We start from the raw sequence: 57,550 nt of genomic DNA on the forward strand, positions 1-57,550 counted from the left end.
CCGTAAAGTACGCATCCGCTGCCGGGGACGCCAAGCGTTACCAGCGGTGAATGAAGTGTAAAAGCTTCGGTTCGTCAGGTAGTTAGTGCTTTTACGAAAGCCAGCGGTTTTGAATGTGGTCAGGTTTGCATCGAAAACAACGCCCTTGACAAACACCAGGAAATGCGTAGAATGCGCCTTCCTCGCTGAGGCAAGCCAAGTCAACGGCAGCCCGGTTGCTTTCATAGCAATCTAACAGCGAAACAGCTCTTTAACAATTTGATCAGGTAATTCATGTGGGCGCTTGCTGATGTTGGTGACAAATCACCCAATATCAAGGCAAGCGACTCAAGCAATAAGATTTTAAAGGATTCGTCCTTTGGGATCTGTTTTGAATGAATTCGTTTGAACCTTGAGCCAAGTTTGGTTCGCTTCTGTCACTTTCGAGTGGCGGGTAAGAACCGCATAGATCTTAAACTGAAGAGTTTGATCATGGCTCAGATTGAACGCTGGCGGCAGGCCTAACACATGCAAGTCGAGCGGTAACAGATCTAGCTTGCTAGATGCTGACGAGCGGCGGACGGGTGAGTAATGCATAGGAATCTGCCCGGTAGTGGGGGATAACCTGGGGAAACCCAGGCTAATACCGCATACGTCCTACGGGAGAAAGGGGGCTCCGGCTCCCGCTATTGGATGAGCCTATGTCGGATTAGCTAGTTGGTGAGGTAATGGCTCACCAAGGCAACGATCCGTAGCTGGTCTGAGAGGATGATCAGCCACATCGGGACTGAGACACGGCCCGAACTCCTACGGGAGGCAGCAGTGGGGAATATTGGACAATGGGGGCAACCCTGATCCAGCCATGCCGCGTGTGTGAAGAAGGCCCTCGGGTTGTAAAGCACTTTCAGCGAGGAAGAACGCCTGTCGGTTAATACCCGGTAGGAAAGACATCACTCGCAGAAGAAGCACCGGCTAACTCCGTGCCAGCAGCCGCGGTAATACGGAGGGTGCAAGCGTTAATCGGAATTACTGGGCGTAAAGCGCGCGTAGGTGGCTTGATAAGCCGGTTGTGAAAGCCCCGGGCTCAACCTGGGAACGGCATCCGGAACTGTCAGGCTAGAGTGCAGGAGAGGAAGGTAGAATTCCCGGTGTAGCGGTGAAATGCGTAGAGATCGGGAGGAATACCAGTGGCGAAGGCGGCCTTCTGGACTGACACTGACACTGAGGTGCGAAAGCGTGGGTAGCAAACAGGATTAGATACCCTGGTAGTCCACGCCGTAAACGATGTCGACCAGCCGTTGGGTGCCTAGAGCACTTTGTGGCGAAGTTAACGCGATAAGTCGACCGCCTGGGGAGTACGGCCGCAAGGTTAAAACTCAAATGAATTGACGGGGGCCCGCACAAGCGGTGGAGCATGTGGTTTAATTCGATGCAACGCGAAGAACCTTACCTACCCTTGACATCTACAGAAGCCGGAAGAGATTCTGGTGTGCCTTCGGGAACTGTAAGACAGGTGCTGCATGGCTGTCGTCAGCTCGTGTTGTGAAATGTTGGGTTAAGTCCCGTAACGAGCGCAACCCTTGTCCTTATTTGCCAGCGAGTAATGTCGGGAACTCTAAGGAGACTGCCGGTGACAAACCGGAGGAAGGTGGGGACGACGTCAAGTCATCATGGCCCTTACGGGTAGGGCTACACACGTGCTACAATGGCCGGTACAAAGGGCTGCGAGCTCGCGAGAGTCAGCGAATCCCTTAAAGCCGGTCTCAGTCCGGATCGGAGTCTGCAACTCGACTCCGTGAAGTCGGAATCGCTAGTAATCGTGAATCAGAATGTCACGGTGAATACGTTCCCGGGCCTTGTACACACCGCCCGTCACACCATGGGAGTGGACTGCACCAGAAGTGGTTAGCCTAACGCAAGAGGGCGATCACCACGGTGTGGTTCATGACTGGGGTGAAGTCGTAACAAGGTAGCCGTAGGGGAACCTGCGGCTGGATCACCTCCTTAAACGATGCGTCACAGTCGGTAAGCGTCCACAATGAATTACCTGATCAGATATAGAGCAAACGGTAAAAGCACGATTCCCTCTTGGGTCTGTAGCTCAGTTGGTTAGAGCGCACCCCTGATAAGGGTGAGGTCGGCAGTTCAAGTCTGCCCAGACCCACCAAATTTTATCTATCGCTGCGTTATTTTATAACTCGCATAGCAGGCTATGCGTCGTCATAAAATGCCTTGCGCTAAATAAAATTGGCCAGAGGTGACTGTGACGAAGAGTGACTACTAGATGGGGCCATAGCTCAGCTGGGAGAGCGCCTGCCTTGCACGCAGGAGGTCAGCGGTTCGATCCCGCTTGGCTCCACCATTACGTTACTACCCTGTTTAACCTTCAATACCGTTTGTGAATGTTTCGTGACCACTGATAAGTCACTGTGCTGTTGTTTTAGTTATCGCACACTGCTTTATCACTGTTCATTGAACAGCTGCTCTTTAACAATGTATATCATGCTGACAAGAACACTTCGCAAGAAGTGCTTCTTAAATTGTGATACGCGTCAGCGTATCCGGCAAAATGAAACGTGATTATTGCGAACCCCAGACTCCTTCGGGTTATAGGGTCAAGCAATTAAGCGCACACGGTGGATGCCTAGGCAGTCAGAGGCGATGAAAGACGTGGTAGCCTGCGATAAGGTTCGGTGAGGTGGCAACAACCTGTGACCCGGACATCTCTGAATGGGGAAACCCACTGGCCATAAGGTCAGTATCTTACACTGAATACATAGGTGTAAGAGGCGAACCAGGGGAACTGAAACATCTAAGTACCCTGAGGAAAAGAAATCAACCGAGATTCCCCTAGTAGCGGCGAGCGAACGGGGACCAGCCCTTAAGCATGTGAATGATTAGGCGAACAGATTGGGAAGTCTGGCCGTAGCGGGTGATAGCCCCGTAGTCGAAAATCTGATCATGTGAAATCGAGTAGGTCGGGGCACGAGAAACCTTGACTGAAGACGGGGGGACCATCCTCCAAGGCTAAATACTCCTGACTGACCGATAGTGAACCAGTACCGTGAGGGAAAGGCGAAAAGAACCCCGGAGAGGGGAGTGAAATAGATCCTGAAACCGTGTGCGTACAAGCAGTAGGAGCAGACTTGTTCTGTGACTGCGTACCTTTTGTATAATGGGTCAGCGACTTATATTCAGTGGCGAGGTTAACCGTATAGGGGAGCCGTAGGGAAACCGAGTCTTAACTGGGCGACACAGTCGCTGGATATAGACCCGAAACCGAGCGATCTATCCATGAGCAGGGTGAAGGTTGAGTAACATCAACTGGAGGCCCGAACCAGGATCTGTTGAAAAAGATTTGGATGACTTGTGGATCGGAGTGAAAGGCTAATCAAGCTCGGAGATAGCTGGTTCTCCTCGAAAGCTATTTAGGTAGCGCCTCACGTATTACCGCCGGGGGTAGAGCACTGTTTCGGCTAGGGGGTCATCCCGACTTACCAACCCGAGGCAAACTCCGAATACCGGTGAGTAGAGCGTGGGAGACACACGGCGGGTGCTAACGTCCGTCGTGAAAAGGGAAACAACCCAGACCGTCAGCTAAGGTCCCGAAATCCTGGTTAAGTGGGAAACGATGTGGGAAGGCTCAGACAGCTAGGAGGTTGGCTTAGAAGCAGCCATCCTTTAAAGAAAGCGTAATAGCTCACTAGTCGAGTCGGCCTGCGCGGAAGATGTAACGGGGCTAAACCAGGTACCGAAGCTACGGGTGAGTCCATATTTCGATATGGATTCGCGGTAGAGGAGCGTCGTGTAAGCCAATGAAGGTGAATTGAGAAGTTCGCTGGAGGTATCACGAGTGCGAATGCTGACATGAGTAACGATAAAGGGAGTGAAAAACTCCCTCGCCGGAAGACCAAGGGTTTCTGTTCGACGCTAATCGGAGCAGAGTGAGTCGGCCCCTAAGGCGAGGCCGAAAGGCGTAGTCGATGGGAAACGGGTCAATATTCCCGTACCGGACATGGTTGCGATGGGGGGACGAAGAAGGCTAGGTGAGCCAGGCGTTGGTTGTCCTGGTGAAAGTGAGTAGGCTTGGATCTTAGGTAAATCCGGGATCCTTTAAGGCCGAGACACGAGATGAACTGACCACGGTCAGGAAGTCACTGATGCCACGCTTCCAGGAAAAGCCTCTAAGCTTCAGATCATGTGCGACCGTACCCCAAACCGACACAGGTGGTCAGGGTGAGAATCCCAAGGCGCTTGAGAGAACTCGGGTGAAGGAACTAGGCAAAATGGTGCCGTAACTTCGGGAGAAGGCACGCCGGCGTAGGGTGATGAGACTTGCTCTCTAAGCCCGAACCGGTCGAAGATACCAGGTGGCTGCAACTGTTTATTAAAAACACAGCACTCTGCTAACGCGCAAGCGGACGTATAGGGTGTGACGCCTGCCCGGTGCCGGAAGGTTAAATGATGGTGTTAGCCGCAAGGCGAAGCTCTTGATTGAAGCCCCGGTAAACGGCGGCCGTAACTATAACGGTCCTAAGGTAGCGAAATTCCTTGTCGGGTAAGTTCCGACCTGCACGAATGGCGTAATGATGGCCACGCTGTCTCCACCCGAGACTCAGTGAAATTGAAATCGCCGTGAAGATGCGGTGTACCCGCGGCTAGACGGAAAGACCCCGTGAACCTTTACTATAGCTTCACACTGGACGCTGATGTTGCCTGTGTAGGATAGCTGGGAGGCTTTGAAACTCGGACGCCAGTTCGGGCGGAGCCAACCTTGAAATACCAGCCTGGCATCATTGGCGTTCTCACTCAGATCCGTTATCCGGATCGAGGACAGTGTGTGGTGGGTAGTTTGACTGGGGCGGTCTCCTCCTAAAGAGTAACGGAGGAGCACGAAGGTACCCTCAGCACGGTCGGACATCGTGCATTGAGTGCAAGAGCATAAGGGTGCTTGACTGCGAGACAGACACGTCGAGCAGGTGCGAAAGCAGGTTCTAGTGATCCGGTGGTTCTGTATGGAAGGGCCATCGCTCAACGGATAAAAGGTACTCCGGGGATAACAGGCTGATACCGCCCAAGAGTTCACATCGACGGCGGTGTTTGGCACCTCGATGTCGGCTCATCACATCCTGGGGCTGAAGTCGGTCCCAAGGGTATGGCTGTTCGCCATTTAAAGTGGTACGCGAGCTGGGTTTAGAACGTCGTGAGACAGTTCGGTCCCTATCTGCCGTGGGCGTTGGATGTTTGAGAAGGGCTGCTCCTAGTACGAGAGGACCGGAGTGGACGACCCTCTGGTGTTCCGGTTGTCACGCCAGTGGCATTGCCGGGTAGCTATGGTCGGACGGGATAACCGCTGAAAGCATCTAAGCGGGAAGCCCCCTTCAAGATGAGACATCCCTGAGGCCTAGAGCCTCCTGAAGGGCCCAGCGAGACCAGCTGGTTGATAGGCACGGTGTGGAAGCGCTGCAAGGCGTTGAGCTAACGTGTACTAATGGCCCGTGAGGCTTGACCCTATAACACCCAAGGGGTCTGGTCGTGATGATGACGTGAATGAATGCCGGATACGCAGCGTGTGGCCCAGGCAACAGACTGCCAGGGCGGTAGGTGATAAGACGCTCACAATTTAGTTAAAAACAGTCAGCATGATGTACATTAACAGTTACGCCTGACGACCATAGCACGCGTGAACCACCTGATCCCTTGCCGAACTCAGAAGTGAAACCGCTTAGCGCCGATGGTAGTGTGGGGTCTCCCCATGCGAGAGTAGGTCATCGTCAGGCACTTATTATGAAAAATCCCCCAGGGCTGGTGCCTTGGGGGATTTTTTTTGCATGAGCGTGAGGGGTAAATAGTGAGGAGTGAGGGGTAAACATCAACACCTCACCAGTCGATAGATTTGCCATCCCAAGCCCAAAAAGTACCACTATCTTCAGGCGTACGCTGAGCGATGACTGCCAGCAGCTTCTCTGCTACAAATGCGGGTGTAAATAGCTTTTCGCTAGGTACTCGGTTTTGAAAAGGTTTAGAGAGGGCTGTGTCAGTGGTGCCAGGGTGAAGACAAAGCACTAACGACTGCTTATTAAGCCGCTTGAGCTCAATGGAGGCTGTCTTAAACAACATGTTATGCGCTGCTTTGCTGGCACGATAGCTGTACCAGCCTCCTAGCTGATTATCTTCTATTGAGCCAACACGAGCCGAAAGGCTGGCAATCACTGAAGGGTGTGACCCTTTGAAAGAGTCTTTCAGTGCCGTTAGCAATAAAATTGGCACAAAGGCATTGATGTTCATTGTTTGCGCAAGGCTTTCGACACTAAGCTGATCAAGGCGCTTCTCGGGCAACAGTCGTTGCGCCTCATCATGAAGGATGCCGATGGCATTAAACAAGAAGTGGATTGGCTGCGAGGCTAGTTCTGTTTTAAGTGCCTGCCGTCCCTGCTCTTGAGAAACATCAAGCATTAGGTGTGTAAGACGGGGGTTGTCAATTCGTGGTGGCTGCCGGCTTACCGCAATAATGTGGCCGACCTGAGAGGAAGAGAGTAACTGCTCAATGATGGCAGCACCTATTCCTCCCGATGCGCCTACAACCAGCGCTGTATAGTGATGAGGCAGTAAACTTAACATGGGAAGCCTTTGCAATCCTGCTAGTGAAGGCTTTCATTGAAACGCTATGCAGAAGGCTTGTCGAGAGAGATCAGGCGGAAGCGTTGATTCTGCCCGGTTGGGCGCTATTGCGACCATCAGGCCTATAGAGTGTTTTTTCTGCGATTTGGCGAATGTAATCAAGCATTGCCTGATTATGCTTCATCCGAACTGAAAGCATCTGTCCCGTTAACTCATTCATGCGCGAAGCGCGCTCACTCTTTTCGAGCAAGCTTTTCCAGGCTGTCTGGCAGCCTGCATCATGAGCTGCCGTTTTGGCACCGTCAGCACCGTCGGCATATCCAAGACGTTTTTGTACGTTGCGGCGCACAGTCTCTATGCGCTCTAATTCATTCATTAATGACTGCTTATCTAGCGCGACTTTAGATAGTGCCTCACCGTCAATGTCACCCTGCGTCAATAAATTTTGCTCGCTGGACAACAACGAAATTAATTCATCAATCCGTTGTTGTTGATCGGTAAGCAAGGATGCAAGGCTCATTTAAAGCGCCCCCTTAAAAATCTTTAAGATTTGCAATTAGGCCATCTGCGATGCGATCAGCATTCATTTCAAGGCGGCCCTCGCGGATAGCGTCACGAATTTCTTCAACTTTGGCGCTATCGATATCCTGAGATTCATCAATACTTGTCTGGCTCAACTGAGTCGATTCGCGCGTAGCATCACCCGGTGCAGCTGGTTTTACGCTGCTAGCTTTTTGCGTTTCATCACGCTGCTGGGCTTGGTTAGAGCGTAACAGCGAATTAATGTTATCAATATTCACGTCGTCTGCCTCATCGTCAGCGTCGATGCGCTTTGCGTTTAGTATAGCTTGTATAAAGGTAACTATCGGCAGGGCTGGGTATAACTTTAGGTGGCGGCTTAAAAATCTACCACCAAAATGCCTCGATCCGTGACGCGGGCCGTCATAATTTCCCGTGAACCAAAACGAACTCTAATCCGATCACCAAGAGCACCATTTTCAAGCGCTTCGCCTTCGCGTGAAACGCGAAAAGCCGAACCTTCAGCTACGACAGTAACGCGCTGCCCGCGTTCAACTAAATGAGGCGCTTGTAAATAATGGGCCAAAAAGGCGCTACCACTGCGAATGGGGCGTTGAGCTATTTTGCCCACAATATCTTCTTCAGCGGTCAGCGCCTGAGCCGACAGGTCGCCAAGGTTGCCACCGCGTTCGCTGAGCATGCTTGAAGTGATCAGTGTACCCCGCTCAATATCTCTTGCCGCCACCACGTAATTACCGATGACATCTACTTGGGCCTGCAAGTAGCGGACTTGGCGGCTGTCTTCACCGCAGCGTACACCAACGGAAACGCGGCCCAAGGGGGCTTGATTTGCGTTAGGTAAGAAAGGCTCCGGTTGGACGCATTCCGGTAAATGTGGCGACGGTGGCCGTAGGTCAATGACCACTTCTTCACCTAAAGCGCGTGTCTCTTCGTACAAAAACTGATGCACTTGTTGAAGTAGTTCGTCGTCGTCAGCCTGCGCTTTGGTAAAAGCAGTAGCGCATAGGATTGTCAAAAAGAGAATAACTTGCCAGTAGCGAAGCGTGCTTGGCTTAGTAAAGCGCGATCGTAGCATAGGGGGGGTCGCTTGCTTGGGAGCTTAGTTAGAGAGAGGAGAGCAAAGTAGAGGACTCATTGCCCAGTGTAGCGAAAAGGTAGCAGCCGTATAACGTGAAATGCTGGCAGAAACACCAGCTGTTCCATGCTTTAGGCTGACGGTTCAAGTCGTATTCTGCATCATCAACAAAATCCATTTTATTTTATGCCTCAAGCGAGGGTCGGCATGATTGATCAACTGGAATCTGCCTTTAATTTTCATCAGCAAGCAGTGAGTCTACGCCAGGCACGCCACGAAATATTGGCAGCTAATATTGCCAATGCCGATACGCCTAACTATAAAGCGCGTGACATAGATTTTGCTAGTGAGCTTAAAAAAGCAGTAGACGGTACTCAGAGTGCATCTAGCAATGCCGGCGGCGGTCTGACTTTAGCGCGTACCTCTGGTAGTCATATTGCTGGAGAAGGCCCCGCATGGCGCGGAGCGGGCAACGCCGATTTACTTTACCGCATTCCCGACCAGCCTAGTTTGGATGGAAATACGGTTGATATGGATCGTGAGCGCACGCAGTTTGCTGATAACGCCGTTCGTTATCAAGTCGGACTCACGATGCTCAATAGCCGTATTCAAGGGCTGAAAAATGCCATGCAGCCCGAATAATCCAGGCCAAATTAGTGAGGAGTTAACCAACGATGTCAATGTTCTCCGCGTTTGATATTGCCAGCTCGGCAATGAGCGCCCAGTCCCAGCGAATGAATGTTACCGCTAGCAATATGGCCAATGCCGACAGTGTCGCTGGGCCTGATGGTGAAACCTATCGAGCGAAACAGGTGATGTTTGAGACCCAGGCGCAAAGCAACCGCTATGGCGTTGGTGGTGTGCGCGTCACCGAAGTAGTGGAAGACGATTCGCCCCTGCGTATGGAGTATATGCCTAGTCATCCTGCGGCGGATGAAGAAGGCTATGTGGCAAAGCCTAATGTCGAGCCGGTGCATGAAATGGTCAATATGATTTCTGCATCGCGCTCTTATCAAGCCAACGTTGAAGTATTTAATACCAGTAAGCAGATGCTGATGCAGACGCTGTCGCTGGGTGAGGGGTAATAAAAAATGAACACAATCAACCCGAGCACATTGGCAGCCATCAATGGGGGCGGCAGCCAGTTAAAGCAGAGCCAATCAGACGAACTGCGTAATAGCTTCATGACGCTATTGATTACCCAACTACAGAATCAAGATCCGCTCAAGCCGATGGAAAACGCGGAGATGACGTCGCAGATTGCTCAGATCAATACCGTGAGCGGTATTGAGCAGCTGAATAGCACGCTACAGAGTATTACCAGCCAGATGGATGCTAACCAGGCATTGCAGGCGAGCGGCTTGATCGGTCAAGGCGTAATGGTGCCCGGGCGTCAGATTATGCTGGAACAAGATAGTGAAGGTAAGCCCTACTCAACACCATTCGGTATTGAACTCGCCAAGCCTGCCGCTAATGTTCAGGCGACCATTTTGGGTCAGGGCGGCCAAGTTATTCGTCGCTATGACTTAGGGGCTGTTGATGCGGGCGTGCAATCGTTTCAGTGGGATGGTGAAAATGATCAAGGTGAAGTGGTCGCCAGTAATCGCTATACCATTCAGTTAGAAGCAACCAACGGTGAAGGCGAGGTAATCGAATCAACCGCGCTTAACTATGCCATCGTCAATAGTGTCACGCCTAATGATGGCAACGGCGGTATCCGACTGGATCTTGGCGCGATTTATGGTCAAATCAGCCTTAATGACGTCAAACAAATTCTTTGACTGCAAAGTATTAACTGTTTCTAGGAGAGAGAAATGAGCTTTTCTCAAGCATTAAGTGGTCTCAACGCCCAGTCGGAAAACCTAAAAATCTTAGGTAATAATATTGCCAACTCTCAAACCGTAGGCTTTAAAAGCTCAGGTGCGATATTTGCTGATGTATTCGCGGGTGCAAGTAGCCAAGTGGGCCTTGGCGTGAAAATCTCAGATGTGCGCCAGGACTTTACCGCCGGTGATTTAGAGACCAGCGGACGTACGTTAGATCTAGCTGTGGCGGGTGACGGCTTTTACCGTGTTGAGCAAACCAGTGGGGAGGCCGCGTATACCCGCAACGGTCAATTTAGTCAGGATAATCAAGGCTACTTGGTCAACGCCGCCGGTCAACGTTTAACCGGCTATGGCCTTTCTGATCCGAATGACCCGTTTTCGGCTGTCGTGCCAGGCGGCGCGCCTGAGGCGCTAAAAATTCCGGCTGCTGACATTCCCGCCAAGGCGACGGCGCAGGCGACGGCGACATACAACCTGGATGCCAGTACAGTGCCGGGACAGGGCACACAGACATCACTTGTTCGTGCCCAGGATGAGGCTGGCAATTTAATTACGGTGGATAATACGGGTGCCTATGCTGCTGGTGGTGATCCACTAGAAATCGAGGTTGCGTACCACTACTCCAATAGCTTCACGACCTTCGACTCCCTGGGTAATGAACGCAATGTCACCATGTACTATGAAAAGATAGGTGATAATACCTGGAAGGCTTTTCAAGCCGTCGATGGGAAACTCTCATTTAGCGGTGCAGCTGGCGCTGCAACAGACCTAGATAACGCCTTCTTTTTAAAATTTAATGGCAACGGACAGCTTGCTAAATATAGCGACCTTGATGCAGCGGGGAATGGTGTCCGAGACGAAGACGCGATAGTGGGCGTCGCTGATGCTGGTTACCAGCTCTCTTTTGCCGCAGGAAATCCCCTCGCTGAAGCGACTACAGCCAATGGTGAAACGGCCGCTCTCGCATTTGACCAGCCAGCAGTTGATAGTGCAGCTCTTACCAAAGCTTTTGCAGACCTAGACTTTATTGTTGGCGATGGTGCTGAGGAACTGAGTTACAACCTGACGCTGACAGGAACGACGCAGTTCAACAATAACTCAGTGCAGAACACGCTGACCCAGAATGGCTATACATCTGGCAGTTTGTCAGGCTTGGAAATTACCCGCGATGGCCGTGTTATTCGTATTTATACTAACGAAGAACGCCGCGATGCTGGACAAATTGTATTGGCCAATTTTGCCAATGAAGAGGGCTTGCAGTCGATTGGTGATAACGCATGGCGTGAAACCAATGCATCGGGTATTGGCATTATTGGTACCGGTGGTACGGGCGTTTTTGGAACGATTGAGTCTGGCGTACTCGAAAACTCAAACGTGGACTTAGCAAAACAGCTGGTGGATACCATCGTCGCGCAGCGTGCCTATCAGGCTAATTCAACATCAATTAGCACCCAGGACGAGCTCCTGCAGACCATTATTAATCTTTAATAGTGGCTTATTGAGGTAAGGAGTCAGCAACGTGGATCGAATGCTCTATACCGCCATGAGTGGTGCGAAGAACGCAATGGATCAGCAGTCGGTGGTGAGTAATAACCTATCGAATGTGACCACTACCGGCTTTCGTGCCCAGCTACAGGTCGCTCGTTCGGTTCCCGTGCAAGGGGACGCTCTGCTCGCCACACGTACCTCGGCGGTAACCACTACGCCGGGCAGCGATTTTGCTCAGGGGCCCGTTGAATATACGGGCCGCACCCTTGATGTCGCAATGCAGGGGGATGCCTGGATGGCGGTGCAGGCCGATGATGGCACGGAAACCTACACACGCCGTGGTGACCTGCAGATCGATAGTGATGGTGTGTTGCTAAGCGTTGGCCGCCCTGTGCTGGGTGATGGTGGCCCAATTGCGATCCCTCAAGGGGCACAAGTCTCAATGGGTGCCGATGGAACAATTAGTGCCATTCCACAGGGCGTAGGTCCCGAAGCACTTGTCGAGGTTGGGCGCATCAAGCTGGTGACACCTGAAAATGGCGCTTTAACGCGCGGTGAAGACGGACTGTTTCGAGCTTTACCGAATGAAGAAGGGTTGCCTGGCGCTTTGCCCGCAGACGAAAATGCCAAGCTGATTAGCGGTGCCCTTGAAGGCAGTAACGTTAGTGCTGTGGATGCTATGGTTTCAATGATAGATGTGGCACGGCGCTACGATATGCAAATGAAAGTGCTGAGCACCGCTGATGAAAATGCTCAGCGCGCCAATGGTATTTTGTCTATTCAAGGTTGATGTTGGTCATTATTCAAGCTGAAGTTCGTCACTCGGCTTACGGAGCATAGTTATGATTAAGTCTTTGTGGACTGCTAAAACCGGCTTGGAGTCGCAACAAACCAAGTTGGACGTGATTTCAAATAACCTAGCCAACGTGAGTACTAATGGCTTCAAGCGCTCACGTCCAGTGTTTGAGGATTTGCTATATCAAAATATGCGTCAGCCCGGGGCTCAAAACAACATACAGGATCGCTTGCCTTCGGGTATGCAGATCGGTACCGGTGTGCGCGCTGTAGCTACAGAACGCCTACATACCCAGGGAAGCCTGGAGCAGACCGACAACTCCCGCGACCTTGCGATCGATGGTCAGGGATTTTTTCAGGTACTCATGCCTGACGGCACAACAGCATACACCCGCGATGGCAGTTTTCAGCTAAACCAGAATGGCCAGATGGTAACGGCGAATGGATATCCGGTTGAGCCTGCTATCTTCCTGCCAGCAAATGCGCTTTCAGTAAGCGTTGGTGAGGACGGCACTGTCAGCGTCCGTCAGCCAGGCGTTGCCCAGGATAATGAGGTGGGGCAAATTACCGTCAGTACCTTTATCAATCCAGCTGGCCTTGAGAGCCTCGGTGGCAACCTCTACCTGGAAACCGGTGCATCCGGTGCTCCCAATGAGAATATACCGGGTATTAATGGTGCTGGACGGCTGTTCCAAGGATATGTCGAAACGTCTAACGTCAATGTCGTTGAAGAGATGGTCAATATGATCCAGACCCAGCGCGCCTATGAAATCAATAGTAAAGCGGTGTCCACCAGCGATGAAATGTTGGCACGCTTAAGCCAGCTGTAACAAGCGTTACTCATCGGGCTTACTTATAGGTTGCGTTATGCTGGAGTTGCACCACATGTCACGTCGTATTGCGCTAGCAGGACTGGTGCTTTTTTTATTGGTTGTAGCCGGCTGCGCTCAAGTTCCAAGAGCATCAGTGGTGGGTGAGCAAGAGCAGATCAGCATTGTTGATCGCCCTCCACCCATCCCCAATGGCTCTATTTATCAGGCCAGGCAAGGGTATCAACCACTCTTTGAGGATCGTCGCCCCCGTGCCATGGGCGATATTTTGACCATTGTGTTGGATGAGGAAGTCAGTGCGAGCAAAAATTCTCAATCCAATGCAGGGCGCAGCGGTAGCGCTAGCCTGGAGCTTGCACAGTTGCCTGATGTTCTTGATACGCTTGCGGAATACGGCTTTGATATTTCAGGTGAGAATGACTTTGCCGGTAGTGGTGGGTCGCAGGCCAATAACTCCTTTACCGGTACTATCACGGTATCAGTATTAGAAGTAATGAATAACGGTAATTTACGCGTGCGTGGTGAAAAGCAAATTGCCATCAATCAAGGCACGGAATTTATTCGTTTTTCAGGTGTGGTTAATCCACGCACTATTACAGCGCAAAATACTGTTCCTTCCACTCAGGTGGCGGATGCGCGAATTGAGTATGTGGGTGACGGTTACATTAACGAAGCTCAGCACATGGGCTGGCTACAGCGTTTCTTCTTAAACGTCTCACCCTTCTAACGTTATGGGAAGCTACTAATGGCAGAGCTGCCAATGACAGGTCACCCAATGAAAGAGCGACAGCGTGCTAGAGCGATGCGGCTAAGTAGTTTGTGGATAAATAGCCGTCGAACAATGAATGCTTGGGCTGTTCAACTTGGGGCCATGGTGCTGATGGCTCTATTGTCGTTGCCTGCCCAGGCGGAAAGCGTTCGTGAATTGTCAAGCTTTGCCGGTGTCCGCGATAACCAACTGGTAGGCTACGGCCTGGTGGTGGGTCTTGATAGCACCGGTGACCAAACGACGCAGGCACCATTTACCAGTCAAAGCCTGACCAATATGCTATCTCAGCTAGGGGTGACTGTACCTGCCGGCACGAACTTGCAACTGCGTAACGTGGCTGCCGTGATGGTAACGGCTGATCTCCCGCCATTCTCAAGGCCAGGACAGCGCTTAGATATCGTCGTTTCATCGATTGCCAACGCCCGCAGCTTGCGAGGTGGAACGCTGTTAATGACACCTTTAAAAGGTGCCGATGGTGATACCTATGCCATTGCCCAGGGCAACATGTTGGTCGGTGGGGCGGGCGCCCAAGCGGGAGGCAGCAGCGTGCAGATCAATCAGCAGGCATCAGGGCGTATTCCCAATGGCGCGATGGTTGAAAGGGAAGTGCCCCTTAACCTGGGCGGCAACGGTGGCATGCTGGAGTTACAGCTGAACGATTCAGATTTCGGCACCGTTCAGCGCATGGTGACGGCGATCAATAACGAGTTTGGCCAGTCAGTCGCCTATGCGCGCAACGGCCGTGTAATCGCCCTAGATGGCCCTACAGATGATAATGCCAGGGTCAATTTTATGGCCCGTGTTGAGAATGTCCAGGTAACGCCGACTCAAGCGCCGGCCCGGGTTGTACTGAATTCACGTACCGGCTCAGTAGTGATGAACAGTGCCGTCACGTTAAGAGAGGCCGCAGTAGCCCACGGCAGCCTGTCGATCATGATTGATACCCAGTTTGGTGTTAGCCAGCCTAACCCTTTTGGAGAGGGTGAGACGGTTGTAGTACCCGACGCGGATATCGATATTGAACAACAAGAGGCTTATCTACAAATCGTAGAGGGTGCGCAGCTCAACGAAGTGGTCAATGCACTGAATGCGTTAGGTGCTACCCCTCAAGACTTGATGTCAATTCTGGAAGCATTGAAAGCGTCGGGTTCACTGCGTGCTGAGCTGGAGGTTATTTAATGAGTGCAAGTGATATGACCAGCCAGTTCGCTCTGGATATGAATGGTTTTCAGCGACTTCAACACACCGCTCGCGTCGACCCTGAGGCTGGTGTAAATGGTGCCGCCCAGCAGTTTGAGGCACTTTTTATTCAAATGATGATGAAAAGTATGCGCGACGCGACACCCAGTTCACAGTTGATGAACAGCAGTGCGACGGATACCTATCAATCGATGCTGGATCAGCAGTGGTCACAGGTGATGGCATCGCGTGGAATGGGCCTTGCTGATGTCCTTGTTGAACAGCTGGAGCGCCAAGGCGCCATCTCAAAAGCGCAGCCCAATGCCGATCAAGAGTTACAAGCATTGATAGCTGGTATACCTCGTGGTACTCCTCGTGTGCTTGACGATTCATACGTGGCTAACGCTGACACGAGTGGAACCACAAATGCGCAGGGCAACGGTCAATTCTTAGCCGAGCTAGAGGCCATTCGCCAGGGCGTGGAGAGGGGGGCATTAGATGAGCCCGCGTTAACGCCGCTAGAGCAACATGGATCAGGGTATGTCGGTCAATTTATGCAAACGCTAACAGCCCCTGCCCAGGCGGCCAGTGCGACTACCGGAGTGCCTGCTGAATTAATTCTAGCCCAGGCAGCGTTGGAAACAGGCTGGGGGCGGCACGAAATTCCTACCCGCAATGGTAGCAATAGCCACAATCTGTTTGGTATCAAAGCGGGTAGTCATTGGCAGGGCGAAACGACTGATATCGTGACTCACGAATATATCAATGGCCGACGGACGCAGGTGGTCGATACTTTCCGCGTTTACGATTCGTTCGAGCATGCTTTTACTGACTACGCCAGCCTGATCGGCAATAATCCCCGCTATGCCGGTGTGGTACAAGCGCCGACTGCCGAGCACGCAGCGCGCGAGCTTCAGCGTGGTGGCTATGCCACGGATCCCCGCTATGCGGACAAACTGGTAGCGGTAATGAACACTATGGGCCCACTTAACCCAGGCGGCAATTTCCTAGCCGATTCCCGCTAGCCTTTTCCTCAAGTTTTTCTGCGCAGGGTCGATAGTTAGGTATCGGCATAAGGAATTCAACAATGAGCATGTTTACGATTGGATTAAGCGGTCTTAATGCGGCGCAGAATGCCCTCAATACTACCAGCAACAATATCAGTAATGTGTATACGCCTGGCTACAACCGGGAAATTACTATCCTGAACGAGAGTAATAATTCGGGGGTTCGTGTTGAGGATATCCAGCGTCAGTTCAATACCTTTGTTGCTGCGCAGTTGAACAACGCCAAATCCCAGTCGAGTGCTCTGAACGTCTATAGTAATCAAGTAACGCAAATTGATAATTTGCTAGCTGATCGTGCGGCTGGGCTTGCGCCATTGATGCAAGAGTTTTTCTCTTCACTTGAAGACTTGGCGAGCGCGCCTTCTGATCCCGCCTCGCGGCAGGGCGTTTTGGGATCAGCGAATACGCTGTCAGCACAATTCCGTTCATTTGACGGGTATCTTCAGGATTTGCAATCCGGCGTTAATGGTCAGATTAAAGACGAAATAACGCAGATTAATAATACGACGGCACAGATTGGCTCCATTAATCGTGAAATTTCACTGGCTCGCGCGCAGTTAGGCGAAGCACCTAACAGTTTGTTGAATCAGCGGGATCATCTAATCTCACAGCTCAACGAAAGAATGGATATTCGTCTGAATATCCAGGATGGAAAGACTTATAATCTAACACTGCCGAATGGCCAGCCGTTGGTCACGGGTGATACAGCTTATAAACTCGAGGCTATTGAGTCCCCCAATGACCCCCAGCGGGTTATTGTCGGCTATAAAGAAGGCGCACGCGGTAACGGTAACTTAATCGCTTTGGACGAAGGTTTGATTCGCGGAGGCGCATTAGGTGGGCTAATGAGTTTCCGTTCCGAAACACTTGATAAAACACAAAACCAGATCGGGCAGCTGTCTGCCTCTTTAGCGGTGGCTTTTAATAACCAACACCAGCAAGGAGTCGATTTAAACGGCGATCAGGGTAAGGCTTTTTTTAATCTGGGGCAGTCAAACGGTTACTTTAATGCTAATAATGATGGTAATGCGAGCGTTAAAGTAGCTATTGACCCTGACAATATTGATGCGTTGAGAGCAACAGACTATTCAATTAAAGTGACCGATGCGGTATCAACTCCTCCTACCTTCGAAGTAATCCGTAAAGATAATGGCTCAGAGGTTGAAACAAGCTTTGATGCTGCCTCAAATACTCTCAGTTTCGGGGGTGTGAATGTTGAGTTTGTCGATCTGAACACCGCACAGACCGGTGATCAGTTTGAGGTGCAGCCGGTTCGTCGTGTTGCTGGCGGTATGGATTCCGCGATTGTTGATCTTGATAAGATTGCCGCTGCTCGTTTGATTGAGCGCGAAGGTGATCTGGATATTAGCAAGTTGACTGCTGCAAGTGGTGCGTTCGCTAGCAGTGACGAATATAAGTTAGACGTCGATGGTGCTGGCAATCTTACCGTTCTACCTGCAACGACTGTAACCGTCACGCGGGGCGATACCGTACTTGCTACTGGTACTGCGCTTGAAGCGGGAGACAAAATCAGTATTGATGGTTTGGGTTTTACTCTGGATGCGCTGCCCAGCACCGGCTCAGCCAGTCTTACGGTTAGTCGTAGTGATGCTAGTGCAGGGGACAACCGTAACGCGTTAGCCTTGCAGAATCTTCAGAGCCAAGACGTTGTTGGAGGCCGCGCTTCAGTTAGTGGTGCTTACGCTGCTATCGTGAGCGATGTCGGTAACCGTACCAATATTGTTCAAGTTAATCTCGATGCGCGACAAGGTTTAACGGATCAGCTTAATGCCGTCCAGCAATCTGAATCAGGCGTCAATTTAGATGAAGAGGCTGCGAATTTAATCCGCTTCCAGCAGTACTATCAAGCAAATGCGCGGGTTATTGATACGGCTTCAACTATCTTCGATACGATTTTAGGTTTGCGTAGCTAACCTGTAGGAGTCATTATTTATGCGCATTAGCAGTGTGACGATGTTCGAGACCAGTACGGCTTCTTTGAACCGCCAACAAAGCGACTTCTTAAAGATTAGTCAGCAAATTGCTAGTGGTCGTCGGGTGGTTAATCCTTCGGACGATCCTCAGTCGGCTTCTCGGGCGGTGGGTGTTGACCAGGCTAAAGCTGTTACTGAGCAGTTTAGAGATTCGCGCGTTTCGGCACGTAATTCCCTCTCTCAGTCAGAAAGTATTATGAACAGTGTCACTGATGCAGTGATTAGCGCGAAAACACTGCTGGTACAGGCATCAAGCGACACCTTAAGCGATGTTGACCGCGAGTCAATTGCCAGTGAGCTTAAGGGCCTTTATGAATCGTTGATCGGCCAGGCAAATGCTACCGACGGTAATGGCCGTTATCTGTTTGGTGGCTATAAAGACAATGCCCCGCCATTTGTGAAAGCTGCCGATGGCACAGTGCAGTATCAGGGAGATAATAACGTACGTGAGCAGCGTGTCGATGCTTCCCGGTTGATGCCGGTTAACGATAATGGCATCACCATTTTTAAGAGCGTACCTAGTAGTGCTGGCTATGTTGCGGAAGCAACGAAAGATGATGGTAGTCCCAATAGTGGTAATGTGACATTTCGTGGTCCACAAGTAACAGATGTTAATGATGCCGATTATGGAACCGACTTCCGTATTACATTCACCAGCGATGACACATTCAATGTAGAAACGTTTGATGGTACTAACTGGACTGCTGTGCCTGCTCAAACAAGCGTGGCTTATACAGGTAATATCGGCGACTCTGCCCAGCAAGTAAGCTTTGCCGGTGTCACGATTGAATTAGAAGGCACGCCTGTGGGTGGTGTGAATGGTGATTCTATACTTGTTGCGCAAGCCGGTGGGGAGCAGCGCGAGCCCAACCTTTTCCGTACAATGGAGCAGGCGATCCGCGTACTGGAAAATCCTGCTGACAATCCGGCCAAGAAAGCAGATCTGCGTAATACCTTAAATACCTCCATGCGTGATTTGGATAATGCGCTTGATAATGTGTTAACGGTTCGTGCATCCGCAGGGGCACGCCTCAACGAGCTTGATGTGGTTGACGCCGTGGGAAGCAATAGAATGCTGAACTACACGCAGACGCTGTCCGACTTGGTAGACCTTGATTACGCTGACGCTATTTCTGAATATAGCTTACGTCAGGTCGGTATGCAGGCAGCCCAAAAGGCTTTTGTGGATATTAAAGGTTTGTCACTGTTTAACTATATGTAAGCTAAGAATAAGTTACAAGCTGCTTGCTTAACTCCCCTCCATCCTTATACGTTATTTATCGTGCAAGGATGGTTTTTTCTGGCATGTCAGTTTAGCGGCGCCAATTCTTCAATAAGTGCCTGCATGAATCCTATTCCTTGGGAAAATAAACGTTCTAAAAAGCTTCCCATATCGGTCATCAACACCATCATCAGAATCAGCCCCACAATAAGAGAGGTGGGAAAGCCAATATTGAAGACGGTTAACTGTGGGGCGGAACGGTTCAGTATACCCAATGCCAAGTTGATGGTAAGCAAGGAGCCCACCAGTGGTAACGCCAGTAGCATGCCTGAGGCAAAAATTGTGCCCGCATACCGGGCGAGTAACTCAAAAGCACCCGGGTTGAATGTCCCAATGCCAATAGGCAATGTTTGAAAGCTCATAATCAGGGTTTCAAGCACCATTAAATGGCCGTTCATGGCCAAAAACATGAGCAGGGTGATCATGTAGAGTATGCGCGAGAGCACCATAATGTTGGTACCACTGGAGGTATCAAAAAAGCTCGCAAACGCTAGGCCCATTTGCAGACCGATAAAATCCCCTGCGGCTTGAACAACAGCGAACATGATATGCATGACGAGCCCCATCGCCAGGCCAATTAGAATCTGTTCGATTATAATGCCCACCCCTGCCCAGGACATGACCGCTATATCTGGCATGGCCGGTAGAATCGGCGCAATCACAATGGCAATAAGGGCAGCAAGGCCGACTTTTGCTTGGTTGGGAATGCTAGAATGGCCCCAAAGAGGAGACGCCGCCATGAAAGCAGTAATGCGCGCAAACGGCCATAGGAAAGCCACCAACCACCCCTGCAGTTGTGCGAAAGTGACTTCCACCATAGAGTTACATCACCATACTGGGAATATTGGTAAATAGGCGGTGAGTAAAGTCGGTAATTAATCCAATTAGCCAGGGGCCAGCTAAAACCAGCACCGCGAACACAGCCAGAATTTTAGGAATAAACGTCAGCGTCATTTCATTAATTTGCGTTGCAGCCTGGAACAAACTGATAATAAGACCAGTTAAAAGTGCCGCCAGCAGCATGGGGCCAGCCAGGAGAAGCGTTACGCGCATACCTTGGTAAGCAATGCTCATCACCATTTCAGGGGTCATAGCTGTAGTCCTGTGTGCCGAATAAAACGACGTGGCCTATCGTATGTACAAAAAAAACTCAACGAAGCGCTATATCATGTAAAAGCTTTCTGCCATTGAGCCAATAATAAGCTGCCACCCATCGACTAAAATGAACAGCATCAGTTTAAAGGGTAATGAGATCGTAATAGGTGGAACCATCATCATACCCAGCGCCATCAGGGTACTGGCGACTACGAGGTCGATGATTAAAAACGGGATAAAAATAGTAAAGCCAATTTGAAATGCTGTTTTAAGTTCGCTAGTGACGTAAGCGGGTAATAATACGCGCATAGGCAACTCTTCTGGGCCTTGCATCGGCCCTACATCCGCTAAGCGAACGAACAAGGCCAAATCGGGCTCGCGCGTCTGGGCAAGCATGAATTCACGGAACGGGTCCTGAGCTAGCAGCAAAAATTCTTCAAAATTAATCGTTTCATTAGTCAGTGGTACCCAAGCGTTGTCGTATACCTGAGCCAATACAGGTGACATGATAAAAAAAGTTAAAAATAGCGCTATCCCTAAAAGTACTTGGTTAGGCGGCGTTGCCTGGGTGCCCATTGCCGTACGCAATAGGCTAAGCACAATGATGATACGAGTGAAGCTTGTCATCATTAGCAGCATGGAAGGTAAAAACGCTAGCGAGCTTAAAAAGAGCAGCGTTTGTAGTGAAAGCGACCACTGCTGTCCGCCGTCTTCTAGCGGTTGTGAAATAATGCCGGGAATCTGTTGCGCATGCACAGGGCTCGCCATAAAACTCGCGGCAATAATAACTAGCCATAGCGAGAGCTTAGCCATTTTGCTCTTCAAAACCATGCTTGTAAAAGCATCGGTTGTAAAAACACAGCTCTTAAAAGCACAGGGCCAAGAAAGATGCATCCAATGCCTCATGGCGTCTGATGTGGATCGGTGGGCGAGGATGGATCGGGGCGGCGACCGGCATCTAACGCTTTTGATAGGCGAAGCGAAAAGCGTGAGGGTGGAGCCGATGCGGTTGGCGAGCGCTCTTCTGGGGCTGGTCGCTCGTGCAGCTTAGTGATACGACCGCCGCCCACACCAACGACTAACCAGGTATCTTCCACTTCAACAATCACAATACGCTCACGATTGCCCACGGCAGTGCTACCCACAATTCGCAGATGAGCGCCATGGCGAGTGGTATGCTTGCTCCAGCGCTTTAAAAGTGCGGTGCAGATTAAAATGATCGCTATGACGAGAGCTAGAGCCGCTGCTGTCTTGCCTAGAACAGCCATGCCGATCAATGCCTCGCCACCGTTACCCAGTGCATCAAGCGAACCGTTCTGCGTCGAGGGAGTTGCAACGCTCATCGGTTCAATTTATGAATACGTTCAGACGGCGTGATGATTTCAGTAATACGAATACCATACTTATCTTCGATTACAACGACTTCGCCCTGAGCAATCAAGTAGCCATTAATCAAGATATCCATCGGCTCACCGGCCAGGCCCTCAAGCTCAATGACAGACCCTTGTGCTAGCTCTAGCAATTGCTTAATGGTTAATTTCGTGCGGCCCAATTCCACGGTGAGTTTCACCGGGATATCCATAATCATCTCAAGCTCACGCGCCTGGGAGGAGCCGCTGTCTGGGCTTAGCGGCCGGAAAATATCGTCACTCGCTGCTTTTGCTTTCGCTGCAGGTGCCGCGGGTTCTGGTGCAGCAGCTGCTTCTTCGTTCTCTTCAGCAGACTCTTGCTCTGCCATTGCGGCTGCCCAAGGATCTTCCTCTTCGCTAGCAGCATCAGCGCTAGATGTGGGCTCTTCTTGTTCGGACATGGCATCTGCCCAATCGTCGTCAGAGACGTTCTGATCAGGCTTATTGGGATCAGTCATGCTTTGGATTCCTTGGCTTTCTGTCGCGTAGACCCTTTAATAAAGTCCTTGGACGATGCGTTATTCATAGCGGCATGGTCAATCATATGTAGAACCCGCAGCGCATGCTGCTGACGTTGACTACCGTACTCACACTCCATGACGGGAACTCCGTCAACGCTTGCGGTGATAGAGCTCGGAATATCTAACGGTAGCACGTCGCCTTTTTTCAACCCCATTACATGGGCAATACGGCTGGGGATTTGAGCAAATTCAGCGACCAACTCTACTTCTGATTGACGGATTTCACTTGCCATGCGGCGGGACCAGCTGCCGTCTTGGTCGTGGTTGCTATCATTGATCGGGTTGGCCAGCAAATCTCGCAATGGCTCGATCATGGCGTATGGCATACATATCTGAAAATTGCTCGAAAGATTGCCAACTTCAATATTGAACTTGGTATTCACCACAATTTCATTGGGTGAATTAGTGATGTTGGCAAACTTCGACTGTACTTCTGAACGTAAAAAACTGACGTCAAGCGGGTAAACGACTTTCCAACCCTCTTGGTATGCATCAATGGCGAGATTGAGCAAGCGCTGTATAATACGCTGCTCAGTGTTTGTGAATTCCCGGCCGTCCGATTTGGTAACGAAGCGACCATCACCACCGAACAGGTTATCGACCACCATGAAAACGAGGTTAGGGGGAAATACCACCAGGGCTGAACCACGTAGCGGCTTCATAGATACAATGTTCAGGTTTGTAGGTACGGGAACATTGCGTGAGAACTCGCTAAAACTCTGATAACGCACTGATTCAACGGTAATGTCTGCGCTACGCCGTAATAGGTTGAACAAGCCAGTACGAAAATAGCGCGCAAAACGCTCGTTGATAAAATCAAGCGCATGCAAACGCTCACGAATAACGCGATGCTGAGTTGACGGGTCATACGGTCGAGTGCGTATTTCATCTTGCGCTTGGGAGGATGAAGCAGATGGCTCATCGTCTCCGCTAACGCCCTTCAGTAGGGCATCAATTTCTTCCTGGGACAGTAGATCGTCCTGTGACATGAACGGCTCCAGTTCCCGAGGTTATTGCACAATAAATTCGGTGAATAAAACTTCGCGCAAATCAAGCGGCGGCTGATTTTCCGTCAGCGGTACGTTCAGTCGATCAACAATCGCTTGCGCAAGTTGCTGCTTGCCTTCCGAAGAGGTCAGTTCATCAGCTTGCTTGCCAGATAGCAGCATCAACAAACGACTACGCACTTGGGGCATATGCTCTTCTAGAATGGCTTTACTCTCTTCATTACCCACGCGCAGTGTCACGCCTGTATAGAGTAAGCGTGAGCCATAGCTGTCATCGGCAAGATTGACGGTAAAAGGTTCAATCTGCATAAAAATAGGCGTCTGGCGCTCCATCGCCTGCTGCATCTCTGCGTCTTCTGAACCGTCATCACGTTGATCCATAACCATATAAATAGCCGCTGCTGCTCCTGCTGAAGACAGCAAGACCAGGATAATCATTATCCAGAGCAGTTTTTTTGACCCGCCGCTTTTTTCTGCCATTTGCGATTCCTGTGAACTCCATGCGTATCACTAGCAAAGTATTATGCCAAAAGCTCATGCTGGTGATGAAATGAACAGGCTCACTTGGCAAGCCTATCTTTTGGTTTAGCTATTTCATTTGAGTACCTAAGCGCGTAGTACTAGAAAGATCATTCCAGTTCTGGCGCCGCTACTTAAGCGTAAAGGTCTACACGCCCATCCAGTGTCAGCGAGCCACTTCCGGCGTTTTGGATAGGTGCTTCATCCGAACCCATCTCGCCGTTGTCACTGCCTGCTGTAGCGCCGTGTTTGCCGCTTGATTGGGCAAAAGCTTGATCATTGGGGTCGCGCTGTTCGCCGACCGACGTCTCACCTAGTGATATACCTTGCTCCGCCAGCGCTTCCCTTAGCTGGGGAATCGCCTGTTCGAGTACTTGTCTAACCTGGGCGTGGGCTGACAAAAAGTGTGCTTGAGCTCCCTGTTCACCAAACTTCAGGGAGATAGACAGTGGCCCTAGTTCTGCAGGGTTCAATTGCATCTGAACGTGCTGCTCGCCACCGCGCTGTGAAATCTGCACTAGCTGCTGGCTTAACTGCTGTGGCCAAGCGGGACTGGTGAGAGGTGTCGCTAAAGTAGTCGGTGTCGGCGTGACGGTGGGCGAAAAACCTTGAGTAGATTGCGATGTGGCTAACGGGCTGCTACCACTATTTAACAACATCCCGGTAAGTGAATGCTCACTACTAGGGCTTGTCTTCGAAGCCCCGTCTGTTGTTAATAGAGCGGCCATCAGGGCTTCGCTACTGATCTGGGGGGCTGCAGTGTGGGAGTTAATCTGCTGAGCTGAACTACCTGTGTTTATTTGAGAAAAGAAAGTATCAGGCTGTGCCCTTGGATCTCTTTGCATATCGGGGACAGGTGAGCGGATATTGGTTAGCTGAGCCGTCTCAACCGGTCGGGAGGGAGCGCTATTTTGCTGCCCTACTAAGACATTTAGTGCTGAGACAAGCTGCGCTGCTTCCGTTTGATTAATATCTAACTGATCAGCGATGATTTCCAGCGCTGCTGGAGCGATAGACTGCACAGGTCTACTCTTATCCATACTTAGAGACTGGAGGAGTGTTTTTAGTGCAGGTATATCGGCCAACTGAGCCGCTTCCGTTTGACCGATATTTAACTGTTTGGCGATTGCTTCCACTGTTGCTGGGGCAACTGGCGATTCCAACTGCGCTACAGGACTACTTTCGGTAAAAGAAGCCATAAGTGCAAGGCGGCCAGCAATCTCGTTAAGAGGAGTCGAGGCTTGCCCACCATTTAGCCCTAGCGTGCCCGTGCTGATGTCTGAATTCGGCAGTTGAAGCTGAGCAAGAAGCTCAGAAAAATCGCTCTCATTGATATCAAGCCGTAGAGTTTCCAGAGCTGCGCTTAAATTTTCAATGTCGACTTCTAATCCTGCTGATGCAAGAGAACTGAGTGCATTGAGCGTCGTTTGCTCCTGTGGTGCCTGAGAGGCGCTAATTTCACTAAACCTGGAAGCAGATAAGCGCGAAGTATCAGACGCTTGTAACAGCGCCTGGTGAAATAGGCCGTTGACTGGGTCTTGTCGGTTAAAAGCACCTGGAGACTGTGTCTGAGGTGAACCCTGGCTGACCGAAAGCAACTGGTGAATGTTCATATTCAGTTCCCTGGCACCGCTAATGCGGAGTGTCGTTATGTTGACGAGCCGCGCGGCTTGTCACCAAATCATCATTAGTTTTTTGTTCCTGACGCTCACTACGGCGATGCTCTTCTAATAGCCGACGTGACGCCAGTGTATCGTAGGACGAGAGCTTTCGCTGCTCTTGTTGCCAGTTCTTTTTACTCCGCTCAACGCTTGCCTGCTGAGAGGCTAACGCTTGTCGAGCGCGGCTTAGGGCCGCATCCAATGAGGCTAGGAACTGTTGATAGTTATACATAGTGGCAGGGTCAATGCCGTCGCGCATTGCTTTTTGCAAGCGTTCAGCGTACTCCGCTCGATAACTCAGCAGCGACTGAAGCTGAGCGATCGTTTGCTGTTCTGTTTGACGCTCTTGTGCCAGTATCTTGCCCGCTTGATCTCGGGCGCCTCTGGCTAGGTCGGTCAACATTTCGAGCTGTGATGTGCTCATGTGCGCCCTCCTACCAGTGCGTGCAGCGCTTGGCGAGCCTCCGCAAGCGTTGCACACTCATCAATATTTTGTTGAAGGAAGTTTTCTAACGATGGAAAGCGTTTCACTGCCTCGTCGAGCTGTGGGTCATGACCAGGGCTGTAGGCCCCCACGCTAATAAGATCCCGGTTACGCTGGTAGCGTGAGAACAGTTGCTTGAAAACTCGCGCTTCTTGCAACTGGTCGGGTGAAGCAATGGAGGTCATGGCACGACTAATTGAGGCTTCAATATCAATGGCCGGATAGTGACCGGCTTCCGCTAAGGTTCTCGACAGCACGATGTGCCCGTCTAGAATGGCGCGAGCTGAATCGGCAATAGGATCCTGCTGGTCATCGCCCTCCGTTAGAACGGTATAAAATGCCGTAATGGAGCCGCCGCCACGTTCAGCATTGCCTGCACGCTCTACTAATCCGGGTAGCTTGGCAAAAACTGAGGGTGGATAACCTTTGGTAGCGGGTGGCTCACCAATTGCCAGAGCAATTTCCCGCTGCGCCATGGCATAGCGTGTTAGTGAGTCCATAATCAGCAAAACATCGCGACCTTCGTCGCGAAAACCTTCTGCCAAGCGCGTCGCATAAGCGGCACCTTGCAGACGCTGCAGTGGAGATGTGTCAGCAGGAGCGGCGACGACGACAGCGCGCCGTCGACCCTCAGGGCCCAAAATGTTATCGATAAAGTCCTGTACTTCCCGGCCCCGCTCGCCAATCAAGCCAACCACAATTACGTCAGCTTTGGTGTAGCGGGCCATCATGCCTAGCAGTACTGATTTACCTACCCCCGAACCTGCAAAGAGCCCCATTCGCTGACCTCGCCCTACGCAGAGCAGTGCATTAATAGCGCGAATGCCGACGTCAATTTGCGCATCAATTGGCGCGCGAGAAAGCGGATTGAGAGGCGGTGAGCTAAGCGTTGTTCGGGGTACCTCATCGACGCCCTCTCGATCATCAAGCGGATTGCCGTTGCCATCCAGTACCCGGCCCAACAGGCTCTCGCCCATAGGGAAGCGGCGGGCACTGTTGTTGCCGCTTTCATCCAGAGGGGCAACGCGAGCGCCAGGCATTAGCCCAATGACCTCTTCCAAAGGCATTAGGAAGAGCTTGTCACCAGAAAAGCCGACGACTTCCGCTTCGGCATGCCGATCACTGTCGGTCAAGCGACCGTCGCTGCCCGGCAATTCAATCCGACAGGCACTTCCCACGGCTACGCGCAGCCCTACCACCTCAATTACCATCCCAGTCGCGCGAATAACGCGGCCGCTATTGCGGTAGCGAGGCAAGTGACTGACACGTTGCTGTGTACGTCGCAATGCCTTATTCCAGCGATGTTGATGGGGACAGGTGGTATCTGCCATAGCGTATCCGCCTAGGATGAAGGAGCATTAGAAGAAGGTGGGGAGTTGAGGCTACGTTTGCGCGATTGGGTTTGGATGGCATGCCAGCGGCTTTCAAAGGTAGCGTCAATTTCACCCTGGGCACTGGTTACCCGGCAGCCGCCACGGGCAAGCTGGTCATCTGGCTGCAGCTTCCAGTTGGCGGCCCTGAGTTCATTGCCTAAGTGCTCTTCTACGAGAGCGTGATCATCGGGGTTGAGCCAAAGCCGCTGCTGGCCTACCAAGGGTGGCTCGGTGTGCAGTAGCTCGCGGACGATGGCCAAAATTTGTTCAGGTGCCTCCTGCAGGGCATCACTAGCCAGCTGTTTGCCAGTGGCTAGTGCTAACTCGACCAAGTCGTAGGCGATGGTGTCATCAAGGCGTTCAAGCGCGTCCGAAAACTGTTTGGCTAGAGTTTCCAGTGGCGCCAACGTCTTGCGGATTTGTGCTTCTAACTCAGTTTTTGCCTGTTCGGCAGCTTCCTCTAAACCCTTTTCAAGCCCCTCTTTGTGACCCTGATCAAAGCCAGCGTCATAGCCCTCTTTCTCGGCTTGCTGGCGAATACGCTCATAAAGTGCCTGGCGTTCACTCTCTTCACGCTGGCGTGCCAGCTCGGCCGCTTTTTGTGCTGCCTGTACTTTACGCTGGTGAGCCGTTGGCACCTCGCCCTCAGGGGCGTGGTTACTCTGCGTGGTTGCCAGCTCATCCATTTGCCAGCGACGCCAATCCCCGTGGCGATCAAATTTCGGCGAATGAGTATTAGACATACTCGTCGTCTCCACCTGCCAGGACGATTTCACCCGAATCAGCTAAACGCCTTACGACCTGCAAAATGGCTTTTTGCTCGGTTTCCACCTGAGAGACGCGGATTGGGCCGCGGGCTTCCATGTCTTCGCGAACCAAGTCGGCAGCGCGCTGTGACATATTGCGCAGGAATTTGTCCACCAAGGCGTCCTGAGCCCCTTTGAGTGCTACCACCAACGAGTTGGTATCGACTTCTTGCAGAACCATTTGAATAGCGCGGTTGTCGAGATCCAGCAGATTCTCGAACAGGAACATTTCATCGATAATTTTCTGAGCCAAATCTTCGCTGTGCGCACGCACGGTCTCGATAGCGGTCTCCTCTTGGGAGGAGTTCATCAGGTTGAGGATCTCAGCAGCCGTTCTTACGCCGCCCATTTTGCTGCGCTTGAGGTTCTGGCCGTCCAGCATGCTGGTGAGCACTTCGGTTAGCTCTTGCAGTGCGGCGGGCTGAACACCGCTGAAAGTAGCGATACGAAGAACTACGTCATTGCGCAGTTTTTCCTCGAATAGCTCCAGGATATCGGAGGCTTGATGGCGATCCAGATGCACTAGAATCGTAGCGATAATTTGCGGATGCTCGTCGCGAATGAGTTCGGCCACCATGGAGGCTTCCATGAGGTTAAGCGCGTCAATGCCTGAATTATTGCCAGTGGTCTCTAGTATATCTTCAATTAGACTCGACGCGCGTTCGCTGCCCAGCGCTTTGGTCAGCACTGAGCGAATGTGCTCGCTGGAGTTAAGGTTAAGCGCTACAAACTCTTCGGTCTCTTTATGGAATGCTTCGAGCACGGCCTTCATGTCGTCATGGGAGACCTGGTTCAGTCGAGCCATCTCCATACTAATTTCTTGCACTTCATTAGCTCCGAGGTACTTAAACACCTCGGCGGCACTGTCTTCATCGAGTGCAAGCAATAAGATGGCGCTCTTGCGAGCCCCGCTCATTCCAGCAATTGAACTACTCATTGGCATGCATCCAGCTACGAATGATCATCGCGACCATGCGGGGGTCTTCTTGAGCCATTTCACGCAGGTCATTGAGGTTATGCTCATAGAGTGAGGTCTTACGCCGACGCTTCGGTTTGGCGTAGGTCTCATCGCTCTCGCCTATTGACTCTTCGTTCTCTTCGTCGTCATCTTCGCCGCCTACGCTGGCGGCCAGCGTGCCGCCAGGCGCCGATGTCGCCATAACCGGTGTTTGGGTATAGCGCTTAATTAAGGGGCGTAAAATTAGCAAGTAGAGCAATAGAATCGCTAGCGCCACCAGTAGGTAGCGACCCACTTTGCCAGCAAGTGAAAGAACGCTGGGGTCTTTCCACCACTCGACCTCTGCGGTTTCCTCAGTACTACGCGCGAAGGGAGAGTTAACGACTTCAACTTCATCGCCGCGCAGTTGTGAGAAGCCCATGGCTTGACGAACCAGGCGCTCGATCTGAGCAACTTCTTCATCGGTAAGCGCAACGTCGACCCACTCGCCTTCATCGTTCATTTCCGAGCGGTAGTTTACAACCACTGCGGCGGATAGCCGCTCTATCTGGCCAAGGCGGTGCTGGACATGCTCAATACTGCGATCAACTTCATAGTTGATCACGTCATCTTGACGCAAGTTGCGCAACGCTTCAGGGGGCAGATCCTCTTGCTGGTTGGCTTCCTCTTCCTCGCCTTCTGGCTGGTTGATGGGGGAGGGTAGTGTGCCCGGCGGCGTGTTGCTCAGCGCGCCTGGAATACCGGTGGCCAATGGGTCTTCACCGTCAAAGGTGAGGCTCAACTGACGGCTACGAACGGCTGCTTCGTTGGGAGGCTGATTGGGTCCGTAGCGTTCAGAGGTCTGCTCGCGCCGAGAGAAGTCGATTTGCGCTGCAACCTGGGCGCGCACGTTATCGCGACCCAGAATGGGCGTTAGAATATGCTCAATTCGCTGCTGGTAAGAGCGTTCGACTTCGACAATATATTCAAGCTGTGAACCATCAAGGTCATTGCCGTTGCTCGTTTCGGCAGACAGTAGTCGGCCATCCTGATTAACCACCGTGACATCTTCAGCGGCTAGCTCAGGCACGCTACCCGAGACCATATGTACGATCGCGCTGACTTGACCTTCGCCCAAAATGCGGCCAGGTAAAAGGGTCAGCACAACGGATGCCTTAGCGGGCTCGCGATCCCGAATAAATACCGATGGCTTGGCCATGGATAGGTGAACCCTCACACTTTCAACCGGCCCAAGCGATTCAATGGAACGCGCAAGCTCGCCTTCCAGCCCCCGCTGATAATTAATCTGCTCAGCGAACTGGCTAATTCCAAATGCTTGGCTATCCATCAGCTCCAGGCCAAGATTGCCACCGCGGGGCAGGCCCTGTTCAGCAAGCTGTAAACGTAGCGTGTGGACTTGGTCGCTAGGCACCATTAGCGCTTGGCCGTTTTGGCTGAACTGGTAAGGGACACCGCGGGTATCAAGCTCACTAATGATGCTACCACCATCAGCTTCGCTTAAGTTGCTGTAAAGCACGCGGTACTCAGGACTGCTGGCCCACATAAAGAGAGCCGCCACAATAGCAATTGAGGCGGCACCTGCGATAAGCAGTGCAACTAGCGGATTGCCACGCAGCTGTTTCAGCGTACGCTCAACAGCTGAGCCGCTGGTGTTACGTTCGGTGTTTTCACTACCTGTGCTTCCACTATTGATATTTCCACTGCGGGGAGCGGCTTGATTCGTACTATTTTGACGGCCTGCCGTTGCACCGGTTTCGCTCATGCGACCCTCCAGAGGGGCAGGCAAAACTGGTGTCGGCCCAGGCGCATCACCAAAGAAGGCATAGGCTATATCCGTCAATCGCGGTTATCCGCCAAAAAGATGAGGCGGAATTGTGATGACAGCCATTATCCGGTGACTAGTCGAGCATAAAGGAACGATAAGCTTCGTTTTTTATGCGCAATTGTCCGTATGAGGAGTGGCGCTTTGGTGTTAGGCTTTTTTCATTAGATATTTTTTGCGAATTGAGGTGAATATATGAGTGCCCCCGCAATACAGGCTGCGCTACAGCAGATGCAAGGCATGGCGACTCAGGCGTCTTCCACGCAGTCCTTCAGCAGTGCTCAGGCGTCAGCTGTTGTTGGGCACGGTGGTTTTGGCGGTGAGTTGCAGGCTTCGATTCAGCGCATTAACCGGCTTCAGCAGACGGCTAACAGTCAGGCAATGGCATTTCAGGCGGGGGATCCTAATTTGCAGCTTAATGACGTGATGGCTGACATGCAGAAATCCAGCGTTGCGTTTCAAATGGGGCTTCAGGTTCGCAACCGTCTGGTTTCTGCATATCGTGATGTTATGAATATGCAAGTTTAGGGTTTCTATATCACGCATTAAGCTTCAATTGAGATGATTCGACCCTGCATTTCTTCAAGTCGCTCGGCAATTTTGAGCACTTCTTCTGCTGGGATCTGGCGTATCACGTCGCCAGATTCTCTGTCAACGACTCGCGTAATCACGCGTGACGTTTCCTCGCTTAACTCGAACTCTAAGCCTCGTGGCCGCATTGTCTCGTTAATTCTCTGAATGGGCTTGACGAGTTCTTCGGCTGATATTTCCTGTTCATTAGTGTCTGTTTTTTTAATTTGAGTGTTAGCTGTTGCTAGCTGAGCTAGGGTGTTTTCGAGTCGTTGGCTAGGGTTTAAGTGGGCTAGGCCTGATGACTGTAGCGTTGTCGCTTCGGTGGGTAGTGAACTCATGGGGCACGTTCCTCCTCTAGGATCAGCTCTGGCGGCCAATTAGTGGTGCAACAGCAGGAGCGGCAGCCATAGCTCGGAATTTTACTTATCAATAAACGTTTCTATTCCAATATCGGCAGTTAGCTAAAAAACTTTACGCTTGCCAGCGTGACGTTGTGTTTTCTGGTTCTTGGGAGTATCGGCTATATGACCTTATCACTCTGTTTGCTATGACTTGCCTAATAAGTATGAAAATGGTGTCTTTTTGTGCATGCGACACGCGGTTGGCATCTGATATGCTTCTCTACTTTGCGGTGAGCTAATTAACGCATAAGAGTAAGCGAGGCGAGAATGGTGGCGCAGCAGGATGAGTTTGAAACAATAGTAAGTACAACAGTGATCGAGTCTCTGCTGAATACCTTGATCGAAACTGGCGGCGTTTCGCTCTGCCTTGCCGCAGATAATGCACGCCCAGAGCCGATTGTATTGATGGAGCAGCACCAAGGCCAAACATTGGTGATGGATCTTTCCTCTATTGATTATTTGCTTCACCGCTTGCAGGGCGGTGCTGAGTTTTACTTGCGTGGGCAGGCGCAGGGGAAGGTGGTGCAAACGCCGCTATTACAATTGACAGAGACTCGCCAGACTGGGGGGCGCTTTTTGTGTTGCAGTGATTATCCTGCATCGCTGGAAGTGTTGCAGCGCCGTGAATCCTTCCGCGCTGAGCTGCGTATGGGGATGGTGGTGCAGGCAGGATTGCATGATGGTGATGCCGAGGTAGAGGGTGAGTTGCGGGATTTATCCCAGGATGGCTGCCAGCTTGAATTGCCATTGGCTGCTAGCGGCCTATTGGCGGAGGCGGCAAATCCTCTGAAGTTAACGTTTACCTTCCCTGATGGCACCTACTTTGAAGTGCTTGGAGCGGCTCGTCATCAAAAAACCGACGCTGGGCGCCACCTGCTGCGTGTCGGTTTCAGCTTCGTTGAGTGTAGTGCGGAGCAAGAGCGGCAAATTTGGTATTTTGTGTGTGAAATAGAGCGTGAAGCGGCTCGTTATAAAAAAGAGGAGCAGGGCGAGCGCCAGCCCTCGCCCCTGTTTGCGCTGCCCAGCAAGCGATCAGGGGCGGGAGAGCTGCTTGGGCGACGTGATGTCAAGCGCTACGCTACTCCCATGGCCCGTCGGCTGGTAAAAGTGGCCGCCTATCTGGATGCGCAGCTGCTGTCGTTACAGCAAGGTAGCGATATCGATGGACGCCAGCTCTCCCGCTATGCTGATCGCATATTGGATCTTCACGAAGAAGATCGAGAAGCACTGTTATTCGCCTCTCGCTGCTTATCTCCTGAGCCGCTGATCGTGCGCCACGGAATTGCTGTCGCCATTCACTTGCTCGATTTTGTGGGTGCCAGTATGCCCCGCGAGCTGCGTAAGGCGATAGTGGCCAGCGGCCTTATTCACGACTTAGGTAAGGCGTTAGTGCCTCAGGTGCTGTTCAAGGCGCCGCACTTTGAGGCGAGTCATCGAAAGGCGATCAGTGAGCATGTTCAATTGCTGCTTGATCGCCTACGAAGCTGCCAGTGGTTGTCCCCGGGCGTTGTTCAAGCGGTGGTTGGTGGCATAAACGAGCGTATGGATGGTAGTGGTTATCCGGGCGGCTTGAGTGGGAGCGATCTAAATGAATTGGCTAAGGCCAGTGCTATTGTCGATGTTGTCGAAGCGATGCGACGTGATCGCGCTGATCGACCTGCTAAAACCGTACAGCAAATTTATCGGCATTTATTACAGCACCCTCACCAATTTGATATGCGCTGGATTAAGCGCTACATCGAGCACTTTAAAGGCCTGCCTGTGGGCTCCCTGGCGCGTTTTTCCAGTCAACAGCAAGGCTGGGTGTTGCGTATCGATGCTAATGGGAACCCTACGGAGGTGTTGCTTGCACCAAAGGTAGAGTCGCCCATGCGCGATAATATAGGCGCGGTGGTGCGCAACAATATTTCTGAGCGGCTTGGAAGAGCCGTCGGTGAGATCGCCGTGTCTACGTGAAGGTGCGCCCACTTAAATTAAGGTATTGGCAAAGGTTAAGCCGCCTCTTGTTATCATTTGATAGTCTAAAAAAAGCGCTGTCAATTGTTAAAGTCTCCCAAGCTCACGCCGATAGGTACTAGTAGTACCGGATGTTGTTTATTTTTAACTTTTAATATTCGTGGTTTCTCCCATCTCAGGGCGAACAAGAATCCACGCACAGGAGTTCCGCTTATGACTTACTCTCGCGGTGGCGCCGCTTATGGGCAGGGGGCTAATGCTTATGCGCGTGTTGGCGTAGAAAGCGGAGTGATGTCGGCAGACCCCCATCAGCTGATTGTGATGCTATTTGACGGCGCCCAGGCCGCTATCCGTGCGGCACGTATTCATATCCAGGCAGGTAATACGGCCGAGAAAGGCAAGTCAATATCGAAAGCGCTGGATATTGTAAATAACGGTCTGGTAGCCGCTCTTGATCAAGAGCAGGGCGGCGAGATCGCCGAGCGCTTAGCATCGCTTTATGACTATATTGCTCGCCTGTTGTTGGCAGCAAATTTGCGTAACGATGAAGAGAGCTTAAATCAGGCCGAACGCCTGCTCGAAGATATCGCCTCAGCCTGGCGTGATATTGGTCAACAGCAGAGCGCGTGAGGCAATAATGTCAGCTCCTATATCCGCTCGTGATAAAAATGCTCAATACACGCTGCTCACTAACTATGAAACGCTATTGAGCCGTGTCGAGCACATGCACGAACTGGCTAATGGCGAACAGTGGGCAGAGCTAATCGATCAGCGAACCAGCTATGTAATGCTGGTGGATCAGTTGCGTGAGCTAGATACCACTGTTGTGCTTGATGCCGCCGCTCAGCAACGTAAGGCAGAGCTGTTGGAGCGCATCCTTGAACACGATGTGGAAATAAGGCGTCGTTTGGTGGCGCGTCGCGATGAACTGGGTAAGCTTATAGGGGTATCCCAGCGTCAACGGGATTTGCATAGGGCCTACGCACCACAGCAAGGGGCTCCGGTAGCCGATGATGCTGATTCAACGAGGTCATCGTGAGTGGTATTACCCCTCTTATTGATACGCTCTTGCACCAAGTGCTTGGGCGGCAAGGCGAGGTGTCGCTGCAGCGGGCATTGAGTCAGCCTGTGAAGCCCGTTTCCCCGGGCGAGGGGCCTCGTGCGGTAATGGGAGATGCTAATCTTGATGGGCGTGCATCGACATCGCCGCTAGGCGACCTGAAGCGTTTACCGCATCCTCTCGATGGGGGGCGAACGTTGCCACGAGGTGAGGCGCAGCCTTCGCCAACAGGTTCAACACAGACCCATTTTAGTCCTGCAGCACGAACCATCGCCGACGTGCTACTGCGCTTTCCAGCCCCTCCCTCGGTAATGCGGCCCGAAGCACCTCTTATCACCAGTCAGGAAACGCCAGCAGCAAGTACAGTAGCAACACGCTTAGAGGCAAGTATTCGAGATAGTGGTTTGTTTTATGAGTCGCATCTAAAGCGCTGGTTTCAAGGTGAAGGCACTCGCCAGCAGCTAATGAATCAACCGCAAATGCAGTCGGGTTCACGCCCCCTTGGATCGCTTTTGTCTACAGGGTTGGGCGTGGCGCCCTCCGCTTCGTCGCCTTTGGCTGTAACAACATCGTCTTCTGCGCCGCCAGTCGCACAGGCGCCTGCACAATTAGGGATGGTTCTACCTCCTTTAGCATTGCCGCCCTTGGGTCGAGGGGGGATGGCTATTCTGCCTAATATGCCGCTAATACCTGTTAGCCATGAACAAGGTCTAGCTGCTCGAGGGGCGGGCGCGGGCTATTTTCTACCCACTGGCTCGACGGGTAGCGCCGTTCAGGCGGTTGCCTCCCCCCCTGCTTCGCAGATGTCGACCAACCCCGGCCAGACTTCCCCGGCGCTTGGCGAGGTGCGTGATAGCCAACAGGTGAGGGGAGAGTTAAGCCATGCGAGGGAAATCACTGAGCTAATGGGTAATCGGCCTACTCGCGAGGTCGTTCACGAAAGCTTGCAGAGTCTGGTGCGCCAGCAGCTTGAAATGCTGGTGATGCCGACGATTCGCTGGGAAGGCGATGTATGGGCTGGGATATTTATGGCCTTGGTCATTAACCTGCCTACTCGTGAAGAAGGGGCTGAGGGTAAGCAGCAAGAGGGCGAGCCGGAGGGCGGCTGGCGGTCTGATATGCAGCTAGAGGTTCCCAACTTGGGTGCGTTTAATGCATCCCTTTGGCTGTATAGAAATGTGTTAAGCATCGATTTTACTACCGAGAGCACGCACGTTTATCAGCGTATTGACGCTGGACTGCCAGCGTTAGAGAAGCGTCTGAGCGCCTTGGATTTACAAAAAGTGCAGCTGCGCGCGCGTTATGTCGAAGCGGAGGCGCCTCATGGCCACGCCGGGTGAACGACGCCGTCAAGCTGTTGCCCTGGCTTACCAGGATAATGACCGTGCTCCGAAGGTAGTGGCGAAAGGCTATGGTGAATTGGCCGAACGTATTATGGCGGAAGCTCAGCGCCAAGGTATTTATGTACACGATGCCCCCGAGCTGGTAGCGCTTTTAATGCAGCTAGATCTGGATGCGGAAATTCCGGCAAGTCTCTATCAAATTGTCGCAGAACTGCTGGTGTGGGTGTTCGAGCTGTCAGAGGAAGGGCTAACTCATCGTGAAATGCCTGAGTAGCCATTTACAGACGTTGTATGCAACCATGAGGGTAGGTAATAAAAAGTCATTAATGGCGTCAGTATAATGGTCACAACTATCGCGCCTGAGTCGTTTAATGGGACATCATGAGTCAAACCAACTTTCTCGATGAAATTCAGGAAATTAATTTAGCTTATTTGCTTCTGGCGCAGCGCTTGCTTGATGAGGATCGTGAGGCTGCTATGTTTCGCTTAAAAATAGATAGCGATGTTGCTGAGCTGATCGTAACGCTCAATGCTCGCCAACTCACAAAGTTGGCGCGAACCAGCCAATTGTTGTGCCGGTTCAGCCAAACGAGTGCCGAGCGGCTTCGGCAGCTTACGGACAATCCTCGCGATCAGGGGTTGGCAGGGCTTCATGCATCACTGCTGTTGGCAAGCGATACATTCGAGCCAATGCCATCAGGAGGCGATAAGTGAGCCAGAAGAGCTTGGTCGATGAAATGCACCAAGTGCAGTTGGCAATCGAATTGATTGAACTTGGTGCGCGCCTTCAGGTGCTGGAAACAGAAACGGAGTTAAGCCGCACGCGTTTGATCAAGCTGTATAAGGAAGTGCGTGGAATGTCGCCGCCTAAGGGGATGCTTCCTTTTTCCACCGACTGGTTTATTACTTGGCTTCCCAATGTTCATTCGTCGCTGTTTTACAACATTTATTTAAGCCTGAAGGAGGCGGCAGGCTGTGATCGAATCGATGCCTTTGTAAAAGCATATCGGCTCTATGGCGAGCAAATGTCGCTGGAAAAGGTGGAGCCGGTTCTCGGGTTAACCCGTGCGTGGACACTGATACGCTTTTTCGAAAGCGATTTGCTTCAACTTAATCAGTGTACGCGTTGCAAAGGGCAATTTGTGGCGCATGCCCATAGCCCTGCCCAGAGCTACGTGTGTGGCATATGTCAACCACCTTCACGGGCGGGTAAAACACGCAAGTCACAGCAAGAGAATAGTGAAAAAATGTAACAACCTCGTCGATCTCGCCACCAATAGTAAGAATTAGGGTATAAACGTATTGATGAGTGCTTAAGTCATAAAATATGAGCGTATCGGCGTAGATAGCAGCAAAAGTCAGCGATGCTTTTTAATTAGACAACAGCTAAGCCCGATTACGATTGGGCGTAAGCTTTGCTTGGGATGGAACATCTCTTAAACATCAAAATAGATGGATAAGTCTTGGTTCCCTTACATTAATACTGAATACCGCAAGGACTCTGCTTGTGCTGATACCTCTAGGCTATGTAATCGTATTGCTGTCTGTGTTTGGTGGCTATGTTCTTGCAGGTGGCAAATTAGGTCCTCTGTATCAACCCCTTGAACTGCTTATCATTGGTGGCGCTGGTGTTGGTGCGTTTGTCGCAGCGAACAACGGCAAGGCGATTAAAGCGACATTTAAAATTCTGCCCCGGCTCAAGCGTGCCAAAAAATATGACAAAGCACTTTACATGGAGTTAATGGCACTACAGTTCAAGCTGCTGTCAAAAATTCGCCGTGAGGGGATGTTAGGCATTGAGCGGGATATTGATAATCCGCAAGAAAGCCCACTGTTCCAAGAGCACCCTACGGTGCTGGTCGATCCGCATATCATGAATTTCCTAACAGATTATCTGCGCTTAATGGTAAGCGGCGGTATGGAGCCAATGGAAATTGATGAGCTGATGTTACATGAAATTGAGGTCTTTGAGCAGGAGGCCCATGTGCCCATTGATGCCATTGCCAAAGTCGGCGATGCCATGCCCGCCTTCGGTATTGTGGCGGCAGTGATGGGGGTTGTTAAAACACTCACCTATGCTGACGCCACGCCAGCCCAGATGGGCGTTATGATCGGGCAAGCGCTGGTGGGAACCTTCCTGGGTATCTTGCTTGGCTATGGCTTTGTCAGTCCGCTGGCAAGTTACATCGAGCGGCAGGCTAAAGAAGCCGAAAAGATGCTCCAGTGTATTCGTATTACGCTTCTCGCTAGCTTGCACGGTTATGCGCCGCAGTTGGCCGTTGAATTTGGTCGCAAAGCACTGTTTGCCGCCGAGCGCCCCAGTTTTACGGAGCTTGAAGACTATGTAAGGGATGCAAAAAAGGCCGGTAGCGCATGAGTAAGGGTGGTGACAAGCGTCCGATTGTCATTCGGCGCAAAAAGGTCGTCCATGCCCATCACGGTGGCGCCTGGAAAATTGCCCTAGCGGATTTTATGACTGCTCTGATGGCCTTTTTTTTGGTGCTATGGCTTTTGAGCGTTTCCAGCGAAGAGACGCGCAGGGGGGTAGCAGAGTACTTTAGCACTCCCCTGTTAACGGCGATAACCGGTGGTGATCGTTCTGGCAGCACCAGCGCGATTCCTGGCGGCGGACCAGACCCCACCCATAGCGAGGGGGAGCGGGCGCGTATTGATAGCTTACAGCGCACTCGTCCAAGCATGCAGGAGCGAAACTTTTTCAGAGACTTGCAAGAGCGTATTGAGCGGGCTATTGAACGAGATCCTGAGCTACGCCAGTTGCGTAATCAGATGCGTTTTGACCTAACTCGCGAAGGTCTGCGTATACAGCTACTCGATACCGACCAGCGACCCATGTTTGAGTTAGGCAGCGACCAAGTCGCTCCTTATATGCGTAGCCTGTTACGCACTATTGCACCGCTGTTAAACGAGCTTCCCAATGAGCTAAGTATCAGTGGGCATACCGATAGCGTTCCCTATGCGGGCGGCTATCGCGGCTATAGTAACTGGGAGCTTTCCAATGACCGCGCTAACGCGTCGCGTCGCGAGCTTATTGCGGGTGGCTTTGACCCAGGTCAATTGCTACGCGTCTCGGGCTTTGCGGATCGGGTGTTGTTACCTGAGACTGAACCTACTGACCCTATCAACCGACGCATAGAGCTGGTGGTGCTCTTTCCTGAGATTGCTGATGCGATTCGCAACCCTACTGTAATGGAATCGGGAGCTGCATCGCCCGAAGCTTCAATCGAGGCGCTGGAAGCTTCAACCGAAGCGCCAATTGAATCAACACAACAAGACGAGCCTCAGGTGCAACCGCAAGAGTGACCTGAGCCTGTCATAAAATACGACGTTAAGGTGGAGCGGTGTATGGATATAGCGGATTTTTTTGACACCTTTTTTGAAGAGGCTGAAGAGCTGCTGTCGGATATGGAACAGCATTTATTGGAACTGGATGTTGATGATCCAGACAGTGAGCAGCTCAATGCTATTTTCCGTGCCGCCCACTCGATCAAGGGGGGAGCGGGTACCTTTGGTTTTACCGTGCTACAGAAAACCACGCATATTTTGGAAAACCTCCTCGATTACGCACGTAAAGGCGAACTGACGCTGCGAGCCGACCTCGTGGATACCTTTTTAGAGGCTAAAGACATCATGCATGAGCAACTCGATGCCTACCGCAGCGAAGAGGAGCCTAATCAAGAGGCATTTGAGCGCATTTGCCAAACGCTGCAACAAATTGCCCTGGATGAAATCGGTCAACAGTTAGATGGGCCGGCTACGCCAGCTGCTGAGCCCAAGGCTTCTCCTGCCCCAAGTGAAAACGGCGCAGAAGCAAAAAGTAGCCAAGAGAAGGTTGCGAATAGTCACCTGTTAGTGGCGCTGCTGAACGTTGAAGATAAAGACCGCATCTTACTGGTTGAAGAGCTAGAGCAGCTCGGCGAGGTGCAATCCCAGTCCGGTGATGCAAAGCGCTACGAGGTGATCCTTAAAAGCAGCGACAGCGCTGACGATATTGAAGCGGTCATGTGCTTTATTATCGAACCTGATCAGATTGAGATTACGACCGTCGAGGGGGTGGCAGAGGAGCCAGCCCCTGCTGCGCCGGAGCCAGTAGCTTCAGCGCCTGCTGCCCCTATGCCACAAGCGCCTGCCGAAAGCACGGCCGCTAAGGCGAACCCGGCAAAGGCTGCTGCCAAAGAGAAACCCAAAAAAGCCGCCGCCGAGTCGTCGTCTATCCGCGTATCTGTAGATAAAGTCGACCAAATCATCAACTTGGTGGGTGAGCTGATCATTACTCAGTCGATGCTTGACCAAACAGTAAGCGACTTGGAAGATCAATCAGTTGGCAATGCCTCATTGCAAAATGGAATGAGCCTGCTGCAGCGTAACGCCCGCGATCTCCAAGAAGCGGTCATGTCGATACGAATGATCCCCATGGAGTTTGTGTTCAGCCGCTTCCCCCGGGTTGTGCGCGATACTGCCGGTAAGCTGGGCAAAGAGATCGAACTAATTACCGAAGGCAAATCGACCGAGCTGGATAAGAGCTTGGTGGAACGGATCACCGACCCGTTAACGCACTTGGTGCGTAATAGCCTTGATCATGGCGTAGAGATGCCTGATGTCCGCGAAGCCATTGGTAAGCCTCGCATTGGGAAACTAACTCTATCGGCGCGTCATCAGGGCGGTAATATTCTGATTGAAGTGCGCGATGATGGCGCCGGTATGGATCGTGATCGCCTACTTGCCAAAGCGCGGGAAAATGGCCTTAACGTATCTGACACCATGTCCGATGAAGAGGTCTTCCAGCTCATTTTTGCCCCCGGTTTCTCAACCGCTAAAGAAGTAACCGATGTATCCGGTCGTGGCGTGGGCATGGATGTGGTGAAGCGGAATATTCAGAGCATGGGCGGTCGGGTAGAAATTCAGTCGAAGCTAGGAGAGGGCACCAACACCCGTATCGTATTACCGCTTACGCTGGCTATCTTGGACGGTATGTCGATTAAAGTCGGCGGCGAGACGTTTATTTTACCGCTTTCCACGGTACTTGAGTCGCTTCAGCCCGCTAAAGACGATATGTATGCCATGGCCGGTGACGACGTGGTGATCAAAGTACGCGACGAGTATCTGCCCGTGATAGCCATTCACGAAGTGCTTAACGTTGAGAACGCGATTACTGACCCGACCAAAAGCATCGCTGTCATTGTGCAGGGCGAAGGCCGCCGTTACGCCATGTTGGTCGATGAGTTGATCGGACAGCAGCAGGTTGTGGTCAAAAATCTGGAAGACAATTACCGCAAAGTACCAGGGATCTCGGCCGCGACCATTTTAGGCGACGGTAGCGTTGCGTTGATTCTGGACATTACTGGTTTACACCGCCTGAGCCGATACAAAAAAGAGGCAGGCAAAAAAGTAGTAAACAATCAAAACCTATCATCTTTTAAGGAGGCTGAGCCGTCATGAGTCAAGCCAACAGTGGTGCGGTACTAGCCGCAGAAGCCGAAAACCGCGAATTCCTGGTGTTCTCATTAGGCGATGAGGAGTACGCCATTGATATTTTGAAAGTGCAGGAAATTCGTGGCTACGAAAATGTAACCCGAATTGCCAATGCACCTGACTTTATCAAAGGGGTCACCAATCTACGCGGCGTCATTGTGCCGATTGTCGATCTGCGCATTAAGTTTCACTTTGATAAAGTCGAATACGGTGGCCAAACGGTGGTGATCGTGGTCAATGTTGCAGACCGTGTGGTCGGCATCGTAGTGGACGGCGTTTCCGACGTGATGACGCTGACCCCTGACCAGATCAAGCCAGCGCCCGAATTCGGTGTCACGCTGTCGTCTGATTTCCTGAGTGGTTTGGGTAGTCTGGATGATCGCATGCTGGTACTTGTGGATATCGATAAGTTGCTCACCAGCGACGAGATGGCACTAGTGGAAAGTACCAGCAACCACTAAGACTAAAACGCATGGCACAGGGAGCGTGCCGAATCGGTTCTACCTAATGATGCATTCTCGTGCTACGGAAAGCGCCTGCGAGTGCAGGTTGTGCGTGGAGAAAAGGGCGTGACACAGCAAATGCGGCAATTAATGAATAATATGACGGTGCGTTTAAGTTGGGGCTTAGTCTTAGCGACGCTGTCGGTACTTGTCTTAATTGCCAGTGGTATCGGCCTTTATGCCCTGCATCATGGCGCGGCAATCGTACAGGCATCTGACGATGTACAGGCGCAACAGGCTGCTTTTAGCGCTTTTGCCGCAACGATTCGCTGGGCGCTACTCGGCGTTGTGATCATGACAGTTGCTACGGTTATCGTGGTTATCTGGGGGGTAACGGCCAATGTGTTGCGACCGCTAGACCGCTTGGTGGGCCATTTTGAGCGTATGGCGCAGGGCGATCTAAGCCAGACTATCACCTCGCCGGGAAACAATGAGATAGGACGGCTTTATAGCGCCATGGCACATATGCAGGGCTCACTTTCTCAAACAGTAGGCACCGTGCGTACCAGCGGTACATCAATTTATGAGCGCTCACAGCAAATTGCCAGTGGTAATAACGACCTCTCTTCACGCACCGAGCAGCAGGCGACTTCATTAGAAGAAACGGCTTCCAGCATGGAGCAGCTAGCCTCCACGGTGGGCCATAACGCTGAAAATGCCCGTCAAGCCAGCCAGCTGGCCGGAAGCGCGACCCTGACGGCCCGCCGTAGTGGCGAAGAGGTAGGCCAGATCGTCAGTACCATGCAGGATATCAGCGCAAGTTCTCATCAGGTCGCTGATATTATTACCGTGATCGATAATATTGCGTTTCAGACCAATATCCTGGCGTTAAATGCCTCGGTGGAAGCGGCGCGTGCTGGTGAGCATGGTAGGGGGTTCGCCGTGGTGGCACAGGAAGTACGCAGCTTAGCCAGTCGCAGTGCCGCTGCCGCCAAAGAGATTCGCACGCTGATCGACGCATCGCTCAGCAAGGTTGATACCGGCACACAGCGCGTCAACCAGGCCGGTCAAACGATGCAGGATCTGGTGAGTGCTGTTCAGCGCGTCAGCGATATTATGGATGAGATCGCCGCCGCTTCTGAGCAGCAGAGTAGCGGCATTGGCCAAGTGAACCAGGCCGTGGCGCAAATGGATCAGGTCGTGCAACAAAATGCTCAGTTGGTTCAGCAGGCCGCGCGTAGTGCGAATGAGCTTGAAAGTGAAGCGGCTCGTTTACGTGAGGCTGTGGAGCGCTTTCGTGTCACTGAAGCGTTTGCCCATCGCACCCCAGTATCACGGACTCTTATGCCTTCGGTAGCGCCAAGCCTTCCTACGCGGCACAAGCAGCAAGCGGAAGAGGTAGATGAGTGGGCGTCGTTTTAATTTGCTTGGCAGGGCGGGCAAGCTCTCTTTTAAAAATAAAACACTAAAAAAGGCAAATCATGCGTAATAACCAGCCAGTCACTCAGCGCGAAATTGAACTAAAAGAGGACGATTTCTTAGTCTCGCGTACCGATACCAAGGGGCGCATCACCTATGCTAACCCAGCGTTTATCGATATTAGCGGCTTTGAGCACGCAGAGTTGATAGGTGCGCCGCATAACCTGATACGCCACCCGGATATGCCACCAGCGGCTTTTGAAAACCTTTGGCAAACCGTTAAAGCGGGTGAAACGTGGCGCGGGCTGGTCAAAAATCGCTGCAAAAATGGCGACCACTACTGGGTAAACGCCAGTGTGACGCCGATTGTCGAAGATGGGAAGGTAGTTGGCTACACCTCGGTGCGCGTGCAGGCAAGCCGGAAAGCCATTGCGCAGGCAGAGCAGGCGTACACTGAAATACGTGAAGGCCGCAATAAACGACTTTACTTAGATAAAGGTCGGTTACGCCAGAAAGGGGTGGTTAAGCGTTTAGCTCGAGTGCGCCTCGATACCATACGCGCCAAGTTAGTCGGCATGATTATCGTGGCAGGACTGTTGCTGTTAATTAGCGGCGGCTTAGGCTTGTATGGTTTGAATTTGGCGGGCGAGCGTTTGGAGCATCTGAATAATGATGGGCTGCTTGATGTTATTCGCCTGCAGCAAATTGATCAAACCATTGCTGAATCTCGCCAAGCGATCATTCAGCCGGAGCGTATGGAGCTGATTGAGCAGCGCTTTGAAGTGGGTGAAAGTATTGCTGCTAATGCTGCAGAGGTCGCTGCTGCATGGCAAGAGTACTACTCGCGGGAGGTTAATATGACCGAGCTTGCCGCCGAGTTTGATCAGCAGCTGCAGGTGTTCTTGCAGAATGGTATGGGCCAAGCCGCCAGTGTTCTTCAGGCAGAAGAGGCGTATCAAGCCTTTACCGGCCTTGATGCGGTTATTAGCGTGATGACCGAGGAGGGTCGCTTCCTTTCAGGCATGGTGAATCAACTTATTGGTCAGAAACAGCAGGCTGCTGAAATCATGGCCAATGAAGCTCAGCAAGGTCAAACCACAATGCTGGGCGCGCAGGCCATCGTCCTTGGGATTGGCTTGCTGCTACTTATTGTGATCGGCTTGGTCACCTTGCGGGCGATTACTAGACCACTAAAAAGTGCCGCAGGTTTTACGCTGCAAATTGCCGGCGGCAATTTGGCGGCTAAAGTGCCCGCCATGCGACGCGATGAAGTGGGCCAGCTAATGGACTCGCTGAACACCATGCGTAAAAGCCTCAGTAGTATCATTGGCGACGTAAAAAGTGGCATTGACGTCGTTACCCCGGCGGCCCGGGACATCGCAAGTGGTAACGAAGAGCTATCGTCGCGAACCGAGCAACAGGCGGCCTCTTTGCAGCAAACCGCTTCCAGCATGGAAGAAATGACCGCTACCGTTCGACAAAACAGCGAAAACGCTCAAGAAGCCCGTCGTCTAGCCGATAACAATGCTATTCAGGTGACGAATACCGGCGAGTTGATGACACAGCTGGTCGACAATATGCAGCGGATTACTCAAAGCTCCCAGCAGATGACCGATATTATCAATGTGATCGACTCAATCGCCTTTCAGACCAATATTCTGGCGCTGAATGCATCGGTAGAAGCGGCTCGGGCAGGGGAGCATGGGCGGGGGTTTGCCGTTGTAGCTGAAGAAGTGCGTAACCTAGCTGGCCGCAGCGCTGGCGCCGCTCAAGAAATTCGTGGCCTGATTGATGGCTCTAACCGAGAAGTTAGCGCTGGGGCTAGTTTGGTGACTAAAGCTGAAGTCGCGATTAGCGAAGTGGCAGAAGCTGCGCGCAGTGTGACGCAGATTATGCACGAGATATCGGCCGCCTCTGAAGAGCAGAGTCATGGCATTGCCCAGGTTAATCAGGCAGTAGCAGAGATGGATCAAGGCACCCAGCGCAATGCGGTGCGGGTACAGGAAACCGCACGAGCGGCAGTTTCTCTAGAGAAACAGGCAGGGCTATTAGCGCTATCGGTGGAAGCATTTCGATTAAACAGCCAGGGGGCGCTACGCCCGCCGGCAGTGACAGCACCCAAGCACGCGGCTCAGCTGCCTAGCACAGCGCCGTCGAATAACTCGCCCGTTAAACGGCAAACAGCCTCAGTAGAGGAGTGGGAAGAGTTTTGACCGAACAACGTGAACGGGCTTTAGACGCTGGTCAGTGGACATCAAGCAGTCAGATTGAAAGGGATCTGGTACTGACAGATGCGGATTTTACGCGTATTCGCGAGCTGATCTATCAGCGCGCGGGTATCGTACTGGCTGAGCATAAGCGTGAAATGGTCTATAGCCGCTTAGCCAAGCGTCTACGTCACCATGGTATGACGCGCTTTACCGACTATTTGGTGCGCCTGGAGCGCCAGCCAGAGGCCAAAGAGTGGGAGGCGTTCACGAACGCGCTGACCACCAACCTCACGGCCTTTTTTCGTGAAGCGCACCATTTTCCGCTGCTGGCTGAGCACATAAAGAACAAGCAAGATCCGGTCACTATTTGGTGTTCGGCAGCTTCCACCGGGGAAGAGCCCTACTCGCTGGCGATGACGTTGTTGGAAACGCTAGGCGCTAAAGCGGCGCAGGCCAAAGTGATCGCAACGGACATCGATACCGATGCGTTGGCTAGGGCCCGCGCTGGTGTTTATCCCTTGGAGCAGGTGCGCAAGCTCGATGAAGCGCGGGTCAAACGCTTTTTTCAGAAAGGCACCGGTAACCATGCGGGCTTTGCACGGGTACGCCCAGAGGTATCCGCACTGGTGGAGTTTCTGCCACTTAACTTGCTGGCGCCGCAATGGCCAATTAAAGGCCCTTTTGATGCGGTGTTCTGCCGAAATATCATGATTTATTTTGATAAAGATACTCAATCAAAAATTCTTAAACGGTTTGCGCCACTGATGAAGCCCGATGGTTTGCTATTTGCAGGCCACTCAGAAAACTTCTCGTATATAAGTGATGCGTTCAAACTGCGTGGCCAGACCGTTTATACCGTGGCCAAAAAATGAACAATTATCGTGTCTTTATAATCGCTTTAGGCGCTGTGGCTCCGGCGGTTGCAATCACACATCAGGCGTCTACAGCAAGAGGAGGCGTGCTTTGAGCGCAGCCAAAATCAAAGTATTGTGTGTCGATGATTCGGCGCTAATTCGCGATTTGTTAACAGAAATTATTAATTCCCAGCCCGATATGGAAGTCGTTGCGGTAGCGCCTGATCCTATTGCCGCCAGGGATTTGATCAAGCAGCACAATCCTGATGTGTTAACCCTTGATGTGGAAATGCCACGTATGGACGGCTTGGATTTTCTCGAGCGTTTAATGCGCTTGCGTCCTATGCCGGTGTTAATGGTGTCGTCGCTAACCCAAAGCGGTTCGGAAATCACCCTACGTGCGCTTGAGCTCGGTGCGCTGGACTTTGTCGCCAAGCCGAGTCTGGGAATCCGCAATGGGATGATGGAGTACGCCGACGAAATTGCCGAAAAACTTCGTGCCGCGGCACGCTCACGTCCCCGCCAGGCGCGGCATAAAAACACGCCGCCGCCAGCGGCCTTGAAGGCGCCGCTGGTATCAAGCGAAAAGTTGATCATTATCGGCGCGTCCACTGGCGGCACTGAAGCGATTCGGGCGGTGCTAGAGCCATTACCGGCAAATGCCCCGGCGATATTGATTACCCAGCATATGCCTGGCGGTTTTACCCGCTCGTTTGCCGAACGTCTAGACCGGCTGTGTCGGATTACGGTTAAAGAAGCCACCGATGGCGAGCGGATTCTACCCGGGCACGCTTATATCGCACCGGGGGATCAGCACCTCAAGTTGGCACGTAGCGGCGCTAACTATGTGGCGCGATTAGATGACGGCCCGCCGGTAAACCGCCATCGCCCATCGGTAGACGTGCTTTTCCACTCAGCGGCTCAGCACGCAGGTAAAAACTCCATTGGCGTGATTCTTACCGGTATGGGAAAGGATGGCGCTGCCGGACTGCTTGAAATGCGCCAAGCGGGTGCGCCCACCATCGCTCAAAATGAGCAGACCTGCGTGGTTTTCGGTATGCCGCGAGAAGCCATCGCGATGGGTGGCGCGGTGGAAGTGGTGGCTTTGGACGATGTTCCCACGCGAATGATGGCGCTGATCGCTGCATCGGGTAGAGCTCAACGTGTTTAGTGAGATTGATACGCATTATTATAAGTGACTTGGTATAAGAACTAAGCATAAAAACTTAATAAGCTCGCAAGGGGATCGCCAATGAGTCGTTTACTGCGCAATTTGAGTATTCACGCCGCTGTGGTCACGGCACTTAGCTGCTTTGGCGTGCTGATTTTGGTGATTGCGGGTTTGGGTGTTGTAGCTGACCGTGATGCACAAAATAATATTGATGTACTTAACAACATTAGCAGCGAACAGCTCAATGAGATTAACCGCGCCGACTCGCTGCTGAACCAAGCCATGCTGGCGATGGAAACGGCTTCCAACTACCTCATGGTGGGCCAGACCCGTCAGTCTAATGAGCAGGTGGATATAGCGGCCAATCGCATAGAGCGTTCTGAACAGCGTTTTGAGCGCTTCGCTGCAAACACATTCTCCCCCCAAGGCGAGGCATTGGCAAACGCCTTGATTGAAGATTTTAATACTGTCATGGCGTTGGTTAAACAGCAGCATGAAACCTTCGAATCTATGAATCTAACCCGCTACAACACCTTGCGTGAGGAGTTGGAGGGGCCGCTGCTTAGTTTGAACGAAAGCATGACCGCATTTGTCGATTATGGCTTCCAGCGGGTAGACACCATTCGAGAGGACTCTGAAGCTCAGAGTAATCTGTTCAATATTATCAAAGCGGTAGCGGTGCTCTTTGCTCTGGTGATGACTCTGATTATTTACTTTGGTTTACGCCGTACAGTGATTGCGCCGCTAAGAGGTGCCATTCAACGCCTGGATGCGATTGCCGAGGCCGATCTAACCGATCCGCTGCCCGAAGCGGGTAAAAACGAAATTGGTCGTCTGTTTGGCGCTATGGGCACCATGCAGCAGAACCTCACCAATATTGTTAGTCGCGTACGCGAAGGCAGTAACGAAATCCACCACGGCACCCGAGAGATTGCCAGCGGTAACGCTGATCTTTCATCGCGCACGGAACAGCAGGCCGCATCGATTCAACAAACCGCTGCCAGCATGGAAGAGATGACCGCGACAGTAAAACAGAATGCCGACAATGCCCGCCAAGCCAGTACATTGGCCGCAGACGCCTCCACTACGGCCGAGCGCGGTGGGCAAGTGGTGGAGCAGGTGGTGCAGACGATGCACGGTATTTCCACGAGCTCGAAAAAAGTCGCCGACATTACCAGCGTTATTGATTCGATTGCCTTTCAAACCAACATCCTGGCGCTCAATGCATCGGTAGAAGCCGCCCGTGCTGGCGAGCAAGGTCGAGGCTTTGCCGTCGTAGCTGGGGAAGTGCGCAATTTGGCCAGCCGTAGCGCAGATGCGGCTAAAGAGATTAAAAACCTGATTGAGGCCTCGGTGTCGCAGATTCAGCAAGGCTCTACCCTGGTCGAGCAGGCTGGCACCACGATGTCGGATGTGGTGACTGCGGTGCGCCGCGTAACTGATATTATGGATGAAATTTCCGCCGCCTCCCAAGAGCAGAGTGATGGTATTGAGCAGGTGAGTCAGGCCGTGGGCCAGATGGATCAAGTCACTCAGCAAAACGCTGCGCTAGTACAGCAAGCCTCTGCGGCAGCCGCCTCCCTTGAGGAACAGGCCAACCGTTTGGAGCAAGCAGTCGCCGTGTTTAAATTGTTAGGTATGCAAGGTGCGTCACATCAGGTGCTGCCCTCCGTCTCGCCAACAGCGAGTGCCATGCCTGCCCCCAAGGTCGACCAGCCGCAAACGAGTCGACCTGCCGCCAAACGCAGCGACCACGAAGAGTGGGAAGAGTTTTAAGGACGAGTTTTAGGAATAGCGCTTAAGAAACAGTTTTAAATCCCTGACTGTGCTTTTCAGTCACTCCCGTGCCATATACCGATTGATTAGAGGATGACCCATGGCAGATAAGAATATGAGTTTCCTGGTTGTAGACGACTTTCCTACCATGCGTCGGATTGTGCGTAGCCTGCTTAAGGAGCTGGGCTTCACCAACGTGGATGAAGCTGAAGATGGCCAAGATGCGCTCAATAAACTGCGCTCCGGCAAGTTTGAGTTCGTCGTTTCTGATTGGAATATGCCGAACCTGGACGGCTTGGAGATGCTCAAGGAGATCCGACAGGATGACGCCTTGAAAGACCTCCCAGTACTGATGGTGACCGCAGAAGCGAAGAAAGAGAACATTATAGCGGCTGCTCAGGCGGGTGCTAATGGCTATGTCGTCAAGCCGTTCACTGCCGCTACCCTGGAAGAGAAGCTCAACAAAATCTTCGACAAACTGGGTATGTGAGCGACTGAGCCTATGTGCTTAGTTAACGAGGAGACACCATTATGAGCCAGAATGAGCAGTCTGATTCTGCCCAATCGTCTGAGCAAGCCGCTGAAGACTTAATTCATCGCATTGGGAAGTTGACGCGCATGTTGCGCGAGAACATGCGTGAACTAGGTCTTGATAAAGAGATTGAGAAAGCGGCCGAAGCCATCCCCGACGCACGCGACCGCTTGCACTATGTCGCCACCATGACGGAGCAGGCAGCAGATCGAGCGCTCAATGCCGTTGACCGTGCTCAGCCGCTGCAGGATCAATTGTCGGATCGAGCCGAGGCGCTGGATAAGCGCTGGGCCGAGTGGTTTGAAGCGCCGAAAGAGCTGGATGAGGCCAAGGCGCTCGTCGTCGAGACGCGTACTTATCTCAGCGACGTGCCCGATGTGGTTTCAGCCACTAACAAAGAACTGATGGAAATCATGATGGCCCAGGACTTTCAAGACCTGACCGGCCAGGTGATTAAGAAGATGATGGACGTGATCCATGAGATTGAGCATCAGCTGGTTCAGGTGCTTATCGATAACGCGCCGGGTGCCCATGCACGAGAAACGCTGCAGCGCAAGGCCGAGGATCAGTGGAAAAGCGACAATGCACGGCGCAACGAAGACCTTTTGAATGGCCCACAAGTGAAGGATAATGTTCCTGATACCGTCTCTGGGCAAGATCAAGTAGACGACTTGTTGGATGAATTAGGCTTTTAAAGCGCGTTATTACACGCCCTCTGGGCACGCAAGCACGCTATTCAGCCGTCCCTATGGACGGCTGAATACGTGTTAAGCTTCGCTTCACCTGGCCGGATACCCGCATGGCAGATAACGATAGCGACCAGGAAAAGACCGAAGAGGCCACGCCCAGGCGAAAAGAGAAAGCCCGTGAAGAGGGCCAGGTTGCCCGTTCCCGGGAGTTAAATACATTTTTGCTGCTGTTGGGCGGGGTGATTGGCCTTTACAGTATGGGCAAAATGCTCTACGACCAGTTGGGCGCGGTGATGGAGCAGGCTTTCTTGTTTGAGCGCCGCCAGGCAATGGAAAGTACTCCGATGTTGGTCAATGCCCTGGATCTTGGCCAGCGAACGCTATTTGCCATGATGCCGCTGTTTTTACTGCTAGTAATTATTGCATTAGTCGCCCCTGGATTGATGGGAGGCTGGCTGATATCGGCTAAATCGATGCAGCCCAAGTTTTCCAAGCTAAACCCTATTAAGGGCGTAAAGCGCATCTTCTCCACCCAGGCATTGATCGAGTTGGCAAAAGCGATCGCCAAGTCGGTTCTGGTAGGGGGCGTCGCCGCGACATTTTTGTATTTCAACATCGGCAAATTTATGGCGCTAATGGATCAGCCTATCCAGCAAGCGCTGACCAACGCTCTCACCATGGCGGCTCAGGCCGCTGGGCTCATGGTGCTGGTGTTGATCGTGGTCATTTTGATCGATGTCCCTTTCCAGCTCTGGGACAATGCTAAAAAGCTGCGCATGAGTCAGGAAGAGATCAAGCGTGAGCACAAAGAGTCTGAAGGCGACCCCCATGTGAAAGCGCGCATTCGCCAGCAGCAGCAGATCATGGCGCGGGGCAGGATGATGAGCAAAGTGCCCCAGGCAGACGTTATCATTACCAACCCCACGCACTACGCGATAGCGCTGACTTATCAGGAAGGCAGTATGGGGGCGCCACGGTTGGTGGCAAAAGGCGCCGACGCAGTGGCTGCGCGCATTCGCGAAATCGGCGAAGAGGCTGGCGTGCCACGATTGGAGGCAGCACCATTGGCGCGTGCCCTGTATCATCACGTGGATCTAGAGGCGGAGGTGCCGGCTGAACTGTATACCGCTGTGGCGGAAGTAATGGCCTGGGCCTATCGCCTCAAGCAAGTAGCAAAACAAGGAGGCGAGGTGCCCCCAACCCCCGATAACCTGCCGGTACCACCGGAGATGGAAAGCCCCGGGCATGGCGCCGGTGGTAATGAGGCGCAACCATGAAAGGCTTGAGTCAGCTAGTAGGTAGGCGCGACTGGATGGGTGATGTGCGCATGAAGCTGCTGGTCGGGCCGCTGCTCATCCTAATGATTTTGGGCATGATGATTGTGCCCTTGCCTCCCTTTGCCCTGGATTTACTCTTCACCTTTAATATCGCGCTGGCCATTATGGTGTTAATGGTTAGCATGTTTACACAGAAGCCGCTGGATTTTGCGGCGTTCCCAGCTGTGTTGCTGTTTACCACGCTGCTGCGTCTGTCGCTCAATGTGGCTTCCACTCGGGTGGTGCTCATGGAGGGTCACCAGGGCGGTGCGTCGGCGGGTAAGGTCATTGAAGCGTTCGGGGCATTCCTGGTCGGCGGTAATTTCGCTGTAGGCCTAGTGGTTTTCCTGATTCTCGTCATCATCAACTTTATGGTTATCACCAAAGGTGCTGGCCGTATTGCCGAAGTCGGTGCGCGCTTTACCCTGGATGCAATGCCCGGTAAGCAGATGGCCATCGATGCCGATCTGAACGCTGGCTTAATTGGCGAGGAAGACGCCAAAAAGCGACGCGCGGAAGTCGCTCAAGAAGCTGATTTCTTTGGTTCCATGGACGGCGCAAGTAAGTTTGTCCGTGGTGATGCCATTGCCGGTTTGGTAATTATGGTGGTCAATATTATCGGTGGGCTGTTGATTGGTATGTTGCAGCACGATATGAGCTTTGGCGCTGCTGGCCAGACCTATATGCTGCTAGCCCGGATGTTGCATCGGGTTGGTCAGCAGCACCCAAATGCCAGGTTTGGTGGCGATGATGCCGCCCAGAGCTGGAAGTTGGCTATATATTGATCAATTTCCTGAGCTCAAGGCGCATTTCCCCCTACCCCCATGTGTTTTCTGTGCCGGGGACAGCACGCCGCGGCGCTATCCCGGCACCAGCTTGCTGGCCAGCTTCAGGAAGAGGTCCTGCTCCGGGTACTGGCTGCTCAACATCAGCCGAATCGTGCGCGTGTTGCGGGTGATGACAGCGCCGATCTTCAGCAGCTTCAGGCGGAGGGTGTTGACCTGGGCCTGGGCGAAGGCGGTGCGCTTGAGGTAGACCCGGCGCAGCCGCTCCAGCAGCAGGTAGGCCAACCCCGACAGCAGCAGTCGGTACTGGTTGGGCCACCATTCGTGGCAGCTGGTGCGGTCGGAGAACAGGAACTGCTGCTCCTTGATACGGTTCTCCATCTCGCCCCGAGCACAGTAGCGGTGGTCATAGAGCCACTCGGCGCTGCAGCCGCGCAGGCTGGTGACCACATAGCGGGTGTTGAAGCCACGCCGGCTGGTCTCGGACTTGACGATGACCTTTCGTCGACGCTCCTTCCAGCTCTTGGCAGCGTACTCGATGAAGCCGAAGACACGCTCCTTCTCCCAGGTCTTCTCGAAGCGGATGGCCGACGCGTAGTCGATGTTCAGAGCCAGCTTGGCCAAGCGCTTGTTGCCGGCGAGGCCGATGATGTAATCGACGCCGTGGCGGTCACACCAGTTGAGGATCAGTGGACGGCAGAAGCCGCTGTCGCCTCGGAAGACGATCTTCACCTCAGGCCACGCCTGGCGCAGCCGCCGGACCAACAGGGCGAGGATGGCACCGGCGTGGTGAGCGGCATCCAGCGAGGCCGGACGCAGATAGCTGACCAGCAGCTGGTCGCCACAGAATACGAACAGCGGCAGGAAGATGTAGTGGTTGTAGTAGCCGTTGAAGTGCCGCCCGAGCTGCTGGCCATGCACCCGATCGTCGGTGGCATCGAAGTCGAGGTAGAGCGGTTTCTTGGGTGGCCGCCGGAACGAGCGGATGAACTGCTCGATCATCTCTTCGTGGATGGTGATCGCCCAGTCCCGGTCGGCTTGCTGCTCGAAGCGGCACAAGGTGGACTGACTGGCCAGCACGCCATCGGTATCGACGGCGGTCTGCAGGGCGATATCGTGACGCAGGGCCTGGTGGTCATTGAGATCCTCATAGCCCAGCGCCAGGCCGAACACGCGCTGCCGGACCAGGGTTTCGGTGCGATGCAGGCAGCGCTGAGCGTCGCGCTCGTCGCTGAGCCGGCGAGCGACGGCGCGGGTCAGGCCCATCTCGCGATCGAGCTGCCGCAGCAGCAGGATACCGCCGTCGGAAGTGAGATCACCGCCATCGAAACGGGCGATGACCTGACGGCCTTTGCAGCGTGGAAAGGAAGCGGACGGCGTGGTACATTTTGTCATGGCGGCTGAGGCGGTTGGTTCTTGTGTAGGAGCTTGAATTATAACCGATTTTCAGCCGCCTTTTTCATGTCTTATGCAATATCCAGGCTAGCGATCGGCGACGGTCTGGTGGCGCAAATTCCGGCTCTGGTGATCTCGACCGCAGCGGGTGTCACGGTTTCTCGGGTGAGTACCGATACAGACGAGGACATTGGCCAGCAAATGCTCAGCCAACTGTTCGTAAATCCCCAGGTACTGATATTGGCCGCCATAGTGATGGGGCTATTGGGCATGGTGCCCGGCATGCCCAATTTAGTATTTCTACTCTTTACCGCGCTGCTAGCGGGTTTGGCGTGGTTTATTATGCGCCAAAAAGAGCAGTTGTTGGTCAAGGAGGAAATTGCGACTGCGCCTGTACCGTTACAAGAGACCCCTGAAGCGAGCTGGGAAGATGTGCAATTGGTCGATACCCTCGGTCTGGAAGTGGGGCATCGCTTAATACCGCTGGTCGACTCGCGTCAAAAAGGCGAGCTGCTTGGGCGGATTAAAAGCGTGCGTAAAAAGTTTGCCCAGGAAGTGGGTTTCCTGCCGCCGGTGGTGCATATCCGCGATAATTTGGAGCTGCCGCCCAACGCCTATGTACTCTCCATGAAAGGTGCCGAGATTGGCCGCGCTGAGGCACAGCCGGGTAAATGGCTGGCGATCAATCCGGGGCAGGTATCGGGCGAGCTGCAGGGCACCCAAACCCAAGATCCCGCCTTTGGTTTGCCCGCTGTCTGGATTGATAGCAACCAGCGTGAGCATGCTCAGGTGTATGGCTACACCGTCGTGGATGCCAGTACCGTCATAGCGACCCACTTGAACCACCTGTTGCACCGTCATTCGCCCGAGATGCTGGGTCGACAGGAAGTCCAGAAACTGCTGGATAAAATGGGCGATGAGCAGAAAGCGTTGGTAGAAGAGGTGATCCCGAAAGCGATTTCATTGACGGTTTTGCAGCGTATCTTGCAAAACCTGCTTGATGAAGATGTCTCTATCCGCGACATGCGCACTATTCTCGATACCCTGGCGGAGTACGCCACCCAGCAAAAAGATCCTAACGAGCTGACGGCGCTGGTGCGTGTTTCGCTGGGGCGCGCCATCGTCCAGCAGTGGTTTGCGGGGCAAGAGACGCTTAATGTCATGGGACTGGATGCCCAGTTGGAACAAGTGCTGGTTCAGGCCATGAATGGCAACGGCGCCATGGAGCCAGGGTTGGCAGAAACGCTGATGACTCAGGCCCAGCAGGCGCTGGAACGTCACGAAAGCTCAGGCGAGCCGCCGGTGCTGGTTGTGCAGCACTCGCTGCGAGCGGTACTGTCCCGATTCTTACGCCGACGTCTACGCCATATGTCAGTGCTGTCCCAGGCTGAAATTCCCGATGACCGCACATTAAGAGTGACCACAATAGTCGGCGGACGTTAATGATGACACGCCGTGATAGGCTAGCGTCGACCATTTCCAGAATAGGCAAGGGTAAATCATGAGCGTTAGACGTTTCGTGGGAGCCAACAGTCGTGATGTGATGCGCCAAGTGCGCGAAACGCTCGGTGAAGACGCCTTGATTGTGGCTAATCGGCGTACCGAAGGGGGCGTTGAAATTTTGGCCATGGCGGACGAAGCCATTGACCACTTTGAACCTTCACCTGAACCCGCCGCCCCCGAAACGCCACCATCGCCTCCACCGCAAGACCCTATGCAGGCGATGAGCGAGCGCTTACTGCGCGAAATGCAGGATATGCGAGCACTGCTGGCAAACAGCCAGTCAAACCATGCTGCTTCAACAGCGCCAGCAACGCTCACTGGAACGGCGGCGCGACTTCGCCAACTGCTATGGAACGTCGGCTTTAGCGGTGAGCTCGCCGATGAGCTGCTTGCGGGAATGCCAGCGCCGCTAACCAAGTTAGACGGCGATAGCGAAGCGCCGCTGCAATGGCTGCGTCAGCAGTTAATGGATCGCCTCTGCGTGCTGAACGATGAAGCAAGTTTTTTTGATCAAACTGGTATTGTCGCCCTGGTGGGGCCCACGGGGGTGGGTAAAACCACCACTACCGCCAAGCTAGCCGCTCGTTTTGTGATGCGTCACGGTACGCGCCCGGTGGCGCTGGTCACCACCGATAGCTTCCGGATTGGTGCCCACGAGCAGCTGCGCATCTATGCGCGCCTGCTGGATACCCCGATGTACGCGCTTGACGCCGAGCAACCCATCGACGACTTGCTGGGCCGCCTGCAGGGCAAGCAGTGGGTGATTATCGACACCGTGGGTATGAGTCAGCGTGACCAGCGGGTGATCGAACAGATTGCTCACCTTCAGGGTGGACGCTCGCAGGTACGTTTGGTACTGCTGCTCAATGCCGCCAGTCAACCGGAAACCCTCGAGGAAGTCGTGTTGCGCTACCGTCAGGCCGCGCGCGCGGCGGGCGCAGAGTTAGATGACTGCATTATTACCAAGCAGGATGAGGCGGGCCGTCTGGCGCCGGTGTTAGACATTATTATGCGTCACGGCATGCGCGTGCTGTTTGGTTCAAATGGGCAGCAGGTGCCCGAAGATATGGCGATTGCCGCTCCTGCCGCGTTAGTGGATCAAGCGCTGAGCACGGCGACCCCTCAGCGTGAACGGTTGCAAAGCGCAGACACTCCGACAGGGATGCCGCGCTGGTCCCGGGATGTATTGGGCCAAGGGCGTCGTTTGTCGTCGCTATTGGCACGCCTGCGCCAGCGCGTGACAGGATTTGCGGATTTAGAAGAGCTCTGGAACTTAGCCGCTCTACCAAGCCGTGTGCAGGAAGAGCGTTTGGATGCACTGCTCGCCGGCTATCCCGCGGCGGAAACTACTTTAGGTATGGCGTGGTTCGCGCGGCGTAACGAACGCGGCTGCGATTGGGCAATGCCGGACATTGGTCTGGACACTGATGGCGCATGGCTGGCGCTTCCCTGGCTACAGCATCGCCACCCCGCGGGGTGGCAGCCGCGCTTAGCTGCCTTGACTTCATCAAACGGCGTCGCGGTACACCTACTA

At 52.7% G+C, this 57,550-nt stretch carries 51 protein-coding genes, 2 tRNA genes, 3 rRNA genes and 2 pseudogenes (1 of these 58 cut by a window edge); 39 read left to right on the forward strand and 19 right to left on the reverse strand.

The window, feature by feature from the left end; genetic code table 11:
* Positions 1–453 precede the first annotated feature (453 nt).
* The 5 genes from SR894_RS00005 (at position 454) to rrf (ending at position 5,759) form a co-directional block, all read left to right on the forward strand.
* Positions 454–1,986, forward strand: a 16S ribosomal RNA gene (locus tag SR894_RS00005).
* A gap of 83 nt (positions 1,987–2,069) precedes the next feature.
* Positions 2,070–2,146 (forward strand) — tRNA-Ile (locus tag SR894_RS00010).
* 119 nt (positions 2,147–2,265) lie between these two features.
* A tRNA-Ala gene (locus SR894_RS00015) sits at positions 2,266–2,341 on the forward strand.
* 251 nt (positions 2,342–2,592) lie between these two features.
* Positions 2,593–5,492: ribosomal RNA gene (locus tag SR894_RS00020) — 23S ribosomal RNA — on the forward strand.
* A gap of 151 nt (positions 5,493–5,643) precedes the next feature.
* Positions 5,644–5,759, forward strand: a 5S ribosomal RNA gene (rrf, locus tag SR894_RS00025).
* The 16S, 23S and 5S rRNA genes sit together here with 2 tRNA genes alongside, the layout of an rRNA operon.
* 100 nt (positions 5,760–5,859) lie before the next feature.
* Here the strand turns inward: rrf and SR894_RS00030 are convergent.
* The 4 genes from SR894_RS00030 to flgA form a co-directional block, all read right to left on the reverse strand.
* Positions 5,860–6,600, reverse strand: a complete 741-nt coding sequence (locus SR894_RS00030) for an SDR family NAD(P)-dependent oxidoreductase (RefSeq protein WP_223289157.1) — start codon at positions 6,598–6,600, stop codon at positions 5,860–5,862.
* A gap of 70 nt (positions 6,601–6,670) precedes the next feature.
* Complete coding sequence (locus tag SR894_RS00035; protein WP_133733409.1) at positions 6,671–7,120, reverse strand: flagella synthesis protein FlgN; 450 nt, start codon at positions 7,118–7,120, stop codon at positions 6,671–6,673.
* A gap of 13 nt (positions 7,121–7,133) precedes the next feature.
* Entirely contained in the window at positions 7,134–7,400 is a 267-nt protein-coding gene (gene flgM, locus SR894_RS00040; RefSeq protein WP_223289158.1) for a flagellar biosynthesis anti-sigma factor FlgM, read from the reverse strand.
* Between the two features lie 98 nt (positions 7,401–7,498).
* On the reverse strand, positions 7,499–8,215 hold the full coding sequence (gene flgA / locus SR894_RS00045) for a flagellar basal body P-ring formation chaperone FlgA (protein WP_133733411.1): 717 nt from the start codon (positions 8,213–8,215) through the stop codon (positions 7,499–7,501).
* Positions 8,216–8,422: 207 nt separating this feature from the next.
* Between flgA and flgB the strand changes: the two genes are divergently transcribed.
* The 11 genes from flgB to flgL all read left to right on the forward strand — a co-directional run bounded on the left by flgB (position 8,423) and on the right by flgL (position 19,385).
* Complete coding sequence (flgB, locus tag SR894_RS00050) at positions 8,423–8,857, forward strand: flagellar basal body rod protein FlgB (protein ID WP_223289159.1); 435 nt, start codon at positions 8,423–8,425, stop codon at positions 8,855–8,857.
* Positions 8,858–8,889: 32 nt separating this feature from the next.
* Positions 8,890–9,300 carry a flagellar basal body rod protein FlgC gene (flgC, locus tag SR894_RS00055; RefSeq protein WP_133733413.1) on the forward strand — a complete coding sequence of 137 codons (411 nt, stop codon included), beginning with the start codon at positions 8,890–8,892 and terminating at the stop codon, positions 9,298–9,300.
* Between the two features lie 6 nt (positions 9,301–9,306).
* Positions 9,307–9,996, forward strand: coding sequence for a flagellar hook assembly protein FlgD (locus SR894_RS00060; protein WP_133733414.1), 690 nt, complete (start codon positions 9,307–9,309; stop codon positions 9,994–9,996).
* A 33-nt stretch (positions 9,997–10,029) separates the two neighbouring features.
* Positions 10,030–11,529 carry a flagellar hook protein FlgE gene (gene flgE, locus SR894_RS00065; RefSeq protein WP_133733415.1) on the forward strand — a complete coding sequence of 500 codons (1,500 nt, stop codon included), beginning with the start codon at positions 10,030–10,032 and terminating at the stop codon, positions 11,527–11,529.
* Positions 11,530–11,560: 31 nt separating this feature from the next.
* Positions 11,561–12,319 (forward strand): flagellar basal body rod protein FlgF, encoded by a 759-nt coding sequence (locus tag SR894_RS00070; protein WP_133733416.1) that lies wholly within the window; start codon positions 11,561–11,563, stop codon positions 12,317–12,319.
* A gap of 52 nt (positions 12,320–12,371) precedes the next feature.
* The gene (gene flgG / locus SR894_RS00075) at positions 12,372–13,154 is read left to right on the forward strand and encodes a flagellar basal-body rod protein FlgG (protein ID WP_133733417.1); all 783 of its coding nucleotides are present in this window, start codon (positions 12,372–12,374) and stop codon (positions 13,152–13,154) included.
* A 37-nt stretch (positions 13,155–13,191) separates the two neighbouring features.
* Positions 13,192–13,881: a flagellar basal body L-ring protein FlgH gene (locus tag SR894_RS00080; protein ID WP_133733418.1), complete on the forward strand. Its 690-nt coding sequence runs from the start codon at positions 13,192–13,194 to the stop codon at positions 13,879–13,881.
* Between the two features lie 114 nt (positions 13,882–13,995).
* A complete protein-coding gene (locus SR894_RS00085; RefSeq protein ID WP_133733419.1) occupies positions 13,996–15,102 on the forward strand; it encodes a flagellar basal body P-ring protein FlgI in 1,107 nt (368 codons plus the stop codon).
* Positions 15,102–16,127, forward strand: coding sequence for a flagellar assembly peptidoglycan hydrolase FlgJ (flgJ, locus tag SR894_RS00090; protein ID WP_133733420.1), 1,026 nt, complete (start codon positions 15,102–15,104; stop codon positions 16,125–16,127). Before SR894_RS00085 ends, flgJ begins: the two co-directional genes overlap by 1 nt.
* Positions 16,128–16,189: 62 nt before the next feature.
* A complete protein-coding gene (gene flgK, locus SR894_RS00095; protein WP_133733421.1) occupies positions 16,190–18,103 on the forward strand; it encodes a flagellar hook-associated protein FlgK in 1,914 nt (637 codons plus the stop codon).
* 19 nt (positions 18,104–18,122) lie between these two features.
* Positions 18,123–19,385 carry a flagellar hook-associated protein FlgL gene (flgL, locus tag SR894_RS00100; RefSeq protein WP_133733422.1) on the forward strand — a complete coding sequence of 421 codons (1,263 nt, stop codon included), beginning with the start codon at positions 18,123–18,125 and terminating at the stop codon, positions 19,383–19,385.
* A gap of 86 nt (positions 19,386–19,471) precedes the next feature.
* Here flgL and fliR read toward each other — a convergent pair whose 3' ends face one another.
* The 13 genes from fliR to fliF form a co-directional block, all read right to left on the reverse strand.
* Positions 19,472–20,263 (reverse strand): flagellar biosynthetic protein FliR, encoded by a 792-nt coding sequence (gene fliR, locus SR894_RS00105; RefSeq protein WP_133733423.1) that lies wholly within the window; start codon positions 20,261–20,263, stop codon positions 19,472–19,474.
* A 4-nt stretch (positions 20,264–20,267) separates the two neighbouring features.
* Complete coding sequence (gene fliQ / locus SR894_RS00110; RefSeq protein ID WP_133733424.1) at positions 20,268–20,537, reverse strand: flagellar biosynthesis protein FliQ; 270 nt, start codon at positions 20,535–20,537, stop codon at positions 20,268–20,270.
* Positions 20,538–20,606: 69 nt separating this feature from the next.
* Positions 20,607–21,308 (reverse strand): flagellar type III secretion system pore protein FliP, encoded by a 702-nt coding sequence (gene fliP / locus SR894_RS00115; protein WP_273195367.1) that lies wholly within the window; start codon positions 21,306–21,308, stop codon positions 20,607–20,609.
* A 134-nt stretch (positions 21,309–21,442) separates the two neighbouring features.
* Positions 21,443–21,883: a flagellar biosynthetic protein FliO gene (gene fliO / locus SR894_RS00120; protein ID WP_223289160.1), complete on the reverse strand. Its 441-nt coding sequence runs from the start codon at positions 21,881–21,883 to the stop codon at positions 21,443–21,445.
* On the reverse strand, positions 21,880–22,407 hold the full coding sequence (gene fliN, locus SR894_RS00125; RefSeq protein ID WP_133733426.1) for a flagellar motor switch protein FliN: 528 nt from the start codon (positions 22,405–22,407) through the stop codon (positions 21,880–21,882). Before fliN ends, fliO begins: the two co-directional genes overlap by 4 nt.
* Positions 22,404–23,459 (reverse strand): flagellar motor switch protein FliM, encoded by a 1,056-nt coding sequence (gene fliM, locus SR894_RS00130; RefSeq protein WP_133733427.1) that lies wholly within the window; start codon positions 23,457–23,459, stop codon positions 22,404–22,406. The genes fliN and fliM overlap by 4 nt, the downstream gene beginning before the upstream one ends.
* 21 nt (positions 23,460–23,480) lie before the next feature.
* Positions 23,481–23,957: a flagellar basal body-associated protein FliL gene (gene fliL, locus SR894_RS00135; RefSeq protein WP_133733428.1), complete on the reverse strand. Its 477-nt coding sequence runs from the start codon at positions 23,955–23,957 to the stop codon at positions 23,481–23,483.
* A gap of 173 nt (positions 23,958–24,130) precedes the next feature.
* Complete coding sequence (locus tag SR894_RS00140; RefSeq protein WP_223289161.1) at positions 24,131–25,609, reverse strand: flagellar hook-length control protein FliK; 1,479 nt, start codon at positions 25,607–25,609, stop codon at positions 24,131–24,133.
* Between the two features lie 19 nt (positions 25,610–25,628).
* On the reverse strand, positions 25,629–26,081 hold the full coding sequence (gene fliJ / locus SR894_RS00145; protein ID WP_133733430.1) for a flagellar export protein FliJ: 453 nt from the start codon (positions 26,079–26,081) through the stop codon (positions 25,629–25,631).
* Positions 26,078–27,472, reverse strand: coding sequence for a flagellar protein export ATPase FliI (gene fliI / locus SR894_RS00150; protein WP_133733431.1), 1,395 nt, complete (start codon positions 27,470–27,472; stop codon positions 26,078–26,080). Before fliI ends, fliJ begins: the two co-directional genes overlap by 4 nt.
* 11 nt (positions 27,473–27,483) lie before the next feature.
* On the reverse strand, positions 27,484–28,257 hold the full coding sequence (locus SR894_RS00155; RefSeq protein ID WP_133733432.1) for a flagellar assembly protein FliH: 774 nt from the start codon (positions 28,255–28,257) through the stop codon (positions 27,484–27,486).
* Entirely contained in the window at positions 28,250–29,257 is a 1,008-nt protein-coding gene (gene fliG, locus SR894_RS00160) for a flagellar motor switch protein FliG (protein ID WP_223289162.1), read from the reverse strand. The genes SR894_RS00155 and fliG overlap by 8 nt, the downstream gene beginning before the upstream one ends.
* A complete protein-coding gene (fliF, locus tag SR894_RS00165) occupies positions 29,250–31,040 on the reverse strand; it encodes a flagellar basal-body MS-ring/collar protein FliF (RefSeq protein ID WP_223289163.1) in 1,791 nt (596 codons plus the stop codon). The genes fliG and fliF overlap by 8 nt, the downstream gene beginning before the upstream one ends.
* 255 nt (positions 31,041–31,295) lie before the next feature.
* Between fliF and fliE the strand changes: the two genes are divergently transcribed.
* The gene (fliE, locus tag SR894_RS00170) at positions 31,296–31,628 is read left to right on the forward strand and encodes a flagellar hook-basal body complex protein FliE (RefSeq protein WP_133733434.1); all 333 of its coding nucleotides are present in this window, start codon (positions 31,296–31,298) and stop codon (positions 31,626–31,628) included.
* A gap of 17 nt (positions 31,629–31,645) precedes the next feature.
* Here fliE and SR894_RS00175 read toward each other — a convergent pair whose 3' ends face one another.
* Entirely contained in the window at positions 31,646–32,011 is a 366-nt protein-coding gene (locus SR894_RS00175; protein ID WP_133733435.1) for a flagellar protein FlaG, read from the reverse strand.
* Positions 32,012–32,341: 330 nt separating this feature from the next.
* Here SR894_RS00175 and SR894_RS00180 point away from each other — a divergent pair, with 330 nt between their 5' ends.
* The 20 genes and pseudogenes from SR894_RS00180 to SR894_RS00275 form a co-directional block, all read left to right on the forward strand.
* Positions 32,342–34,030, forward strand: coding sequence for an HD domain-containing phosphohydrolase (locus SR894_RS00180; RefSeq protein WP_133733436.1), 1,689 nt, complete (start codon positions 32,342–32,344; stop codon positions 34,028–34,030).
* A gap of 213 nt (positions 34,031–34,243) precedes the next feature.
* The gene (gene fliS / locus SR894_RS00185) at positions 34,244–34,660 is read left to right on the forward strand and encodes a flagellar export chaperone FliS (protein ID WP_133733437.1); all 417 of its coding nucleotides are present in this window, start codon (positions 34,244–34,246) and stop codon (positions 34,658–34,660) included.
* Between the two features lie 7 nt (positions 34,661–34,667).
* Complete coding sequence (gene fliT, locus SR894_RS00190; protein ID WP_133733438.1) at positions 34,668–35,069, forward strand: flagellar protein FliT; 402 nt, start codon at positions 34,668–34,670, stop codon at positions 35,067–35,069.
* Positions 35,066–36,430 (forward strand): flagellar hook-length control protein FliK, encoded by a 1,365-nt coding sequence (gene fliK / locus SR894_RS00195; RefSeq protein WP_166650431.1) that lies wholly within the window; start codon positions 35,066–35,068, stop codon positions 36,428–36,430. The genes fliT and fliK overlap by 4 nt, the downstream gene beginning before the upstream one ends.
* Positions 36,414–36,707: an EscU/YscU/HrcU family type III secretion system export apparatus switch protein gene (locus SR894_RS00200; protein ID WP_133733439.1), complete on the forward strand. Its 294-nt coding sequence runs from the start codon at positions 36,414–36,416 to the stop codon at positions 36,705–36,707. Before fliK ends, SR894_RS00200 begins: the two co-directional genes overlap by 17 nt.
* 107 nt (positions 36,708–36,814) lie before the next feature.
* On the forward strand, positions 36,815–37,147 hold the full coding sequence (flhD, locus tag SR894_RS00205) for a flagellar transcriptional regulator FlhD (protein WP_133733440.1): 333 nt from the start codon (positions 36,815–36,817) through the stop codon (positions 37,145–37,147).
* Positions 37,144–37,686, forward strand: coding sequence for a flagellar transcriptional regulator FlhC (gene flhC, locus SR894_RS00210; protein WP_133733441.1), 543 nt, complete (start codon positions 37,144–37,146; stop codon positions 37,684–37,686). The genes flhD and flhC overlap by 4 nt, the downstream gene beginning before the upstream one ends.
* 254 nt (positions 37,687–37,940) lie before the next feature.
* Positions 37,941–38,810, forward strand: a complete 870-nt coding sequence (gene motA, locus SR894_RS00215) for a flagellar motor stator protein MotA (protein ID WP_133733478.1) — start codon at positions 37,941–37,943, stop codon at positions 38,808–38,810.
* Positions 38,807–39,754 (forward strand): flagellar motor protein MotB, encoded by a 948-nt coding sequence (gene motB, locus SR894_RS00220; RefSeq protein ID WP_133733442.1) that lies wholly within the window; start codon positions 38,807–38,809, stop codon positions 39,752–39,754. Before motA ends, motB begins: the two co-directional genes overlap by 4 nt.
* A gap of 42 nt (positions 39,755–39,796) precedes the next feature.
* Positions 39,797–41,890, forward strand: a complete 2,094-nt coding sequence (gene cheA / locus SR894_RS00225; protein WP_133733443.1) for a chemotaxis protein CheA — start codon at positions 39,797–39,799, stop codon at positions 41,888–41,890.
* Positions 41,887–42,384, forward strand: coding sequence for a chemotaxis protein CheW (cheW, locus tag SR894_RS00230; protein WP_071694952.1), 498 nt, complete (start codon positions 41,887–41,889; stop codon positions 42,382–42,384). Before cheA ends, cheW begins: the two co-directional genes overlap by 4 nt.
* Positions 42,385–42,516: 132 nt before the next feature.
* The gene (locus tag SR894_RS00235; protein ID WP_246638308.1) at positions 42,517–43,788 is read left to right on the forward strand and encodes a methyl-accepting chemotaxis protein; all 1,272 of its coding nucleotides are present in this window, start codon (positions 42,517–42,519) and stop codon (positions 43,786–43,788) included.
* Positions 43,789–43,847: 59 nt separating this feature from the next.
* On the forward strand, positions 43,848–45,998 hold the full coding sequence (locus SR894_RS00240) for a methyl-accepting chemotaxis protein (protein WP_133733444.1): 2,151 nt from the start codon (positions 43,848–43,850) through the stop codon (positions 45,996–45,998).
* Positions 45,995–46,867 (forward strand): CheR family methyltransferase, encoded by an 873-nt coding sequence (locus SR894_RS00245; protein ID WP_133733445.1) that lies wholly within the window; start codon positions 45,995–45,997, stop codon positions 46,865–46,867. The genes SR894_RS00240 and SR894_RS00245 overlap by 4 nt, the downstream gene beginning before the upstream one ends.
* 91 nt (positions 46,868–46,958) lie before the next feature.
* Positions 46,959–48,020, forward strand: coding sequence for a protein-glutamate methylesterase/protein-glutamine glutaminase (locus tag SR894_RS00250; RefSeq protein ID WP_133733446.1), 1,062 nt, complete (start codon positions 46,959–46,961; stop codon positions 48,018–48,020).
* Between the two features lie 81 nt (positions 48,021–48,101).
* On the forward strand, positions 48,102–49,796 hold the full coding sequence (locus SR894_RS00255) for a methyl-accepting chemotaxis protein (RefSeq protein WP_133733447.1): 1,695 nt from the start codon (positions 48,102–48,104) through the stop codon (positions 49,794–49,796).
* A gap of 100 nt (positions 49,797–49,896) precedes the next feature.
* The gene (gene cheY / locus SR894_RS00260) at positions 49,897–50,286 is read left to right on the forward strand and encodes a chemotaxis response regulator CheY (protein ID WP_133733448.1); all 390 of its coding nucleotides are present in this window, start codon (positions 49,897–49,899) and stop codon (positions 50,284–50,286) included.
* 41 nt (positions 50,287–50,327) lie between these two features.
* Positions 50,328–51,023 carry a protein phosphatase CheZ gene (gene cheZ / locus SR894_RS00265; RefSeq protein WP_088702022.1) on the forward strand — a complete coding sequence of 232 codons (696 nt, stop codon included), beginning with the start codon at positions 50,328–50,330 and terminating at the stop codon, positions 51,021–51,023.
* 104 nt (positions 51,024–51,127) lie between these two features.
* Positions 51,128–52,294: a flagellar biosynthesis protein FlhB gene (gene flhB, locus SR894_RS00270; protein ID WP_133733449.1), complete on the forward strand. Its 1,167-nt coding sequence runs from the start codon at positions 51,128–51,130 to the stop codon at positions 52,292–52,294.
* A pseudogene (locus tag SR894_RS00275) lies at positions 52,291–53,025 on the forward strand (FHIPEP family type III secretion protein); the annotation flags it as partial. The gene flhB and the pseudogene SR894_RS00275, both read left to right, overlap by 4 nt.
* A gap of 168 nt (positions 53,026–53,193) precedes the next feature.
* Here SR894_RS00275 and SR894_RS00280 read toward each other — a convergent pair.
* The gene (locus tag SR894_RS00280; protein WP_031218338.1) at positions 53,194–54,513 is read right to left on the reverse strand and encodes an IS1380 family transposase; all 1,320 of its coding nucleotides are present in this window, start codon (positions 54,511–54,513) and stop codon (positions 53,194–53,196) included.
* 87 nt (positions 54,514–54,600) lie between these two features.
* Here SR894_RS00280 and SR894_RS00285 point away from each other — a divergent pair.
* Positions 54,601–55,956 (forward strand): annotated as a pseudogene (locus SR894_RS00285) (FHIPEP family type III secretion protein); the annotation flags it as partial.
* 58 nt (positions 55,957–56,014) lie between these two features.
* Positions 56,015–57,550, forward strand: the 5' portion of a protein-coding gene (flhF, locus tag SR894_RS00290; protein ID WP_133733451.1) for a flagellar biosynthesis GTPase FlhF. The gene runs 648 nt beyond the window's last position; the window shows 1,536 of its 2,184 coding nt (coding positions 1–1,536); its start codon is at positions 56,015–56,017; the stop codon falls past the right edge of the window.

It is taken from the genome of Vreelandella neptunia, assembly GCF_034479615.1.
GTDB lineage: Bacteria > Pseudomonadota > Gammaproteobacteria > Pseudomonadales > Halomonadaceae > Vreelandella > Vreelandella neptunia.

Excerpts from the sequence above, each read along its gene's own strand:
- SR894_RS00030 (WP_223289157.1), bottom strand. The coding sequence starts at position 6,600 with ATGTTAAGTTTACTGCCTCATCACTATACAGCGCTGGTTGTAGGCGCA.
- SR894_RS00035 (WP_133733409.1), bottom strand. The coding sequence starts at position 7,120 with ATGAGCCTTGCATCCTTGCTTACCGATCAACAACAACGGATTGATGAA.
- flgA (WP_133733411.1), bottom strand. The coding sequence starts at position 8,215 with ATGCTACGATCGCGCTTTACTAAGCCAAGCACGCTTCGCTACTGGCAA.
- flgB (WP_223289159.1), top strand. The coding sequence starts at position 8,423 with ATGATTGATCAACTGGAATCTGCCTTTAATTTTCATCAGCAAGCAGTG.
- flgC (WP_133733413.1), top strand. The coding sequence starts at position 8,890 with ATGTCAATGTTCTCCGCGTTTGATATTGCCAGCTCGGCAATGAGCGCC.
- SR894_RS00060 (WP_133733414.1), top strand. The coding sequence starts at position 9,307 with ATGAACACAATCAACCCGAGCACATTGGCAGCCATCAATGGGGGCGGC.
- flgE (WP_133733415.1), top strand. The coding sequence starts at position 10,030 with ATGAGCTTTTCTCAAGCATTAAGTGGTCTCAACGCCCAGTCGGAAAAC.
- flgG (WP_133733417.1), top strand. The coding sequence starts at position 12,372 with ATGATTAAGTCTTTGTGGACTGCTAAAACCGGCTTGGAGTCGCAACAA.
- SR894_RS00080 (WP_133733418.1), top strand. The coding sequence starts at position 13,192 with ATGCTGGAGTTGCACCACATGTCACGTCGTATTGCGCTAGCAGGACTG.
- SR894_RS00085 (WP_133733419.1), top strand. The coding sequence starts at position 13,996 with ATGAATGCTTGGGCTGTTCAACTTGGGGCCATGGTGCTGATGGCTCTA.
- flgJ (WP_133733420.1), top strand. The coding sequence starts at position 15,102 with ATGAGTGCAAGTGATATGACCAGCCAGTTCGCTCTGGATATGAATGGT.
- flgK (WP_133733421.1), top strand. The coding sequence starts at position 16,190 with ATGAGCATGTTTACGATTGGATTAAGCGGTCTTAATGCGGCGCAGAAT.
- flgL (WP_133733422.1), top strand. The coding sequence starts at position 18,123 with ATGCGCATTAGCAGTGTGACGATGTTCGAGACCAGTACGGCTTCTTTG.
- fliR (WP_133733423.1), bottom strand. The coding sequence starts at position 20,263 with ATGGTGGAAGTCACTTTCGCACAACTGCAGGGGTGGTTGGTGGCTTTC.
- fliQ (WP_133733424.1), bottom strand. The coding sequence starts at position 20,537 with ATGACCCCTGAAATGGTGATGAGCATTGCTTACCAAGGTATGCGCGTA.
- fliP (WP_273195367.1), bottom strand. The coding sequence starts at position 21,308 with ATGGCGAGCCCTGTGCATGCGCAACAGATTCCCGGCATTATTTCACAA.
- fliO (WP_223289160.1), bottom strand. The coding sequence starts at position 21,883 with ATGAGCGTTGCAACTCCCTCGACGCAGAACGGTTCGCTTGATGCACTG.
- fliN (WP_133733426.1), bottom strand. The coding sequence starts at position 22,407 with ATGACTGATCCCAATAAGCCTGATCAGAACGTCTCTGACGACGATTGG.
- fliM (WP_133733427.1), bottom strand. The coding sequence starts at position 23,459 with ATGTCACAGGACGATCTACTGTCCCAGGAAGAAATTGATGCCCTACTG.
- fliL (WP_133733428.1), bottom strand. The coding sequence starts at position 23,957 with ATGGCAGAAAAAAGCGGCGGGTCAAAAAAACTGCTCTGGATAATGATT.
- SR894_RS00140 (WP_223289161.1), bottom strand. The coding sequence starts at position 25,609 with ATGAACATTCACCAGTTGCTTTCGGTCAGCCAGGGTTCACCTCAGACA.
- fliJ (WP_133733430.1), bottom strand. The coding sequence starts at position 26,081 with ATGAGCACATCACAGCTCGAAATGTTGACCGACCTAGCCAGAGGCGCC.
- fliI (WP_133733431.1), bottom strand. The coding sequence starts at position 27,472 with ATGGCAGATACCACCTGTCCCCATCAACATCGCTGGAATAAGGCATTG.
- SR894_RS00155 (WP_133733432.1), bottom strand. The coding sequence starts at position 28,257 with ATGTCTAATACTCATTCGCCGAAATTTGATCGCCACGGGGATTGGCGT.
- fliG (WP_223289162.1), bottom strand. The coding sequence starts at position 29,257 with ATGAGTAGTTCAATTGCTGGAATGAGCGGGGCTCGCAAGAGCGCCATC.
- fliF (WP_223289163.1), bottom strand. The coding sequence starts at position 31,040 with ATGAGCGAAACCGGTGCAACGGCAGGCCGTCAAAATAGTACGAATCAA.
- fliE (WP_133733434.1), top strand. The coding sequence starts at position 31,296 with ATGAGTGCCCCCGCAATACAGGCTGCGCTACAGCAGATGCAAGGCATG.
- SR894_RS00175 (WP_133733435.1), bottom strand. The coding sequence starts at position 32,011 with ATGAGTTCACTACCCACCGAAGCGACAACGCTACAGTCATCAGGCCTA.
- SR894_RS00180 (WP_133733436.1), top strand. The coding sequence starts at position 32,342 with ATGGTGGCGCAGCAGGATGAGTTTGAAACAATAGTAAGTACAACAGTG.
- fliS (WP_133733437.1), top strand. The coding sequence starts at position 34,244 with ATGACTTACTCTCGCGGTGGCGCCGCTTATGGGCAGGGGGCTAATGCT.
- fliT (WP_133733438.1), top strand. The coding sequence starts at position 34,668 with ATGTCAGCTCCTATATCCGCTCGTGATAAAAATGCTCAATACACGCTG.
- SR894_RS00200 (WP_133733439.1), top strand. The coding sequence starts at position 36,414 with ATGGCCACGCCGGGTGAACGACGCCGTCAAGCTGTTGCCCTGGCTTAC.
- flhD (WP_133733440.1), top strand. The coding sequence starts at position 36,815 with ATGAGTCAAACCAACTTTCTCGATGAAATTCAGGAAATTAATTTAGCT.
- motB (WP_133733442.1), top strand. The coding sequence starts at position 38,807 with ATGAGTAAGGGTGGTGACAAGCGTCCGATTGTCATTCGGCGCAAAAAG.
- cheA (WP_133733443.1), top strand. The coding sequence starts at position 39,797 with ATGGATATAGCGGATTTTTTTGACACCTTTTTTGAAGAGGCTGAAGAG.
- cheW (WP_071694952.1), top strand. The coding sequence starts at position 41,887 with ATGAGTCAAGCCAACAGTGGTGCGGTACTAGCCGCAGAAGCCGAAAAC.
- SR894_RS00235 (WP_246638308.1), top strand. The coding sequence starts at position 42,517 with ATGAATAATATGACGGTGCGTTTAAGTTGGGGCTTAGTCTTAGCGACG.
- SR894_RS00240 (WP_133733444.1), top strand. The coding sequence starts at position 43,848 with ATGCGTAATAACCAGCCAGTCACTCAGCGCGAAATTGAACTAAAAGAG.
- SR894_RS00255 (WP_133733447.1), top strand. The coding sequence starts at position 48,102 with ATGAGTCGTTTACTGCGCAATTTGAGTATTCACGCCGCTGTGGTCACG.
- cheY (WP_133733448.1), top strand. The coding sequence starts at position 49,897 with ATGGCAGATAAGAATATGAGTTTCCTGGTTGTAGACGACTTTCCTACC.
- cheZ (WP_088702022.1), top strand. The coding sequence starts at position 50,328 with ATGAGCCAGAATGAGCAGTCTGATTCTGCCCAATCGTCTGAGCAAGCC.
- flhB (WP_133733449.1), top strand. The coding sequence starts at position 51,128 with ATGGCAGATAACGATAGCGACCAGGAAAAGACCGAAGAGGCCACGCCC.
- SR894_RS00280 (WP_031218338.1), bottom strand. The coding sequence starts at position 54,513 with ATGACAAAATGTACCACGCCGTCCGCTTCCTTTCCACGCTGCAAAGGC.